Source organism: Mesorhizobium sp. WSM4983 (genome assembly GCF_029625765.1).
Lineage (GTDB): Bacteria > Pseudomonadota > Alphaproteobacteria > Rhizobiales > Rhizobiaceae > Mesorhizobium.
In genome coordinates this window covers 110,049-165,407 of sequence record NZ_JARTVM010000001.1, presented here as the reverse complement: position 1 = coordinate 165,407, position 55,359 = coordinate 110,049, and the positions used below count along the sequence as shown (strand labels likewise).

At 62.6% G+C, this 55,359-nt stretch carries 55 protein-coding genes, 1 tRNA gene and 2 pseudogenes (2 of these 58 running past the window's edge); 29 read left to right on the top strand and 29 right to left on the bottom strand.

Translation table 11 applies throughout. From position 1 onward, the window contains the following. The 4 genes from P9254_RS00920 to P9254_RS00905 form a co-directional block, all read left to right on the top strand. Positions 1–100 carry the final stretch of a thermonuclease family protein gene (locus P9254_RS00920; RefSeq protein ID WP_127248258.1) on the top strand. The gene continues 524 nt to the left of window position 1, outside the view, so the window shows 100 of its 624 coding nt (coding positions 525–624); the start codon falls outside the window, past its left edge; it ends in the stop codon at positions 98–100. A gap of 117 nt (positions 101–217) precedes the next feature. Next, positions 218–829, top strand: a complete 612-nt coding sequence (locus P9254_RS00915; RefSeq protein WP_095780510.1) for a glutathione S-transferase — start codon at positions 218–220, stop codon at positions 827–829. Positions 830–856: 27 nt separating this feature from the next. Further along, complete coding sequence (locus P9254_RS00910; protein WP_095800737.1) at positions 857–1,474, top strand: uracil-DNA glycosylase family protein; 618 nt, start codon at positions 857–859, stop codon at positions 1,472–1,474. A gap of 108 nt (positions 1,475–1,582) precedes the next feature. Further along, on the top strand, positions 1,583–2,074 hold the full coding sequence (locus P9254_RS00905; RefSeq protein ID WP_095810851.1) for an Lrp/AsnC family transcriptional regulator: 492 nt from the start codon (positions 1,583–1,585) through the stop codon (positions 2,072–2,074). Between the two features lie 40 nt (positions 2,075–2,114). On the opposite strand, the gene P9254_RS00900 is transcribed toward P9254_RS00905, so the two are convergent. The 12 genes and pseudogenes from P9254_RS00900 to moaA form a co-directional block, all read right to left on the bottom strand. Then, complete coding sequence (locus P9254_RS00900; protein WP_066992741.1) at positions 2,115–2,687, bottom strand: DUF3299 domain-containing protein; 573 nt, start codon at positions 2,685–2,687, stop codon at positions 2,115–2,117. 67 nt (positions 2,688–2,754) lie between these two features. Then, the gene (locus P9254_RS00895; RefSeq protein WP_278054198.1) at positions 2,755–3,459 is read right to left on the bottom strand and encodes a DNA alkylation repair protein; all 705 of its coding nucleotides are present in this window, start codon (positions 3,457–3,459) and stop codon (positions 2,755–2,757) included. A gap of 6 nt (positions 3,460–3,465) precedes the next feature. Beyond that, a complete protein-coding gene (locus tag P9254_RS00890) occupies positions 3,466–4,335 on the bottom strand; it encodes an NAD(P)-dependent oxidoreductase (protein WP_278054199.1) in 870 nt (289 codons plus the stop codon). Between the two features lie 113 nt (positions 4,336–4,448). After that, positions 4,449–5,273 (bottom strand): ABC transporter permease, encoded by an 825-nt coding sequence (locus P9254_RS00885; protein WP_066992749.1) that lies wholly within the window; start codon positions 5,271–5,273, stop codon positions 4,449–4,451. After that, positions 5,270–5,986, bottom strand: coding sequence for an ABC transporter permease (locus P9254_RS00880; protein ID WP_066992752.1), 717 nt, complete (start codon positions 5,984–5,986; stop codon positions 5,270–5,272). The genes P9254_RS00885 and P9254_RS00880 overlap by 4 nt, the downstream gene beginning before the upstream one ends. Before the next feature lie 79 nt (positions 5,987–6,065). Next, the gene (locus P9254_RS00875; protein WP_066992755.1) at positions 6,066–6,851 is read right to left on the bottom strand and encodes an ABC transporter substrate-binding protein; all 786 of its coding nucleotides are present in this window, start codon (positions 6,849–6,851) and stop codon (positions 6,066–6,068) included. A 153-nt stretch (positions 6,852–7,004) separates the two neighbouring features. Then, complete coding sequence (gene mobB / locus P9254_RS00870; protein ID WP_278054200.1) at positions 7,005–7,520, bottom strand: molybdopterin-guanine dinucleotide biosynthesis protein B; 516 nt, start codon at positions 7,518–7,520, stop codon at positions 7,005–7,007. After that, positions 7,517–8,149 carry a molybdenum cofactor guanylyltransferase MobA gene (gene mobA / locus P9254_RS00865; RefSeq protein WP_278103867.1) on the bottom strand — a complete coding sequence of 211 codons (633 nt, stop codon included), beginning with the start codon at positions 8,147–8,149 and terminating at the stop codon, positions 7,517–7,519. The genes mobB and mobA overlap by 4 nt, the downstream gene beginning before the upstream one ends. A 5-nt stretch (positions 8,150–8,154) precedes the next feature. After that, positions 8,155–9,068, bottom strand: a pseudogene (locus tag P9254_RS00860) (DMT family transporter). Positions 9,069–9,190: 122 nt separating this feature from the next. Beyond that, entirely contained in the window at positions 9,191–9,547 is a 357-nt protein-coding gene (locus tag P9254_RS00855) for a hypothetical protein (protein WP_278055744.1), read from the bottom strand. Positions 9,548–9,660: 113 nt separating this feature from the next. Next, entirely contained in the window at positions 9,661–10,155 is a 495-nt protein-coding gene (locus tag P9254_RS00850) for a hypothetical protein (protein WP_095777694.1), read from the bottom strand. Between the two features lie 54 nt (positions 10,156–10,209). Continuing rightward, positions 10,210–11,205, bottom strand: a complete 996-nt coding sequence (gene moaA, locus P9254_RS00845) for a GTP 3',8-cyclase MoaA (protein ID WP_278055746.1) — start codon at positions 11,203–11,205, stop codon at positions 10,210–10,212. A 193-nt stretch (positions 11,206–11,398) separates the two neighbouring features. Here moaA and P9254_RS00840 point away from each other — a divergent pair, with 193 nt between their 5' ends. Together P9254_RS00840 and P9254_RS00835 are read left to right on the top strand one after the other, a co-directional pair. Continuing rightward, positions 11,399–11,752, top strand: a complete 354-nt coding sequence (locus P9254_RS00840) for a gamma-butyrobetaine hydroxylase-like domain-containing protein (RefSeq protein ID WP_066989863.1) — start codon at positions 11,399–11,401, stop codon at positions 11,750–11,752. A gap of 84 nt (positions 11,753–11,836) precedes the next feature. Continuing rightward, positions 11,837–12,448 (top strand): annotated as a pseudogene (locus P9254_RS00835) (pyridoxamine 5'-phosphate oxidase family protein). A 19-nt stretch (positions 12,449–12,467) separates the two neighbouring features. Here the strand turns inward: P9254_RS00835 and P9254_RS00830 are convergent. After that, positions 12,468–12,920: a MarR family winged helix-turn-helix transcriptional regulator gene (locus tag P9254_RS00830; RefSeq protein ID WP_067320018.1), complete on the bottom strand. Its 453-nt coding sequence runs from the start codon at positions 12,918–12,920 to the stop codon at positions 12,468–12,470. Positions 12,921–12,967: 47 nt separating this feature from the next. Between P9254_RS00830 and P9254_RS00825 the strand changes: the two genes are divergently transcribed. Continuing rightward, a complete protein-coding gene (locus P9254_RS00825) occupies positions 12,968–13,876 on the top strand; it encodes an alpha/beta hydrolase (RefSeq protein WP_278055749.1) in 909 nt (302 codons plus the stop codon). 53 nt (positions 13,877–13,929) lie between these two features. Here the strand turns inward: P9254_RS00825 and P9254_RS00820 are convergent, their stop codons facing one another. Beyond that, complete coding sequence (locus P9254_RS00820) at positions 13,930–14,331, bottom strand: rhodanese-like domain-containing protein (protein ID WP_066989852.1); 402 nt, start codon at positions 14,329–14,331, stop codon at positions 13,930–13,932. A gap of 347 nt (positions 14,332–14,678) precedes the next feature. Here P9254_RS00820 and P9254_RS00815 point away from each other — a divergent pair, with 347 nt between their 5' ends. Beyond that, positions 14,679–16,553: a L,D-transpeptidase family protein gene (locus P9254_RS00815; RefSeq protein WP_278055752.1), complete on the top strand. Its 1,875-nt coding sequence runs from the start codon at positions 14,679–14,681 to the stop codon at positions 16,551–16,553. On the opposite strand, the gene P9254_RS00810 is transcribed toward P9254_RS00815, so the two are convergent. Beyond that, positions 16,545–17,015, bottom strand: coding sequence for a hypothetical protein (locus P9254_RS00810; protein ID WP_405023122.1), 471 nt, complete (start codon positions 17,013–17,015; stop codon positions 16,545–16,547). The two genes, P9254_RS00815 and P9254_RS00810, sit on opposite strands and share 9 nt — an antisense overlap. Positions 17,016–17,128: 113 nt before the next feature. Beyond that, positions 17,129–17,386: a PepSY domain-containing protein gene (locus tag P9254_RS00805; protein WP_066989847.1), complete on the bottom strand. Its 258-nt coding sequence runs from the start codon at positions 17,384–17,386 to the stop codon at positions 17,129–17,131. Positions 17,387–17,795: 409 nt separating this feature from the next. On the opposite strand from P9254_RS00805, the gene P9254_RS00800 reads away from it, so the two are divergent. Further along, positions 17,796–19,580 (top strand): adenylate/guanylate cyclase domain-containing protein, encoded by a 1,785-nt coding sequence (locus P9254_RS00800; RefSeq protein WP_278055755.1) that lies wholly within the window; start codon positions 17,796–17,798, stop codon positions 19,578–19,580. Positions 19,581–19,699: 119 nt separating this feature from the next. After that, the gene (locus P9254_RS00795; RefSeq protein WP_278055757.1) at positions 19,700–23,974 is read left to right on the top strand and encodes a cytochrome P450; all 4,275 of its coding nucleotides are present in this window, start codon (positions 19,700–19,702) and stop codon (positions 23,972–23,974) included. A 16-nt stretch (positions 23,975–23,990) separates the two neighbouring features. Here P9254_RS00795 and P9254_RS00790 read toward each other — a convergent pair whose 3' ends face one another. Beyond that, complete coding sequence (locus tag P9254_RS00790) at positions 23,991–24,677, bottom strand: Crp/Fnr family transcriptional regulator (protein WP_278055759.1); 687 nt, start codon at positions 24,675–24,677, stop codon at positions 23,991–23,993. 644 nt (positions 24,678–25,321) lie between these two features. Here P9254_RS00790 and P9254_RS00785 point away from each other — a divergent pair. Beyond that, on the top strand, positions 25,322–25,492 hold the full coding sequence (locus tag P9254_RS00785) for a hypothetical protein (protein ID WP_164750822.1): 171 nt from the start codon (positions 25,322–25,324) through the stop codon (positions 25,490–25,492). Positions 25,493–25,577: 85 nt separating this feature from the next. Here the strand turns inward: P9254_RS00785 and P9254_RS00780 are convergent. Further along, positions 25,578–25,652 (bottom strand) — tRNA-Val (locus P9254_RS00780). 126 nt (positions 25,653–25,778) lie between these two features. After that, positions 25,779–26,459, bottom strand: a complete 681-nt coding sequence (locus P9254_RS00775) for a phosphoglycolate phosphatase (RefSeq protein ID WP_278055763.1) — start codon at positions 26,457–26,459, stop codon at positions 25,779–25,781. A gap of 153 nt (positions 26,460–26,612) precedes the next feature. Between P9254_RS00775 and rpiA the strand changes: the two genes are divergently transcribed. The 3 genes from rpiA (at position 26,613) to gor (ending at position 29,470) form a co-directional block, all read left to right on the top strand. Next, positions 26,613–27,344, top strand: a complete 732-nt coding sequence (gene rpiA, locus P9254_RS00770; RefSeq protein WP_278056088.1) for a ribose-5-phosphate isomerase RpiA — start codon at positions 26,613–26,615, stop codon at positions 27,342–27,344. Further along, positions 27,331–27,966, top strand: coding sequence for a DUF2059 domain-containing protein (locus P9254_RS00765; RefSeq protein ID WP_067320036.1), 636 nt, complete (start codon positions 27,331–27,333; stop codon positions 27,964–27,966). The genes rpiA and P9254_RS00765 overlap by 14 nt, the downstream gene beginning before the upstream one ends. Before the next feature lie 115 nt (positions 27,967–28,081). Then, a complete protein-coding gene (gene gor, locus P9254_RS00760) occupies positions 28,082–29,470 on the top strand; it encodes a glutathione-disulfide reductase (RefSeq protein WP_127248245.1) in 1,389 nt (462 codons plus the stop codon). A 52-nt stretch (positions 29,471–29,522) separates the two neighbouring features. Here the strand turns inward: gor and mgtE are convergent, their stop codons facing one another. From mgtE to P9254_RS00740, 4 genes are all read right to left on the bottom strand, one after another. Continuing rightward, positions 29,523–30,887: a magnesium transporter gene (mgtE, locus tag P9254_RS00755; protein ID WP_278055766.1), complete on the bottom strand. Its 1,365-nt coding sequence runs from the start codon at positions 30,885–30,887 to the stop codon at positions 29,523–29,525. A 379-nt stretch (positions 30,888–31,266) separates the two neighbouring features. Continuing rightward, positions 31,267–33,156, bottom strand: coding sequence for an ABC transporter ATP-binding protein/permease (locus P9254_RS00750; protein WP_066989828.1), 1,890 nt, complete (start codon positions 33,154–33,156; stop codon positions 31,267–31,269). 494 nt (positions 33,157–33,650) lie between these two features. Then, the gene (locus tag P9254_RS00745) at positions 33,651–34,331 is read right to left on the bottom strand and encodes a DsbA family oxidoreductase (protein WP_278055769.1); all 681 of its coding nucleotides are present in this window, start codon (positions 34,329–34,331) and stop codon (positions 33,651–33,653) included. A 41-nt stretch (positions 34,332–34,372) separates the two neighbouring features. Further along, positions 34,373–36,193, bottom strand: coding sequence for an extracellular solute-binding protein (locus tag P9254_RS00740; RefSeq protein ID WP_127403541.1), 1,821 nt, complete (start codon positions 36,191–36,193; stop codon positions 34,373–34,375). A 293-nt stretch (positions 36,194–36,486) separates the two neighbouring features. Here P9254_RS00740 and P9254_RS00735 point away from each other — a divergent pair, with 293 nt between their 5' ends. Beyond that, positions 36,487–37,107 (top strand): invasion associated locus B family protein, encoded by a 621-nt coding sequence (locus tag P9254_RS00735; RefSeq protein ID WP_066989819.1) that lies wholly within the window; start codon positions 36,487–36,489, stop codon positions 37,105–37,107. 73 nt (positions 37,108–37,180) lie between these two features. Here the strand turns inward: P9254_RS00735 and hspQ are convergent, their stop codons facing one another. Both hspQ and P9254_RS00725 read right to left on the bottom strand, forming a co-directional pair. Next, positions 37,181–37,504, bottom strand: coding sequence for a heat shock protein HspQ (gene hspQ / locus P9254_RS00730; RefSeq protein WP_066989816.1), 324 nt, complete (start codon positions 37,502–37,504; stop codon positions 37,181–37,183). Between the two features lie 225 nt (positions 37,505–37,729). After that, positions 37,730–38,980, bottom strand: a complete 1,251-nt coding sequence (locus P9254_RS00725) for a UbiH/UbiF family hydroxylase (RefSeq protein WP_442920285.1) — start codon at positions 38,978–38,980, stop codon at positions 37,730–37,732. A 59-nt stretch (positions 38,981–39,039) separates the two neighbouring features. On the opposite strand from P9254_RS00725, the gene P9254_RS00720 reads away from it, so the two are divergent. The 8 genes from P9254_RS00720 (at position 39,040) to P9254_RS00685 (ending at position 47,328) form a co-directional block, all read left to right on the top strand. Beyond that, positions 39,040–39,927, top strand: coding sequence for a DUF2182 domain-containing protein (locus P9254_RS00720; RefSeq protein WP_127243480.1), 888 nt, complete (start codon positions 39,040–39,042; stop codon positions 39,925–39,927). Between the two features lie 11 nt (positions 39,928–39,938). After that, positions 39,939–40,553: a DUF1326 domain-containing protein gene (locus P9254_RS00715; RefSeq protein WP_278055776.1), complete on the top strand. Its 615-nt coding sequence runs from the start codon at positions 39,939–39,941 to the stop codon at positions 40,551–40,553. Beyond that, on the top strand, positions 40,526–41,368 hold the full coding sequence (pcsA, locus tag P9254_RS00710) for a phosphatidylcholine synthase (RefSeq protein WP_405023120.1): 843 nt from the start codon (positions 40,526–40,528) through the stop codon (positions 41,366–41,368). The genes P9254_RS00715 and pcsA overlap by 28 nt, the downstream gene beginning before the upstream one ends. Before the next feature lie 41 nt (positions 41,369–41,409). Next, positions 41,410–42,387 (top strand): quinone oxidoreductase family protein, encoded by a 978-nt coding sequence (locus tag P9254_RS00705; RefSeq protein WP_278055778.1) that lies wholly within the window; start codon positions 41,410–41,412, stop codon positions 42,385–42,387. A 215-nt stretch (positions 42,388–42,602) separates the two neighbouring features. Next, positions 42,603–44,180 carry an ABC transporter ATP-binding protein gene (locus tag P9254_RS00700; protein WP_067320061.1) on the top strand — a complete coding sequence of 526 codons (1,578 nt, stop codon included), beginning with the start codon at positions 42,603–42,605 and terminating at the stop codon, positions 44,178–44,180. Continuing rightward, on the top strand, positions 44,177–45,289 hold the full coding sequence (locus P9254_RS00695) for an ABC transporter permease (RefSeq protein ID WP_278055781.1): 1,113 nt from the start codon (positions 44,177–44,179) through the stop codon (positions 45,287–45,289). Before P9254_RS00700 ends, P9254_RS00695 begins: the two co-directional genes overlap by 4 nt. Beyond that, a complete protein-coding gene (locus tag P9254_RS00690) occupies positions 45,289–46,209 on the top strand; it encodes an ABC transporter permease (RefSeq protein WP_278054425.1) in 921 nt (306 codons plus the stop codon). Before P9254_RS00695 ends, P9254_RS00690 begins: the two co-directional genes overlap by 1 nt. A gap of 51 nt (positions 46,210–46,260) precedes the next feature. Continuing rightward, the gene (locus P9254_RS00685) at positions 46,261–47,328 is read left to right on the top strand and encodes a BMP family ABC transporter substrate-binding protein (protein WP_066989795.1); all 1,068 of its coding nucleotides are present in this window, start codon (positions 46,261–46,263) and stop codon (positions 47,326–47,328) included. Positions 47,329–47,398: 70 nt separating this feature from the next. Here P9254_RS00685 and rimO read toward each other — a convergent pair whose 3' ends face one another. The 4 genes from rimO to P9254_RS00665 form a co-directional block, all read right to left on the bottom strand. Continuing rightward, positions 47,399–48,712 (bottom strand): 30S ribosomal protein S12 methylthiotransferase RimO, encoded by a 1,314-nt coding sequence (gene rimO / locus P9254_RS00680; RefSeq protein WP_127217448.1) that lies wholly within the window; start codon positions 48,710–48,712, stop codon positions 47,399–47,401. 139 nt (positions 48,713–48,851) lie between these two features. Continuing rightward, on the bottom strand, positions 48,852–49,511 hold the full coding sequence (locus P9254_RS00675) for a TerC family protein (protein ID WP_067320072.1): 660 nt from the start codon (positions 49,509–49,511) through the stop codon (positions 48,852–48,854). 277 nt (positions 49,512–49,788) lie between these two features. Next, complete coding sequence (locus tag P9254_RS00670) at positions 49,789–50,196, bottom strand: DUF930 domain-containing protein (protein WP_066989790.1); 408 nt, start codon at positions 50,194–50,196, stop codon at positions 49,789–49,791. 1,644 nt (positions 50,197–51,840) lie between these two features. Next, on the bottom strand, positions 51,841–52,239 hold the full coding sequence (locus P9254_RS00665) for a hypothetical protein (protein ID WP_278055786.1): 399 nt from the start codon (positions 52,237–52,239) through the stop codon (positions 51,841–51,843). Between the two features lie 413 nt (positions 52,240–52,652). Between P9254_RS00665 and P9254_RS00660 the strand changes: the two genes are divergently transcribed. From P9254_RS00660 to P9254_RS00635, 6 genes are all read left to right on the top strand, one after another. Further along, a complete protein-coding gene (locus tag P9254_RS00660; RefSeq protein WP_278055787.1) occupies positions 52,653–52,874 on the top strand; it encodes a helix-turn-helix transcriptional regulator in 222 nt (73 codons plus the stop codon). Positions 52,875–53,068: 194 nt separating this feature from the next. After that, the gene (locus P9254_RS00655) at positions 53,069–53,323 is read left to right on the top strand and encodes a hypothetical protein (protein ID WP_278055789.1); all 255 of its coding nucleotides are present in this window, start codon (positions 53,069–53,071) and stop codon (positions 53,321–53,323) included. After that, a complete protein-coding gene (locus tag P9254_RS00650) occupies positions 53,304–54,917 on the top strand; it encodes an AAA family ATPase (RefSeq protein WP_278055791.1) in 1,614 nt (537 codons plus the stop codon). The genes P9254_RS00655 and P9254_RS00650 overlap by 20 nt, the downstream gene beginning before the upstream one ends. Positions 54,918–54,962: 45 nt before the next feature. Further along, positions 54,963–55,160 (top strand): hypothetical protein, encoded by a 198-nt coding sequence (locus tag P9254_RS00645; protein ID WP_278055793.1) that lies wholly within the window; start codon positions 54,963–54,965, stop codon positions 55,158–55,160. Beyond that, on the top strand, positions 55,157–55,282 hold the full coding sequence (locus P9254_RS00640) for a hypothetical protein (protein WP_278055795.1): 126 nt from the start codon (positions 55,157–55,159) through the stop codon (positions 55,280–55,282). Before P9254_RS00645 ends, P9254_RS00640 begins: the two co-directional genes overlap by 4 nt. A 66-nt stretch (positions 55,283–55,348) precedes the next feature. Next, on the top strand, positions 55,349–55,359 hold the 5' portion of the coding sequence (locus P9254_RS00635) for a hypothetical protein (protein ID WP_278055797.1). 748 nt of this gene lie beyond the right edge of the window; 11 of the gene's 759 nt are visible here — the first part of the coding sequence; it begins with the start codon at positions 55,349–55,351; its stop codon lies off the right edge, out of view.

The following is a 55,359-nucleotide window of genomic DNA, read 5'->3' as shown; positions in this document are numbered from 1 at the left end:
GGACTGGCGCGACAGCCATCACAATCAACCCGTCGAAAGGAAGCACGGCGCACTGGCTTCGCTCGGCGATGCGTTGCGTGAGCTTGTTCGTTTCTGGTGATGCCCGCTTCGGGGGATGCTCTGTTTGCCAACATGTGGTCTTGCCAAACCGCTATGCAGTTTTGGGCGACATGCATTGCAGCGCGCCCTAAGATTGGCATGAAGATCGGAGACTGGAATGAAGCTGTTCGATGGCGGCCGGGCGCCCAACCCCAGGCGGGTTCGGGTTTTCCTGGCTGAAAAGGGGCTAGCCGTCCCTTTGGTGCCCGTGGACATGGGCGCGCTGGAGCATCGCAAGGAGCCGGTGGCGTCGCGCAATGCGCTGCGGCGGCTGCCCGTGCTCGAACTCGACGACGGGACCATCATCACCGAATCCATCGCCATTTGCCGTTATTTCGAGGAGTTGCATCCCGAGCCCGCCCTGTTCGGAACAGGCGCGCTCGGCAAGGCCATGGTGGAGATGTGGCAAAGGCGTCTGGAGCTAAATCTGATGAGCTGCGTGGCCGCCGCGTTCCGGCACATCCATCCGGCAATGAAGGAATGGGAGGTGCCGCAGATCCCGGAATGGGGCGAGGCCAACAAGCCGAAGGCCATCGAGTTCCTGCATCTCCTCGACCGGGAGTTGGCGGATAGGGAATTTGCCGCCGGCGACACCTATTCGGTCGCCGACATCACCGGGCTGATCGCCATCGATTTCATGAAGCCGGCACGCATCAAGGTGCCTGAAGAATGCGGGAACGTGCTGCGCTGGCACGCAGCGCTCTCCAGCCGGCCAAGCGCTGCTGCTTGAGGCTTGTTTTTGGAGAACCCGCCGGACATGAGCGAAGCGCTGGAGAGCCTTGCCGCCAAGGTGCGGGCTTGCCGCATCTGTGTCGAGCAGCCGCGCGGCCGGCCCCTGCCGCATCAGCCGCGCCCGGTGCTTGTGCCTTCGTCGAAGGCCCGCATCCTGCTTGCCGGCCAGGCGCCGGGCACGAAAGTCCACATCTCGGGCATGCCGTTCACCGACGCTTCCGGGGATCGCTTGAGGAACTGGCTCGGCGTCACCCCCGACGAGTTCTACGACACGGAAAAATTCGCCATCGTGCCGATGGGTTTCTGCTTTCCGGGCCAGGACACCAAGGGCGCCGACCTGCCGCCGCGGCGCGAATGCGCCACCGCCTGGCGCGCCGATCTGATGGCGCTGATGCCGCAGATCGATCTGGTGCTGACGATCGGCGGTTATGCGCAGTCCTGGCACATGGGCACGGCGCGTGGGCCGTCGCTGACGGAAACGGTCAGAAACTGGCGCGCTGTCTGGGATGCTGCAGCCGGGCCGAAAGTGCTGCCGCTGCCGCATCCGTCATGGCGAAACACCGGCTGGCTGAAGAAGAATCCGTGGTTTGAAATGGATTTGCTGCCATTCCTGCGCTCGGAAATCCGCTATCGCCTCAATTAGGCATCTTGCAAGAAATCACTCGCTTTTGCCGGCATTGGCAGAATTTCTTTCTTGTGAAAGGGCCTGATAAAAAGGATTATAGCCAAACTATTCCGCTGGAGCCTTCCCATGGACCGCCTAGACAGAAAAATTCTTCGCCTCCTGCAGGAGGACGCGACGCTTGCGGTCGCCGATGTCGCCAAGAAAGTCGGCCTGTCGACCACGCCGTGCTGGCGGCGCATCCAGAAGCTCGAGGAAGAGGGCGTCATCAAGCGGCGCGTGGCCATTCTCGACCATGAGAGGGTCAATGTGCGCGTCACCGTCTTCGTCTCGATCCGCACCAATTCGCACAGCCATGAATGGCTGCGGCGCTTCTCCGAGGTCATCCAGGAATTTCCGGAGGTGGTCGAGTTCTACCGCATGAGCGGCGACGTCGACTATCTCTTGCGCGTCGTGGTGCCCGACATTGCCGCCTACGACGCCTTCTACAAGCGGCTGATCGCCAAGATCGAGATCCGCGACGTGTCGTCCTCGTTTGCCATGGAGCAGATCAAGTACACGACCGAGATCCCGCTCGACTACATGATCCTGGACAAGGAGTCGGGGGCCAACGCGGCCTGAGCAGCGCTCCCGCTTCCCGCTATGCGCGAAGTTGCGAGACCTAGTTCTTCTTTTTGTTGAGGAAATTCCACGGCGAGTTGACCGGGAGCGTGACGGCGTCCGGCACGCTGTCGACATCAGCCACCTCGGCCTTGCGCACGGTATAGCCGGACTGCACGATCAAGACGCCGTCCAGGATGAAGAGTTGGCTCTTCTCCATGCCGGGCTTCAGCACGCCGGTGACGGAGACCGGCTGGTATGCCTCCGCCATCCTGTAAGGATGCGCCGGCGTTACCAGCACGATCTGGTTCGGCGGCGGCGTCGGCATGTGGCTGCAGGCGCCGGTCCAAGGCACCAGCAGGAACTGGTAGACGAGGTCGCCCTCGCGATCGACCGGCAAGGCGTAGCCGGACAATTGAACGGTCTTGTCCTGCAGATTGAGCGACAGTGTCTCACCGTGATCGGGCAGTTTTGCCGCGATCATCGGCAGGTTGGCGTCCTCGGCGACCGCCTGCGTCGCCGGGCGCAAGTCTTTCCAGAAGATATGCGCGACGTCGGCCGCGGCGTCGGCTCTCGCGGTGGCGAGCATAAGCACGATCGCCAGCGTCGCGCTTGATCTGAAACGCCTGCTCATGGTCGTCATCCTCCGCCAGTCCCATTTCCGAAGCGAGTAAAAGCGTCGTGAGCTTACTTCGCTGAGATCAAGGTCGTGTGGTCGCGAGCCGTTCGAGCTGTTTGACATCCGAAAGTTCCTTCACCGCGTCCTTGCCGATCCAGCGTGCCGTCTTGTCGGACGACGCCGCCAGTTTCTCGGCCAGCGCAAGGGCAGGGGCGTGCAGCGCCACCGACCGCTTGCCGATCTGCCGCAGCGCCCAGTTCACCGCCTTGCGGACGAAGTTGCGCGGATCGCCCGCATGCGTCTCGATCAGCGGCAGAGCAGCGAGGAAGCTCGCGTCCGGCTCCTTCTTCAAATGCACCGCCGCCCAGGCCAGCATGGCAAAGGCGGTGCGGCGGACAAATTCGCGCTCGTCCTTGGCGAATTCCTCGACCAGCTCACGCCAGAACGGTGTTTGGGCGAACAGGTCGGCAACGGTATCGACAATCTCCCAACTGTCGAAATCGGCGGCCCAGCGCCGGCATTGACCGATGTCGAGCTCCTTCGGCTCGCCGGTGAAAGCGGCCATCAATCGCGCTTCGCGAATGTCGGTGTCCCACAAGAGCAGCGACCGTTCCTGGTTCTTCTTCAGCTTGCGCGCCAGCGGCCGCAGATCGGAATTGCCGACGCCGAGCGCGGTTCTCGTGTTGATGCCGAATCGCGCCATGCCGGCGCTTTTTTTCTCGCTGCCGATCGAACGCAGATGGGCGACGATCTCGTCGGCGCTCCAGCTTGGATCGGGCAGGACCATCGCCGTCTATTTTTCCAGGCGGGCGAGCAGCGAGGACGTGTCCCAGCGCCTGCCGCCCATGTCCTGCACGTCCTTGTAGAACTGGTCGACCAGCGCGGTCACCGGCAGCTTGGCGCCGTTGCGGTTGGCCTCGGCGAGGCAGATGCCGAGATCCTTGCGCATCCAGTCGACGGCGAAGCCGAAATCATATTTTCCGGCGTTCATCGTCTTGTGGCGGTTCTCCATCTGCCAGGAGCCGGCAGCGCCCTTGGAGATCACCTCGATGACCTTCTCAATGTCGAGCCCGGCCTTCTTGCCGAAATGGATGCCTTCGGCCAGCCCTTGGACGAGGCCGGCAATGGCAATCTGGTTGATCATCTTGGTGAGCTGGCCGGCGCCCGCGGGTCCCATCAGCCCGACCATGCGGGCATAGGCATCGATGACCGGCTTGGCCTTGTCGAAGGCGGCCTGCTCGCCGCCGACCATGACCGTCAGCACGCCATTCTCGGCGCCCGCCTGGCCGCCCGATACCGGCGCATCAAGGAAGGAAAAGCCGGCCTTGTCGGCGGCTTCGGCCAGTTCGCGCGCGACTTCGGCCGAGGCTGTCGTGTTGTCGATGAAGACCGAGCCCTTCTTCATCGCGGCGAAGGCGCCGCTGGCGCCGGTCGTCACCGAGCGCAGGTCGTCGTCATTGCCGACGCAGGAGAAGACGAAATCCTTGCCTTCGGCCGCCTCGGCCGGTGTCAGCGCCAGGCTGCCGCCATGCTGGGCGACCCATTGCTCTGCCTTGGCGGTCGTGCGGTTATAGACGGTGATGTCGTGGTGGCCCTTGTTCCTGAGGTGCCCGGCCATCGGATAGCCCATGACGCCAAGACCGAGAAATGCAACCGATGCCATAAGCCTGCCTTCCAACAAGAGATTTCAGTGGCGGAAGGTCTAGGCTATGCGAAAAATTCGTCAAGGCGCGCAAAGCCGCATCGACTGGTGCAGGCCCGTCCGCTGACGACGCTCTATCGTTTGAGGTGAATGGTGATCCGGCGTTCGATCCATTCGACGCCGTGACGCAGGATCTCGACCAGCACCAGGTAGACGATCGCCACCCAGATATAGGCCTGGATGTCGAAAGATTTTGCGTAGGCGAGCTTCGCGTTGCCCATCAGGTCGTAGACGGTGATGATGGCGACAATCGCGGAAGCCTTGATCATCAGGATGAGCTCGTTGCCGTAAGGCCGCAGCGCCACGATGATCGCCTGCGGCATGATCACCTTGCGCAGCGTCTGCAGCTTGTGCAGGCCGAGCGAGGCCGCGCCTTCCCACTGGCCCCGCGGAACGCTTTCGATGGCGCCGCGCAGGATCTCTGCCTGATAGGCGGCGGTGTTGAGCGAAAAGGCAAAGACGCCGCAGTAGAACGCCTCGCGGAAGAACCACCATAGTCCGACGGTTTGCAGCTCGGGGCGGAACGAGCCGATGCCGTAATAGACGAGGTAGGTCTGCACGAGCAGCGGGGTGCCGCGGAAGAAGTAGACGTAGCAATAAGCCAATCCGGAAAGGATGCGGTTCTTGGACATCCGGCCGTAGGCAACCGGCAACGAGAGAATAGCGCCCGCCACCATCGAAACGGAGACCAGCGACAGGGTGGTTGCGAGCCCCTGCAGATAGGCCGGCGCGTATCTGGCGAAGAAATCGGCGTTCCAGGCGTGGACCAGATAGGCCACGATGCCGATGCCGAAAAGGCTCCAGAGGCCGACCAGCGCGTAGCCTATGATGCGCACCCGCGGCCAGCCGCGAGCCCGGGGCGGTGGCCTGTCAACCGCAATAGCCTGGCTGACGCTCATCGAGCCTCCCTCCGCCCGAGCGAGCGCTGGATATAGCCGGTGGCGACCGAGGACAGGATGGCCAGCACAAGGAAGACCAGCGCCGCGACACTGTAGAAGAGGAAGGAATGCTTGGTGACGCGCGCCGCGACACCGGCATTGCGCAAGGTTTCCGCTAGGTTGACGACCGACACCAGCGAGGTGTCCTTGAGCAGGCTGAGCCAGCAATTCTCCAGACCGGGGAAGGCGATGCGCAGCAGTTGCGGCAGGATCACCAGGCGCATCGTCTGCCATTTCGAAAGGCCAATGGCGTAGCCGCCCTCATACTGGCCCTTGGGAATGGCGCGAAAGGCGGAGAGAAAGACTTCGCTGGCGTAGGAGGAGAAGATCAGCGCCAGCACGATCATGCCGGCAATGAAGCTGTTCACGTCGATTGTCGCCTCGGGCTCGAACAGGCGGACGACATATTGCAGCAGCAGCGGCATGCCGAAGAAGAACAGGAACAGCGTCACCAGCTCGGGCAGGCCGCGAAAAACAGTGGTGTAGATGTTGGCTGCGAGCCGGAGCGCGGGCTCTTCGTGTTGCTTGGCGAAGGCGACGAAGAACCCGATCGCCAGGCCTATCGGCAATGTCGCAAGCGCCAGCGCGACCGTGACCAGCACACCAGACGCAATGTCGTCACTCCAGCCATCCGGTCCCCAACTGAGAAGTGTCCAAATGCTTTGGGCTGGCATTGGCGGGGCGTGTCTCCGTGGCGATCCCGGAATGGAGGCAGGGCGGCGAGGTGATCCTCACCGCCCTGGGCGCAAATGATCAGGACTCGGCGCCGTAGACGTCGAACTTGAAGTACTTGTCGTTGATTTCCTTGTACTTTCCGTTCTTGCGGATAGCGTCGATCGCGGAATTCAGCTTGTTGACCAGGTCGGTTTCGCCCTTGCGCACGGCAATGCCGGCGCCCGGTCCGAAGATCTCGACCGGCTGCGGCGAGGGTTGGCCGAGGATCTTGCAGCAGGCGCCGTCGGGCGAATCCAGCCACTGCTGCAGCACGACTATGTCGTCCTCGATGGCGTCGAGACGGCCATTGGCAAGGTCGGCCTGTTCCTCGGGGCTGCTCGGATAGCCCTTGATCGTGCTGTCGGTGTAGGTCTTCGAGGCATAGTTGAAGTGGGTCGTCGTGGTGGCGACGCCGATCGTCTTGCCGGCGAGGTCTTCCTTGGTCACGCCCTTGAGCGGCGAGTCCTTCGGCACGGCGATCGCCGACGGAGTGTTGTAATATTTGTGGGTGAAGTCGACCTTTTCCTGGCGCTCTGGCGTGATCGACATGGAAGCGACGATGGCGTCGAACTTGCCGGCCTGGAGCGCCGGGATGATGCCGTCCCAATCCTGCGCGACGAAGGTGCACTTCACCTTCATTTCGTCGCAGAGGGCCTTGGCGATGTCGATGTCGAAGCCGACCAGCTGGCCGTCCGAGGTCAGGTTGTTGAAGGGCGGGTACGCGCCTTCGGTGCCGATCCTCAGGGTCTTTTCCTGAGCCTGGGCGACGCCAAGTGTCAGCAGCGCGGCCGAAGCGGCAAGCGCGATACGCAGTGCAATACGCATGATAATCCTCTCATATTGTCATGGCCGCTGTCCCGTGCGGCTCTTGTGGGCGGAGCCTTTTTGACCGCCCGCTGCGCGGGATACTCCCACTCTTTGCAAGAAAAAAGCAACTGCAAAAACAACAGCAAACGGCAATCGCCGTGTGCCGCTGCGTTACTTGGCTGGACTGACGAGACCGGTCGCGCGCTCGATAAAATCGGCTATCGATTTCGTGTCGTCGAGGTTGAAGACGGGCAGCTTTTCGCCTTCGACCGGAAAGTCGGCGGCGACAGCCACGATGTTCGGGTCGTTGATCGAAAGCGGCGTCCGGTCCTTGGCCTCCAGCCGTCTCGCTTCGATCTTTTGGTGCGCTTCGCGCTTGTAGCCTTCGACCAGCACGATGTCCGAGGGCGCCAGCCGCGCCAGGATGTCGTCCAGCCTTGGCTCGTCCTCGTTGCGCAGTTCGTGCATCAATGCCCAGCGCCGGCCGGAGACGATCGCGACCTCCATCGCGCCGGCCTGGCGGTGGCGGAAACTGTCTGTGCCGGGCTTGTCGATGTCGAAGTCATGATGGGCATGCTTGACCGTCGAGACCGTCCAGCCGCGCCGAACCAGTTCGGCGACCAGCTTTTCGGTCAGCGTCGTCTTGCCGGAGTTCTTCCAGCCGGTGATGCCGAACACGCGTCTCATGGCTCAAGGCTTTGCAACAGACGCTCGGCCTCCGCAAGATCGTCGGGCGTGTTGATGTTGAAGAACGGGTCGATCCGCTCGCCTCCGGCTTCGAGCATCGGAAACTCCACCTCGACAAAACCATGCCGCTCCATGAAGGCCGAGACCCGTCGATTGTCCTCCTCAACCAGGAAATGGCGCAGCGCATCGCGCAGGCCGAGCGGCCAGAGCGCGAAGGTCGGGTGCCACCTGCCGTCGGAACTGGCGACCGCGATCGCGCCCGGCCGTGCCCGAGCGGCAACGGCCAATCGCTCGACGAGATCGCCAGGGAAGAACGGCGTGTCGCCGGCCGCGCTGACCAGCGACCGGTAGGCCGTGTCCGCTGCCGCCCATTCAAGGCCGGTGAGGATGCCGGCGAGCGGGCCGGCATGGTCCTCTATCGTATCGGCAAGCACCGGAAGGTTGGTGCCGGCAAACCGTGCCGGATCGCCGTTGGCGTTGAGCACTAGCGTGGCCACCTGCAGTGTGAGACGCGCGGCGACATGCTCGATCAGCCTGACCTTGCCCAGCGAAAGCAGCGTCTTGTCGCCGCCGCCCATCCGGCGCGACTGGCCTCCCGCCAGGATGATGCCTGCAACGCTTCGATCCATCGGGCCTATATGCCGTCCGGCGCCATGTCGGGTCCAGCGCTTTCGGCGCCAGCCTGCCGACGACACGCTCGCGGTAGAGCGCGTAGAGGCCGGAGCCGATGATGATCGCGGCGCCGACGATCATCGGCAGGTCGGGGATATCGCCGAAGATGGCGAGGCCGAGCACTATCGACCACAGCAGCGCCGTATAGCGGAAGGGCGCGATGAAGGAGATGTCGCCCGAGCGCATCGCCATGATGATGAACTGATAGCCGATGAGCACGAGCACGGCGGCCAGCGCCAGCAGCGCCGTCGCCTCGGCGGTCATTGGCGTCCAGCCGCCCATCGGCGGGAGCAGCAGCGCACCCAGGATCGTCATGGCCAGCGCAGTCGCGGTCGATACCAGCATGGTCGGGATCGCTTGCGGGATGCGCTTGGTGGCGAGATCGCGCACAGCGCAGCAGGCGACGCTCGCCAGCGCCAGCAACGAATAGGCGCTGAAACCCTCGAAGCCCGGCCGCACGATGATCAGTACGCCGGCAAAGCCGACGGCAATGGCGAGCCAGCGGCGCCAGCCGACGCCCTCGCCGAAGAACAGTGCGGCGCCCATCGTCACCGCCAGCGGCAGCGCCTGCAGAACGGCGGAGACGTTGGCGATCGGCAAATGGGCAAGGGCGATCAGGAACGACACGGTCGCGCCGGCTTCGCCGGCGACGCGCAACGCGACCATCGGCTGCAGCATGGCGCGCGGATCAGCAAGCGCGCCGCGCCGCCAGGCGAGCAGACCGACGAAGAGCGAGGCGAAGGCGCCACGCACCAGCATTACCTGCGCCATGTTCATCGATTCGGATGAGAATTTGGTGATCGCGTCGTTCAAGGTGAAGCCGATCATGGCCACGACCATGAACAGTGCGCCGCGAAGATTTGGCGAAAGAGGCAAGGGCGCTTCCGGGTTATGTTCTCTCGCAAGCGTCTAACAGCCAGCGGCAAGACAGCAACGTCAAAGAAATGGGCCACAGGAGGTTCCTGCGGCCCTCAACATCGGCTGCAATCCCGGAGCGATTATTTCGGTGTCAGCGTCTCGGTGCCGTTGCCGTTCTGGCCGGCGATGGTCCACAGCCCGTGCAACGAGCCGTCCTTCTCCACCTTGTAGACGACGAGGCCGATTTCCTTGCCCATCACATAGCCGGCGGAAAAGGCATCATCGTTGCGCATGCAAATGCCGTCGCAGGACGAGCCGCCGGTTTCCCAATGGATCGTGCAGGTTGTGTCGCTGGTCAGTGTGATGGTTGCCTCGCCGCCATATTTCGATCCGTCGAAATTGGTGCCGGCGACAGTGTAGGTGCCACCGATCGACTGAGCGGCCGCAGGCACCAAGGCAATCCCGAGCATTGCAAGCGAAGCCAAGAATTTGCGCATGAGAATTCCCCCTGAATGCGAAAATCGCTTCATGAGGCTAGGCCGGAACAAGTCGGCGGTAAATCGGGTGGAAGTCGGCGCGGATGGTTTATTTCCAGTGCGCCGAGCGCAGCTCAAGGGCCGCGCAGGCTGGCGGCGATCGCCCCGGTCAGCGGATCGTATTTCGCCTTAAGCGAGGAAGGATACTCGATCCAGACGGTGCGGATGACACCATCCTTTCCGAACAGGCGCCGTTCGTAGAAGACCTTGTCGCCCTTGATGCCAGAAACCACCGCCCAATTCTTCCCGGACTTGCTGTAAGTGATCTTGTAGCCCGGCCCGGTGTTTGCCTTTTCGTCGGCGACGAAGCCCTTCGGAGTGTCGTTGTCGATGTTATAAATGCCCGAGCAGGTCAGGCTGGCGCCGTCGGGTGCGCTCCATTGCTGCCCATCGCCGTTTTCTGGCTCGGGCAAGCGGTCGCTGAAAATCTCGTCGGGAAAGGTGCAGGACGTGCCGAAGCGCGCATTGACGTAGGTGAACGGCTTTGCGATTGCCGCTGTCGTCGCAATCGTCAGCAACGAGAAGGCGATCACCAAAGGCGCGCCCTGGACGAGATGAACACACTTCATGATGCCCCCAAGGTCCGTGACCGAGGGTGATCCTGCACCAAATCGGAGAAAAAATCAGCCGCCGGTGACGCTCATATGGCGCGATACCGAGGGTCGGCTGGTGCGGCGGTCGATGACGAAATCATGGCCCTTCGGCTTGCGCCCGATCGCCTCGTCTATGGCCTCGCCGACCAGCTCATTGCCTTCGGAGGCGCGCAGCGGCGCTCTCAGGTCGGCGGCGTCCTCCTGGCCGAGGCACATATAGAGCGTGCCGGTGCAAGTCAGCCGGACGCGGTTGCAGCTTTCGCAGAAATTATGCGTCATCGGGGTGATGAAACCGAGCCGACCGCCGGTCTCGGCGACCTGGACATAGCGGGCAGGGCCGCCGGTCTTATAAGGAATGTCGGTCAGCGTGAACTGGCGCTCAAGCGAGGCGCGCAGCAGCGACAGCGGCAGATACTGGTCCGTGCGGTCGGCGTCGATCTCGCCCATCGGCATGGTCTCGATGACCGTCAGATCTATGCCGCGACCATGCGCCCAGCGCAGCATCTCCGGTATTTCAGCGTCGTTGAAGTCGCGCAGCGCCACGGCATTGAGCTTGACCTTCAGGCCCGCCGCTTGCGCGGCGTCGATGCCTTCCATGACCTTGCCGAGATTGCCCCAGCGGGTGACCTGGCGGAATTTGTCGGCGTCGAGCGTGTCAAGCGAGACGTTGATGCGCTTCACGCCGCAGTCGGCGAGCTCGGCGGCAAAGCGCGACAGCTGCGAGCCGTTGGTGGTGAGCGTCAGCTCTTCCAGAGCGCCGCTCTCAAGATGCCGCGACAGCTGGCGAACCAGATGCATGATGTTCTTGCGCACCAGCGGCTCGCCGCCGGTGAGCCTGAGTTTCCTGACGCCCTTTTCGATGAAGACGCTGCAGAGCCGGTCGAGCTCCTCGAGCGAGAGCAGATCCTTCTTGGGCAAAAAGGTCATGTCCTCGGCCATGCAATAGGTGCAACGGAAATCGCAGCGGTCGGTAACCGACACGCGCAGATAGCTGATCGTGCGACCGAAAGGGTCGATCATGTCCATTGCAAGCGCTTCCGTGGCCTGAGCAGCGTCGTTATATACGGCTATGTGATACGATCCAACCGCGCATTCAAGATAGAAGCTCTCGATCTTTGGTAACATTCCCCGACCGACATTCTCTGTCGGCTGCCTTCTATCACCTTTTCGCACTGCGCGAACCGGCGTAGGGAAGGGCGCAACGCATATAGGAAGAAACATGACGGCGCCGAAGGAACTCAGGGTCTCGAAGGACCGCAAGCTGCTCACCGTCACCTTTGCCGGGCATCAGCCGTTCGAACTGCCGGCGGAGTTCTTGCGCGTGGCCTCGCCTTCTGCCGAGGTGCAGGGCCATTCGCCGGATCAGCGCGTGACTGTGCCCGGCAAGCGCAATGTCGCGATTCTTAAGATCGAGCCGGTCGGCAATTACGCGGTGCGCATCACCTTCGACGATTTCCACGACACCGGCATCTTCACCTGGAACTATCTTCACACGCTCGGGCATGAAAAGGACGAGCGCTGGAACGCCTACCTCGCCGAGCTGGCCGAGAAGGGGCTCAGCCGCGACCGCTAGCCTGGCGCCAAGACGTTTGACTGGGTGTCGTCAAAGCGTCATGGACATAGAGTAGCGCCGGCAAAAGGTCAGGAGGCGGAAAAGATGTCGCTCATCACATCGGTCGAACAGCTCGAAGCCCTCTACGGCCTGCCTGGCGAGGCCTCCGTCGTCAAGGAGCTTGACCATGTGATCCCGGAGTATGCAGCCTTCATCTAAGCCTCGCCTTTCGTGGCGCTGGCGACCTGCGGGCCGGAGGGGCTGGACTGCTCGCCGCGCGGCGATCTCGCCGGCTTCGTGCGCCTCCTGGACGAAAAAACGCTGATGATGCCCGACAGGCGCGGCAACAACCGCGCCGATTCGCTGAAGAACATCATTCGCGATCCGCGCGTCGGGCTGCTCTTCCTTGTGCCGGGCTCCGGCACGACGCTGCGCGTCAACGGCCGCGCCCATATCACAGCCGATGCCGAGCTTTGCGCGTCCTTCATGGTCGATGGCAAGCCGGCACGGTCGCTCACCGTCATCGCCGTCGACGCGGTCTATTTCCAGTGCGCCCGAGCCATCGTGCGCTCGGAGCTCTGGAACCCGGCAAAGCATGTCGACCCGAAGTCGCTGCCGACGCCCGGCCAGATCCTCGAGATCACCAGCCGCAGGAATATCAATGGCGCCGCATATGACAAGGAATGGCCGGAGCGGGCAAAGAAGACGATGTGGTAGCGGCCTCGAGAGCGCCCGGTCAGGCCTCCTTCAGGACGTCGGCGATCTTGCGCATCTGCTCGCCGATCATGTCGCACTGCTCCGGCGTCGACTGGCTCATCGCCTTCTCGATGAGCGCCATATGTACTTTCAGCGCCCGCATCAGCAGGGCCTCGCCGGCTTCGGTGAGGTTCAACCGCAGCACGCGTTTGTCCTTTTCGTCGCCTTCGCGCCGCAACAGGCCGCGGGCTTCCAGTTGCGGCAACAGCATCGTGATGTTCGAGCGGCCGACCAAGAGCTTGCGGGCAAGGTCGTGCTGCGACATCCCGGGATGACGGTAGAGGTTCATCAGCACGTCGAGCTGCGCCGGTTTGAGATCGAGCGGCGCGAGCTTCACCGCCAGCGTGCGCTCCAGCACATGGCAGGCGCGCGCCACCGCAACCCAGTTGCGGAAGCGCGGATTGTCCCAGGGCAGCTCTTGCTTAATGTTCATGTTTGAACTATTATGTTCATGCTTGAACGAATGGTTGGACCGACACTATGGCATCATTTGGATTGAAGGTCATCCGAGGCGTCTTCGGCGCGGCCGAGCATGTCGCGCCGCGTCTCAGTGGCCGCGCCGCGTTCGAATTGTTCTGCCGGACGCCAAACGTCAAGGCCTTGAGCGATGGCGAGCGCCGCGCAGTCGAGCGCGCTGCGGGTTTCATGGCCGAGGCGCGCCATCACCGGCTGAAGACGAAGGCGGATTGCGTTGCGGTGCATGAGTTCCGGCCGGGGCCGGGCAGGGGCTCCCGCGGCACCGTGCTCGTCATCCATGGCTGGCGCTCGCGCACCGAATATATGCGAACTCTGATCGATGGGTTTCGCGACGCCGGCTACAAGGTGGTCTCGCTTGACCTGCCGGGCCACGGCCATTCGCTCGGACGACATCTCAATATGGTGACCGCGGTCGACGCCGTGCGAGTCGCAGGCGAATGGTTCGGCCCGTTTGCCGCTGCCGTCGGCCATTCCTTCGGCGGCGCCGTCGCGGCCAATGCGGTTGCCGCTTCGGTGAAAGGCATGCCGCCGCTTGCGGCCGACAAACTGGTTCTGATCGCGGCGCCGAGCTCGCTGCCGGCGATCTTCGACGATTTCAGCCACCGGCTCAATGTCGGGCCGCGCTCCCGGGTCGCCATGGCGGATCGGGTGAAGCATTTGTCGGGACGGCCGCTCAGCGATTTCACGGGCGACCGCCAGCTCGCCGAGGCTCCGGTGCCGACGCTGATCATTCATGCGCCGGACGACCGCGAAGTCCATGCCGATCACGCAAAACGATATGCGGGAGCCGGCGATCATGTGAGCTTGCATTGGGCCGAAGGGCTTGGCCACCGCCGCATCCTTGCCGACAAGGATGTCGTCGCGCGCGCCGTGGGCTTCGTCGCCAAGGAACGGCAACCGGCGCTGCATTGAAAATGACTGCGGGAGACGCCTGTTGGCGTCTTCCGTCCGTAGTTGCGAATGGCTCAGTCGGCCTTCTTCTTCTGCCCTGGCTCGACCGGCAGGCCGGCAGCCTTCCAGGCTGTGTAGCCGCCAAGGATGTGTTTGACCGGCGCGAGACCCATGTCCTGCGCCGTCTTGGTCGCCAGCGCCGAACGCCAGCCGCCGGCGCAGAAGAAGACGAAGGTCTTGCCGGAGGCGAAGAACGGCTTGTGGTAAGGGCTTTCGGGGTCGATCCAGAATTCGAGCATACCGCGCGTTACATGCTTGGCGCCGGGAATTTTGCCGTCGCGCTCGACCTCGCGGGGGTCGCGCAAATCGACGAAGATGGTGCCGTCATCCTCCAGCAGCCCGGCCGCTTCCTCAGGCGAAACCACCTCGATCTCGGCATTCGCCTCGTCAAGAAGTTCGCGATATCCCTTCTTCACTGCGCATCCTCCAGGCCATGGCTCGCGCCCGCCGGAATTTCGATCACAAAGACCGCTGTTTGTCACGGGCCGATGTTTGTCAGGCGGGAAGGCCGGTCATGGTGGCCCAGGCCGCATGGCGCCGCCAACGCCTGATTGTTACCGAGGCCTCTGAAACCGGGAGCGGCCCTGCCGCATTGTGTCTCACACGGATGTGAAACTGTTCTGCAACACGGTCGCGAAAATTTATGGAAGCTTAACGGAATCAGTATGAATCGGTACAGTCACGCATTACATCCGCCATGCGGAGGGCGGGACCGTCTAGCGGCGCGGAACGGGAAACCGGTTGCAACCGGTGCGGGTGAAGCATGAAAATCCTCGGGAACAAAATGGCCGTCATGCCGATCGCGATCGCGACGGCACTTGCCTTCGGCCAGCAGCCGGCGAGCGCGCAGGGGCTGTTCGACATGCTGTTCGGCGGCGGCATCCGGCACAATTCCCAAGGAGAATTTCCGCCGCCGCCGAAGCCGCGCAAGGTGCAGCCTGGCACAGGCGGTAGCGTCAGGATCAGCAGCCCGACCTACAATACCTACAGGGCCGACAAGCTTGTGCGCGTCGACTTCAAGTCGCTGCTGCCCGCTCCGCCGCCCGCGACTGCGCAAGATGCTGCCTTTGTGCCCTCCGTAACCGGAAGCGCGTTCCGCGACGCGCTGGCGGGCCTGAGCGATTATGAACTCTTTGCCGAGCCCGATATCGCCAAGGCGCTCATCGCCTACTATTCGGCCAATCCGGATTTCATCTGGGTGACAGGGGATGCACCCAACAGCAGGGCGCAGGATGCCGTGCGGGTGCTTGGCGGAGCGGCGAGCTATGGCCTGACGCCTGCCGATTATTCCGTCGATGTTCCTGCGGCGGCCACGAATGCCGCTTTGCCCGAAGCGCGGACCAAGGAACTGGTTCGCTTCGAGATGGCGCTATCGGCGCGCGTGCTGCGCTACGCCCATGACGCCCAGAGCGGCCGAGTCGATCCGAACCGCATGACCGGCTATTACGATTTTCCGGCCAAGCCGCTCGATCTCGAAGGCGTGCTGAAGACGGTGGCGCACACGCAAGAGGTGCGCACCTATCTCGAATCGCGGCACCCGCAGAACCCTGAATATCAGGCGCTGCGCGTCGAGTTGGAGTCGCTCCAGGCAAGCGAGGAGAACGAGATCGTCGTCGATCCGAAGCTGCTCCTGAAGCCCGGTGAAAGCAGCCCGGAACTGCCCAAGCTTTTGACTTTGATCGCGCGCAACCTCGATGACGAGATGGGCGGTGACTTTGGCGAGACCCTCGCCCGGCTCGGCAAGAGCGAGCTTTACGGTCCTGACCTGGTGCCGGTGATCAAGGCGGTGCAGAAGCGGGCCGGCATGAAGGGCGACGGCGTCATCGGCCCGCGCACCGTCGCTTCGCTCGCCGGAACGTCCAAGGCGGACAAGGTCGAGAAGGTCATGGCGGCGCTTGAAGAGCTGCGCTGGCTCCCCTCCGATCTTGGCAGCCCGCGCGTTTTCATCAACCAGCCGGCCTTCACCGCAAGCTACATCGACAACGGCGAGGAGAAGCTGAAGACCCGCGTGGTCATCGGCAAGGTCACCAACCAGACCGCATTTTTCTACAACCAGATCAAGCAGGTCGACTTCCACCCCTATTGGGGCGTGCCGCAGTCGATCATCGTCAACGAGATGCTGCCGAGGCTGCGCAGCGATCCGGGCTATCTGGACCGCGCCGGCTATGAGGTGACGGATTCCAGCGGCAGGCGAGTTCCCTCTGCGGCGGTGGACTGGGGCGCCTACGGTGCCAAAATCCCGTTCAGCGTGCGCCAGCAGCCGAGCGAGGCCAATGCGCTTGGCGAGTTGAAGATCCTCTTCCCCAACAAGCACGCCATCTACATGCACGACACGCCGCAGAAGTCGTTCTTCGGGCGCGACATGCGCGCGCTGAGCCATGGCTGCATCCGCCTGCAGGATCCGCGCGGCATGGCGGCCGCTGTGCTCGGCACGTCGGTCGACGACATCGCCGAGAAGCTGAAGCACGGTCATTCGACCGAGAATGTCACGCGCGTCATCCCGGTCTATGTCGCCTATTTCACCGCTTGGCCGGACATGTCCGGCAAGGTCGAATATTTCGACGACGTCTACGATCGCGATTCGAAGCTGATGCAGGCGCTGGATGCGACCGAAGCGGTGCGCGCACCGTCAACCTAAGCGCTCGATGAGCGGGCGCCTGAAACCGGCGTCACGTCCGGCAATGAGCCAATAAACGAAACCGGCCACCAGCCCGGCCGCGAGGATGATGCCAAGGTCGGCCCAGCGTTCCGGATCGTGCGGCGCGTCCGGCGAGAGCAGCATGAAACCGGCGGCCGCAACCACGCCGCCGAACAGCATATGCAGCCAGAAGCTCCGCAACGAGAAGACCTCGGCGATAAGCGCAAAGATGAGAGTCTGCATGCCGGTCGCCACGATCGTCAGGAAATAGACGAACATGCCAAGCGGCGGCACGACCAGCACGGCGACGGGCGTGAACTGCATCAGCTCGAAATAGCTTGGGGCGTTGGGCAGCGAGCTCAGCGCTGCATAGATCGCGACCAACGCGACCAATCCGACGAGCACCGCGATCAGATAGCCGGCGAGCACCATCAGGATGCGCTTCAGAACGTAGCCAACCATTGCCATGCACCCCCGTGCCCGCAATCATGGCGCGCAGTCAGCCATCAAACGTGCATCGACGCAAGTCTCGGATAGGGAGGCGCCGGCCCAGCTGCGGGCGGCCGTATCAGGCGTTACTTCGGTTCGCCGGTGACCGGATCGTAGGTGATTTCGACCTTGGCCTTGTCGGTCGTGTAATAGGTAACGGTATAGCCGTCGCTGCTCCAGCCGACCTCCTTGATATATTGGAAGTCGCTCCGCTTCTCGACCTTGGTCAGGATTTCCGAGAGCTTCTTGGCATTTTGCGGCGGCAGCGCTTGCGCTTCGGCCGCGAAAGCCGACCCGCCGACAAGGAAAAACGCGATACCGCTTGCCAAAAGAACACCGCGCATGACTGCCCTCAATCTCTCGTGGTGGCATGAACGCGCTGACAACTCGAATCCTGGCCCGTTGGTTCCGCCAACGGGCCGCAACGCCTTGCTCCACAGTTGGTCCGTCACGGCCGGCGCGACCTCTATTCGCGAAAGCTTAAATAAGTAAAACGGCGTGAATCCAACAAGTAAGGAGGCTTCTGCAACATCGGACTTCAGGTAACGAACGACTAACCATGGCTTGCGGCGAAACCGCCTTCCATTAGCTGTTCGTGGTAGAGCTTTTGGCCAGACCCTGTTAGAGTCCCGGACCAACAGGGTGGCAACGGCGCGCCGAGCCTGCCGGGGATCTTCCATCGGCAAACGGCGAAGTTTTTTGGGAGCGGAAGTCGCCTGTTCTGGACCGAAAACAGGGACCGGGGGCTCAACCATGGCTGAACGGAACTATACCCGTCAGCTTGCGACAATCATTTCTATCGACGCCGTTGGTTTTTCGCGGCTGATGGGCATCGACGACGAGCGCGCCGTCGCGGCCTTCGAGGAAAGGCGCGATATCATCACCGACAGTTGCGGCGCCTTTGGCGGCCGCACGTTTGGCGTTGCCGGCGACAGCATCATGGCCGAATTCGGCAATCCAATCGAAGCCTTGCGCGCGGCGTTCGATTTCCAGGACCGGATCATGGCGCTCAATGCCTCGGCCGCGGATGAGATGCGCATGCCGTTCCGGGCCGGGATCAACACCGGAGACGTCATCGTCCGCGAGGGCCGCCTCTATGGCGACGACGTCAACATTGCCGCGCGCCTGCAGGAATTCGCTCCGCATGACGGTCTAGCCATCTCAGAGACGACCTGGCACCACGTGAAGGACAAGACGGCCGCGGTTTTCACCGACCTTGGCGAGTTCATGCTCAAGAACATCGCCCTGCCTGTACGTGTGCTGATCGCCGGACGCGGCGGCAACGGCGCGGCGATTGCTGCGCCCCTGGCCGCCATCCCTACCGCTCCCGTCCATGACAGACTCGCATCGAAGGGCCCGCCGGCAATCGCGGTGCTGCCGTTTCACGGCAGCAACGGAGGCGAGCCTGACGTCGGCTACATGGCCGACGGCATTGCGGAAGACATCATCTACGGCCTGTCCAACACCCGCTGGCTCTCGGTGATCGCGAAGGGCTCCAGCTTCCAGTTTCGCGACGACCAGCTCGGAACCAGGCTCATCGGCAATGCGCTTGGCGCGCGCTACATCGTCGGCGGCACGCTGGCGCGCCACAACGGGCAGATACGCCTCAACGCCTCGCTGACCGACACGTCGAACGGGCGCCTGGTCTGGTCGCAGCGCTTCGACCGCGACCTCATCGACATCTTCAGGCTGCGCGACCAGATCGGCAGCGAGATCGTTTCGATCCTCGACAAGGAGGTCGACCGAGCCGAGCAGGTGCGCACCTTCCAGGTGCCGTGGGAAAGCCTCGAGACCTGGCAGCTGGTGCGGCGAGGCCGCTGGCACATGAACAGGCGCACGCGCAAAGACACCGAGATCGCGCTCGAATTCTTCGAGAAGGCTTACCAGGAAGATCCGAATTCCAGCGCCGTTCTGAACGAGCTGGCATGGTGGTATTTCTGGCGGGCATGGCTGCGCTTCGGCGACAGCGACGACCTGGCCAAGGTCGAAGAATTTGCGCGCAAGTCGCTGTTGATGGACAGCCTCGACGCGCGGCCGCACGCCTATCTCGGGGCTGCCGACATCATGCGCGGCCAGCCGGCATCGGCGGCGGAGCATCTGGCCGAGGCGATCCACATCAATCCGAGCTTTGCCTTCGCCCGCTCGGCAATGGGCAGCGCGCGGCTGCTGCTTGGCGATGCCGCCGGCGCGATCCCGTTCTTCCTGGATACCGAGCGGCTGAGCCCATTCGACCTCTACCGCTTTCACAATCTGGGCGAGCTGGCTGCCGCATACTGTTTGGTCGAGGACTGGCCGGCCGCAATTGCGGTTGCCGATCGCTCGCTCAACCTTTCGCCGGGCTATTTCTACGCCAGGTTCCTCAAAATCGGCGCCTTGATGCGGAGCGGCCGTCTTGAGGAGGCCGAACGCGAACGCGCCATTCTGGCAACCAGGCATCCCGATTTTTCCGAGCAGCGGATTCGCTGGATACCGTTCGTCGATCCTGCGAAGAACAACTTCCTGATCGCGAATTTCGGCCAGGCCAAGTCCATCGCATGATTGCTGGAACCGAACACCGATGATTGTGAAAAAAATCACATACGCCGGACCGAACCAAACCTAGGCCAGACAATAGCCGGCATCGCAGTGACGTGGACAGCCGGGGGGCTCGAGCGCGCATGATCAAGTTGAAGTATTTCGCTGCTGTCCGCGCTGCGCAGAAGAGCCAGCGCCCTGTCGCCGAAATGCCGCCCTTCGATATCGACCGGCTCCGCGCCAAGGCGCTTGCGTCCCGTATCGCCGGCTTCCTTTTCAACGACCCGCGCTGGCTGCTGGCGCTGCTGCGCCGCTTCTGGCCGAACCTGGCCTTCGGCAATTTCCTGCTTGTCACCAAAGGCGTCGATGTGCGCGACATTTTGGAGCGCGGCGACGAGTTCGAGACGCCGTACGGACCGGAAATGGCGGAACTGGCCAGGGGATCGAACTTCATCCTCGGCATGCAGGACGGGGCCGCCTACCGGCAAATGAAATCGGCCGTGCTGAGCGCCTTTCCGCCGGCGGAAGTCGAAGCCGCCGTCAGGCCGATCGCCGAGCGTCATTCGCGCGACGTCATGACCCGGGCCAGCCCCGGCTTCGACGCCATCGGCGGGCTGATGAAGATCGTTCCGGTACGCATCTGTCGCGACTATTTCGGCCTCGAGATCGACGATGAAACCGAATTCGCCGACTGGTCGATCGCGCTCAGCGCGCTGTTCTTTTCCGATCCGACAGCGAGCCCAACGACACGTCAGCTCGCGATCGTCGGCGGCGATCGTCTGATCAAGGTCATCGACCGCTCGATTGCCGCGATCAGGGAAAGGGGAGGGAAGGACGAACGGCCGCTGGCGCGCCTCGTCGCGCTCATGGATCAAGGGCGCCTATCGCAGCCCGATATCCATTCGATCATGCTCGGCATGATTGCCGGCTTCGTTCCGACCAATGTGCTTGCCGGCGGCAATTGCCTGGACGTCATCCTGTCGCGGTCAGATGCAAGGCAGGCTGTCGACGCAGCCATTGCAGCGGGCGATACCGGCAAACTCGATAGGGCGATCCTGGAAGCCATGCGCTTCAAGCCGATCTGGGTCGGCCCGTGGCGCTACACCGCCCGTGACGCGGTCATCGGCCAGGGCACCCGGCGAGAGCGCCTTGTGAAGGCCGGAACGGTCGTCATACCGGCGACCCTTTCCGCCATGTTCGATCCCGAAATCGTGCAAAGGCCAAACGAATTCGACACCTCGCGGCCTCATCGCGATTACATGGTGTTCGGCCACGGCATTCATCTATGCATCGGGGCCGAGATCGCCCGCATTCAGATCGGCGAATGCGTTCGCGCCCTGTTTAGCAAGCCCAAGCTCCGCCGCGCGCGCGGCAGAGCCGGCAAGATGGTCAATGTCGGCGCCTATCCGGCGAGCCTCAAGGTCGATTTCGAGCGCTCGCCGCTTTGCCGCACGGTCGACCAGTCGATGGTAACCGTGGTTTGCCCGATCAGGCGTGCGGTGCCGCTGGATGCCGTGCGCGACAAGGTCGGCGCCCTTGGCAACCCGGCGATAGACGAGGTGGGCGATGCGCTCGACAATGTCGGCACGGTCCATTTCGCCAGTCTGGCTGTCGCCGCCACCGGCAGGGACGAGAAATCGGACCTCGAAACCGGCGCGCTCGTACTCGAAATCTCCGGCGACGGCAGCACCGACGATGTCATCGGTGCCATCACGCAGGCCATGGGCCACCGGCTGCGGCCGATCTTCAGGGCCGTATGCGGTCTGCCCGACGACGCTTCGCTGCACGACTTCCTGAAGAAGCATCACATCGAGATCTCGCCGTCCTTCGGCAGCACGGCAGGGCTGGTTTTTTCCGGAACGCCTGGCCATTCGGTGCGCCGCATCCTGGCCGAGGCAGAGCTCGCCGACAGCGTGCGCGAGATCGTCGAAAAGCCGCGCGCGGGTACTGGCAACGCCCTTGCTGTGCTCACCGAGGCGCGCCGGCATGCCCAGTCGCTAGGACAGTTCGGCTGGGCCTTCGAGCCGGCTGAGAGCCTGCTGGAGCGGCCTCCGGGCCGCTGGTGGCGAGCCTTGACGACGACGCTGCTTGCGCCGGCTGTGCTCGCCACCGTCGCGATCGTCATCCTTGCCTGCTGGCGCATGACCTATGTGCTCGTGTTCGGCAATCCGCACGGTGTCACCTTCACCAACGTCGCAATTGCCGGCACCGCGCTTCTGCTGGCGGTGCTGGGGCTGCTCGCGATAGCCCTGCTGTTCATCGGCTTGTGCTTCCTCAGCCTGCGGCGCCTCGAGGACAAGGACCGGCCGCAGAACACGCCGATCGATCTCGGCGCGCTGGACAGGATACTCGCCAATGAGGACCACTGCGCGCAAAACCATCTCACCGCGATATCGACGATGAAGGCCGGCACCTTGCGGCGGCTGGCGCTAAGGCTTTCCTTCTACCTGATCTCGATATCGGCGCAGAAGGTGTTCAAGCCGGGGTTCCTCGCCACCATAAACACCATTCACTTCGCCCGCTGGGTGCTGCTGCCGGGCACCGACAAGCTGATGTTCTTCTCCAACTATGGCGGCAGCTGGGAAAGCTATCTCGAGGACTTCATCGCCAAGGCCTCCGAGGGCCTGACCGGCGTATGGAGCAACACGGAAGGCTACCCGCGCACGCGTTGGCTCTTCCTCGACGGCGCGCGCGACGGGGACCGCTTCAAGCGCTGGGCGCGGCGTCAGCAGGTGCCGACGCTGTTCTGGTACTCTGCCTATCCGCATCTCAACACCACTCGCATCCGTATCAACTCCAGGATCCGGCGCGGCATTGCTTCCGCCACCGGCAGCGAGGCCCGGAACTGGGTGAGCCTGTTCGGCTCGCTGCAGCGGCCGCAGGCAAGGCCGGCTGCAACCGTCGGCCGTGAACCGGCGCCTTCGCCCGCGGAAGAACTGGAAGCCGGCGAGATCCAATCCATTTTCTTCGGCCCGTTCGGCGCGCTTGGCCACGCGCATATGCTGGCGATCCGGGTGCCGGAAGAACTGCCGGCGATGCAACGGAGAGCGTGGCTGGACTTCGTCATCGACAAGACCAGTTTCGGCGACGGCGTGCCGGCCGGACGCGCCATGACGGTGGCGTTCGGTCCCGACGGTTTGCGCCGTCTCGGGCTGAAGGGCGGCGTCGACGACGATCCGCTCGACACATTCCCAGCTGCCTTTCGCCACGGCATGGGCAATCCAGAGCGCAGCCGCATCCTCGACGACACCGGCCCCGATGCGCCTGACAAATGGCAGTGGGGTTCGGCCACGGCGCCGGTCGACGCAGTCGTCATCTGCTACGCCGCGGAGCCGGCGGTACTGAAGGGGGAGGTTGCGGCCGCGAAGCGAAGGACGACAGGCGCAGGGATGAAGATCGTTGCCGAATTGCCGCTTGTCGTGAACCGCGAGCCAAAGAAGGACGGTGGGACAACGCAACATGGCGGCAACCACGGCAAGCCGGAGCGCGCCCGCGCCTACGAGCATTTCGGCTTTGCCGACGGCGTCTCGCAGCCGATCGTCAGGGGTACGTCGCGCGCCAGCAAGGGTGCCGCGCCGATGCACCTGGTCGCGCCGGGCGAGTTCCTGTTCGGCTATCGCGACGAGCATGGGTTCTATCCAGCCTCGCCCTCCGTCCGGGCAGCACAGGATCGGACCGGCATCCTGTCTCAGGTGCGGCGCAACCGGCAGATCCCCGGTCAGCCCCCGCCGCCGCGCGATTTCGGCCGCAACGGCTCGTTCCTGGTCGTGCGCCAGTTCGAGCAGCATGTCGAGTTGTTCGATGACTACTGCAAGCATGCCGCCGCGCGGGCTGCGCGCGAGACCGGCGACAACGCCATCACGCCGCGCTGGGTCGCGGCCAAGATGCTCGGCCGCTGGCAGGACGGCAGTTCGCTGGTGCGCAACCCCGATGGCCGCCCGGGTCGTGGCGTCGACAACGACTTCGGGCTCGGCGCCGAGGACCCGCAGGGGCATCGCTGTCCGCTCGGCTCCCATATACGCCGTTCCAATCCGCGCGACTCGCTTGGCGAGGATCGCGAGACGCAGATCAGGATCGGCAAGCGCCACCGCATCCTGCGCGTCGGCCGCACCTATGAGAAGAAGGACCGCAGCGGGAAGGTCGAGAAGGGGCTTCTCTTCATGTGCCTCAACGCCGACATCGAACGCCAATACGAGTTCATTCAGCAGACGTGGGTCTCGTCGAGCTCGTTCCAAGGCCTTGTCGGTGAAAAGGATCCGACGATCGGCGCGCGCGACGGCGGCGGCCGGTTCTCGATTCCGTCCTGGGAAAAGGTGACGGTGCTCAGGGACATGCCGCAATTCGTCACCACGAAAGGCGGCGGCTACTTCTTCATGCCGAGCCGGTCCGCGCTGCGCTACCTGATTTCGCGGCTCTGATTCGGGTCAGAATCGTTCAGTCGTCGTCCTGCGAAGCGGCGATGTGGTTCAGCGCGGCGGCATTGGTGATGCGCAGCCCGCCGCGTTTGATGTCGATCATGTGCCGGTTGCGCCAGTCGTTGAGCGTCTTGTTGACCGACTCGCGCGTCGCGCCGAGGAATTCGCCGAGTTCCGATTGCGAAATCGGGATCCAGCCGGCGGGGTCGGCCATGACGCCGCTGAGGAACACCAGCCGTTTCGCCAGCCGGGCCTCGATGCCGAAGAAGGCCTGGTCGCCGAGTTCGCCGCTGACCCAGCGCAGCCGCGTGCACAACAGCTCGATCATGGCGCGCGCCAGCGGTGGATTTTTTTCAATGCGATCAAATAGTTGCGCGCGACTGAGGGAAACCAGCTCGCATGCGGTGAGACAGATGGCGGTTGCCGTGCGCGGGCGTCCGTCGAGCGCGCCGATCTCGCCGATCAGGCTGCGCGACAGCTCGATATTGGCCACCAGCTTCTGCCCGCCCGGTGAATAGAGCGAAATCTCGACCGTGCCGCTCATCACGCCGTAGATGCGGTCGGATGCGTCCTCCTGGACGAACAGGTGCTGACCGGCGGCATAACGTTCGACCTTGCAGCCGCCGAACAGCAAATCGAACTGGCGCGGATCGATCCGCGCCAGACGCGGCAGGGTGCTCCTGTCGTCTGTGCTGGCTGTGGACATGATGCGGTTCCGCCTCTCGTTGAGCGGAAATTGTATGACAAGTGCATGCCCGATCAAGGCCTGTCTCCTTTCGTGCGATTGCGGCAACACACGACGGCCTTTGTAGATCGGGCGCCAAACGTGCGCTGCCGGCACTCAAATTGTCCGGCAACTGTCCCTTGCAGCGGGAAACCGGAGCGCGCTGGCGGACGCGGACCGAACTACGAAACGCCGTTCGCGCGCGTGGCGGGAGGTGACCGACGCGCGCGAACAGCAAATCTGAAAATGGCTAGGTGATCGAAACTCCCTGCCGAGCTTTCAGGTCCGGAGGCCGTTGGAGCCCATGCATCAGTGCCACCCGGTGCGATATCTGTGCGCGAGGCCTCCGCGGCGTATGTGAAGGCGATCACAGAAGCGTCGCCTGTCCAGCAGCGGCTTGCCGCCGCCCTGCATGGACCAGTCCGACGACCCCGACCGACGAACTCAGCGCCTTCGAACGAAATGTCGGCGACAAGGGCAGCGGCCCGGTTGTCGGCACCCGCCGCAGCAGGCACCATATTGCGGCAGTGCTTCAAAAGGCAATTGCGGAAAATCGAAAACCGATCTATGGAGCGCGCGGCTGATTGAGGGCGGCCATCATCCTATTTGCATAGGTTCGCTGCCCCATGCCCGATAACTTCTCGCGTGTAATCGCATTTCTTGCCGTGGTTATGGCCCTGCTGTTTGCCGGGCTGCATTTCCAACAGGGCAACATCATAGCCACGCTCTACTTCATGACCGGCGCCATTCTGGTGACGGGAGTAACGCATTTGAATGTGCGCCGAGGCCTGATCTAAGCGGCCTCCCGGACGCGAGCTGCCCCGCTGCACGAAATCGAAGAGGTTCATCGCGGCCGGATCATCCAACTTTCGGTAAGTTGGATGGTGGGCGATGCAGGGATTGAACCTGCGACCCCACCCGTGTGAAGGGTGTGCTCTCCCGCTGAGCTAATCGCCCGCTCGTTGCCCGAAGGCCGAAGCGAGCCGCGATATAAGGGAGGCGGGTGCGCGAAGTCAAGGCAATGTGCCGACGTTATCCTGCGGACCGATTTCGGGTTCCTGCCGGCTCGATCTGGGCAGGCGCTCAGCGCGCCGCCGCGATCAGACGCTGGGCCAATTCCGGCGTCAGCGTGTCGAAATGCGAGATCACCAACGTCGGTTCGAACTCGCGCACATGACGATCCGTATAGCCGAAATCGACAGCCACCACCGGAATACCGGCCGCCTTGGCGGTGTCGATGTCGGTCCGCGAATCGCCGACCATCAGGGCGTTGTGCGGATCGCCGCCAGCCAGTTTGATGGTTTCGGTCAGATGGCGCGGGTCGGGTTTGCGGAAGGCAAAAGTGTCCTGGCCGCAGATCGCGGCAAAGTATTTGTCGAGACCGAGCGCGCCGATCAGCGTCGCCGAATTCGCTTCATACTTGTTGGTGCAAACCGCCATCAGATAACCGGCGGCCTGGAAGTGGTCGAGAGCCGCGACCACGCCGGGATAGGGGCGGGACTTGCCTGGGATGTTGATCGTGTAGTGGTCCAGGAAAAGCTTCAGCAGCCGGTCGTGCTCTTCCGCCATCAGCGCCTTGTTTTGCGCCGCATGCGCGCGTTCGATCATCACGCGGCCGCCGTGGCCGACGTAGCGCTTGAAGCCGGCTTGGTCGACCGCGGCAAGCTCCGCGGCCGCCAGGCTGTGGTTGAGGCTGTCGAGCAGATCCGGCGCAGTGTCGATGAGCGTCCCGTCGAGGTCGAACACGATGATCGGTCGGGTCATGGCCAGTCCTGAGTAATTGAGGTTCCGCAGCCGATACAAGCTGGGCGGTGGTCAAGCAAGCCGCCTCCATCGGTCCACAGGCAGAGCCTTTGACGGGACAGGCAAAAATGCTAGGAGGCGCGCCAAACCATGGAAACCGGGGACAGGAGCGGCATGGACGCAAGGCAGATGAAGGTCGAGGCCGCGCGTGCAGCGCTCGCCCATGTCAGCAGCGGCATGCGGCTCGGCATCGGCACGGGCACGACCGCCGACGAGTTCGTCCGGCTGCTCGCCGAAAAGGTCGCGACCGGCCTCAGCGTCATCGGCGTGCCCACATCCGAGCGCACCGCGGCACTCTGCCGCGAGCTTGGCGTGCCGCTGTCGACGCTCGAGGAAACGCCGGAGCTCGACCTCACCATCGACGGCGCCGACGAGATCGATCCCGCGCTGACGTTGATCAAGGGCGGCGGCGGGGCGCTGCTGCGCGAGAAGATCGTCGCGGCGGCGTCGCAGCGCATGATCGTGATTGCCGACCAGTCCAAGATGGTCGAGACGCTCGGCCGTTTCCCGCTGCCGATCGAGGTCAACAAGTTCGGCCTGCGCGCCACCGAGATCGCGGTCGGCGCGGCGGCGGCAAGCCTCGGCCTTGCCGGCCCCGTGACATTGAGGATGACGGGGGAGCAGCCATTTGTTACAGACGGCGGCCACTTTATCCTCGATGCATCTTTTGGCCGCATTCCGGATACAAGAGCGCTTTCGAATGCTCTCTTCGCCATTCCAGGCGTCGTCGAGCACGGTCTATTCATCGGGCTGGTGTCAACCGCCGTCATCGCCGGCGGCGACGGCATCCAAACCGTCCATGCCGCCCGAAAACCAGGGAGTTCTATCGACCATGATGTTGCATAAACGGGTTCGCCGCTTTTCGACCATTCTGGCGGCCTCAGCGGTGCTTGCGCTGTCCTCGCCGGCGTTTTCGCAGGATATCAGCGAATCGCATCTGAAGGCCGCACGGGCCGCAGTTGCGGCTATCCACGCTACCGACCCGTTCGACAATATCCTGCCGCAGGCGGCGGCCGCGCTTGAGAACCAGCTGATCCAGAAGAACCCCGACATGCAGGAACTGATCGGCAAGACGGTCACCGAAAAGGCCATGGGCTTGGCGGCGCGCCGCGCCGACCTGGAGAAGGAGGCGGCGCTCGCCTACGCCAAGGTGTTTTCCGAAAAGGACCTCAACGATATCGCCACTTTCTACAGCTCGGAAGCCGGCAAGAAGCTGCTCGACAGCGGCCCGGCGGTCACGCGCGACCTGGTGAAGGCGGCCGACATTTGGCAGAACGGGGTCGCCCGCGACCTCGCCCAGCAGGTCGGCGAAACGCTCGCCGCCGCCGCAAAGGCCGCGGCTCCGGCCAAGCCTGCGAAGGATGCGACCGCTCCTGCCGACGGCTCCGCTCCTGCCGATAATTCGGCGCCTGCAGACGACCAGGCTCCTGCCGACAACTCGGCTCCTGCCGACAATTCGCAGAACTGATCCGTTTCAAGCGGCCGACGGCCGACTTGACCAGAAGAGCCCGGATTTCCGGGCTTTTCTTTTGCCTGCTGTCCGCCTACCTGTGACACACTTCCATTGCGCAGGAGTCCTTTCGATGGCCGGTTACGACTATGATCTCTTCGTCATCGGCGGCGGCTCCGGCGGGGTGAGGGCGGCCCGTGTGGCTGCCTCGCTCGGCAAGCGCGTCGCCATTGCCGAGGAGTATCGCTATGGCGGTACTTGCGTCATCCGCGGCTGCGTGCCGAAGAAACTTTATGTCTATGCCTCGCAATTCCCCGAACATTTCGCCGATGCCGCCGGCTATGGCTGGATGGTGCCCGAGGCAAGCTTCGACTGGCCGACGCTGGTCGCCAACAAGGACAAGGAGATCGCCAGGCTGGAGGCGATCTACAAGAGGAATGTCGAAGGTGCGGGCGGCGAGGCCTTCCACTCGCGCGCCGTGCTGGTCGATCCGCATTCCGTCTATCTCACTGCCGAAGACCGCACCGTCAGCGCCGACCAGATCCTGATCGCCACGGGCGGCCGTCCGGCTCCGCACCCGGCGCTTTCCGGCCACGAATATTGCATCTTCTCCAACGAAGCCTTCGATCTCAAGGAATTGCCGAAGGCGATCATGATCGAGGGCGGCGGCTATATCGCCGTCGAATTCGCCAACATCTTTCATGGACTGGGCGTCGACACCACGCTGGTCTACCGTGGCCAAGAAATTCTTTCGCGCTTCGATATGGACCTTCGCCGCTCGCTGCACGAGACAATGGAGAAGAAGGGGATCAGGATCCTCTGCCGTTCGATCTCGGAATGGGTGCGCAAGACCGCTGAGGGCAGACTGGACGTGCTGCTCTCCAGTGGCCAGACGCTGACCGTCGACCAGGTCATGCTGGCGATCGGCCGCATCCCGAACACGGAGAATATGGGACTCGAAGGCATCGGCATGGAGCTCGGCAAGACCGGCGCGATCATCGTCGATGAATTTTCCCGCACCAGCATCGACAATATCTGGGCGATCGGCGACGTCACCCACCGCGTGCAACTGACGCCGGTGGCCATCCACGAAGCGATGTGTTTCATCGAGACAGCCTTCAAAGGCAATCCGACAGCGCCAGACCATGATACCATTCCGACGGCCGTGTTTTCGCAGCCCGAGATCGGCACCGTTGGCCTATCCGAGGACGAGGCCGTCAAGCGCTTCCCCGACATCGAGATCTATCGCGCGTCTTTCCGTCCCATGCGGCACACGCTGTCGGGCCGTGACGAAAAGATGCTGATGAAGCTGGTGGTCGACGGCGCGTCGCGGAAAGTGCTCGGCGCCCATATCCTGGGACCGGACGCCGGCGAGATGGCGCAGCTGCTCGGCATTCCGCTGAAGGCGGGGCTGAGCAAGGACGATTTCGACCGCACCATGGCCGTCCACCCGACAGCGGCGGAGGAGCTGGTCACCATGTACAAGCCGACCTATCGCGTGAAGAACGGGGAGCGGGTTTGAAGCCAAGCCGGGAAGGCGCTGCCGGCCATGCCGGCGGCGCGAAGCTTCTTGGCTAGAGGAGCGTGCCGCGCAGGATCACCAGAGACACCGAGAAATAGATCACCAGCCCGGTGACATCGACCAGCGTGGCGACGAACGGTGCCGAGGCGCTTGCCGGATCGAAGCCGATGCGCTTCAGCGCGAAAGGCAGCATCGATCCCGACAGCGAGCCGAAGGTCACGATGCCGACCAGCGCCGCGCCAACCGTTGCCGCGATCAGCATCCAATGCGGGCCATAGTCGTAGAAGCCGAAATACTGCCAGAGCGCGATGCGGCAGATGCCGACTATGCCGAGGATCGAGCCGAGCACCAAACCGGTCGGCAGCTCGCGCAAGGCGACACGCCACCAGTCGCGAAGGCCGATCTCGCGCAGTGCCAGCGCGCGGATGACGAGCGAGGTCGCCTGCGAGCCGGAATTGCCGCCCGAGCTCATGATCAGCGGGATGAAGAGGGTGAGCACGATCGCCTTCTCCAACTCGCCCTCGTAGCTCTGCATGGCGTTCGCCGTGAGCATCTCGCTGAGGAACAGTGCGCATAGCCAGCCGGCCCGCTTCTGGATGATGGCGAGAAAGCCCATCTTCATATAGGGCTCGTCCAGCGCCTCCATGCCGCCGAAACGATGAACGTCTTCGGTCGTTTCCTCGACCATGGTGTCGATGATGTCGTCGATGGTGACGATGCCGAGGATCTTGCCGTGATCCACAACCGGCAGGGCGAGCAGATCGTATTTGGAGATCGTCTGCGCCAGCGTTTCGCGATCGGTCAGCGGCGTGACCGTGACCGGCATGCGATCCGGCGCCACCGACAGGATCGAGTCCAGAGGCTCGCCGGTGATCAGCCGGCGCAAGCCCGTCGCCCGCAGCAGGAGCTGCGTCTCCTTGTCGGTGATGTAAATCGCATAGACGGTCTCGCGCGTGCGCTCGACTTTGCGGATGTGGTCGAGCGTGCGGCCGACGGTCCAGTCCGAAGGCACGCTGACGAACTCGGTCGTCATGATCGAGGCGGCGCTGCCTTCGGGATAACCGAGAATCGAAAGCAGCGTCGCGCGCAGCGGTGGGGCAAGCGCGCCAAGCAGTTCCGAGCGCGGTGGCTCATCGAGCTCGCGCAGGATGTCGGCTGCGCGGTCGACCGACATGGCGGTGAGCAGCTTGCCTGCTTTAGCGCGCGGCAGCGCTGCTGCGAGTTCCGGCGCGCTTTCGAGCTCCGGCTGGTCGAAGATTTCGACCAGCCGCTCGAACGGCACCGCGCAGAGCAGCTCGATGGCGGTCTCGCGAGGCTCGCGGTTGAGGGCTTCGACGACGTCGGCGGCGTGGTCATTGGCAAGAACGCGGGCAACGGCGACCGCTTCGTCGTCCAATACGGATGCGAATTCATTCATGGCTCACTCCTTGCCGTCCGGCAGGACGTGAGCCGTCAGGTCACGTCAAGGCGGACGGCGGTTGCGTTCGACTGTGACTGTCGCCAGGCATGGCGGGTTTGACCTTTCTGTTCGCGGGGTAGCGCATGACTCCCCCAAAAAATCGGCTCCGATTTTCGGAAAGGATCATGCGCAATTCTAAGATTCTACAGCGTCCTTTACGCGTCCGAAGGGCGCGTGGCGCTGTAGGTTTCAAATCTGCGAGCGGGCGCAACATAGGAGCGCGTTTTGCCGAGTCAATCGCGAAAAGCGCCGAAAATGAGCGAAGCATTGCCGGATCGCGAGACTGTGATCGACAGTGGCCGCTGCCGAGGCGACGGACCAGGGCTTGGGCTGATTGCTATTTCTGCTTGAGCCGCCGGAAGCGCAACCATTTGTCCTCGGCCGGCCGGGGCTGGGCGAGGATCGTCGTGAGCTCGCGCGGCAGAGCGGGAGCGAGCGGCTTCTTGGTCGCGACGCCATCGGAGATCGCCACGACGCTATGATAGAATTCCTCTCCGGAAAGCGACCGCGGCGGAACGGCCTCGTGCATCACGCTGATCACGGTTACATCGGGGCAATTGACCTTGATCGCTTCGTGGAAGGCGATCTTGCCTTCGGGGTCGAGCGCGCCGGTCGCTTCGTCGAGGAAGAGCAGTCCCGGCTGCTGCAGGATGATGCGGGCTACCACCAGCTTCTGCTTCTGCCCGCCCGACAGGACCTGATCCCAGAGCTTGCCTTCGCGGCTCTCATCGGCCAGGTGGCCGATGAATTCGCCGAGCCCGGCCTTGTGCAGGGCGGCCGCCACCAGCACGTCGGTGTGATCGTTTTCCGAACCCGGCAGACAGACGAGCTGCTTCAGCGAGACCTGCTGCAGCTTGACCTCCTGGGCGGCATAGAAGCTCGTCACCCCTTCCGGGAACACGATGGTGCCGCGGCCATAGGGCCACAGACCATTGATTGCCTTGATCAGCGAGGTCTTGCCGCAGCCGGACTCACCCTTGAGGAATGTCCACTCGCCGCGGCGGAAGCGCAGGTTGGCGGCGCTCAGGAAGGGCGTTGCGTCCTCGCCCTGATGCGCCAGCTCCAGCTTCTGGATGGTCAGGCCGAAGACGGGATTTTGCGTGGCATAGCTGAAGTCCGAGCGGCCGGTCTGGCGATAGAATTCCTGCGGCTGCTGGACGTTCTCGATGGCGCTGGCGAGCTCGGTTACACGCTGGCTGTTGGCCCTAAGCGTGGCGATCGCGGGCATGACATGGATGAACCACGAACACTGGCTGATCAGCTGCGCGACCATTTCAGAGCCGGTTATGTAGCCCTTGAGATCGAAGCCGTTGTGAATGAAGGGCACGAGACCGGGTCCGTAGGAAACGATGCGGGCGCCGATGAAATTGTAGATCAGCTCGAACGACATGTAGCTGGTGTTGACGACGTTCAGCCGCCCCCAGGTCTTGTCGATGTCGACATAGAGCTTGTCGTGCATCGTCTTCTGCACATCCTCGCCGTGTGAGGCGGCGACGTGGAAGCTGCGGCGCAGGAAGGTCGTCAATTCGCTGCGATAACTGCCTTCGGCCTGTTGCATGCGGATGTTGAGACGTTCGAGCAGGCCGCCGAGCTTCACCGCAATCCAGGTGTTGAGCGGCACGTAGGTCGCGACCGCCAGAAAGGCCAGCACGGCACTGCCGTAGCTGCCGAGGAACTCCAGCCCTTTGACCTCCACCGAGGCCCCGATCAAATTCTCGCCGACGAAATAAAGCGACGTCGCCACGCCCAGCACGCCCATGGCGAGGCCGATGGCGCCGCCCGTCATGTCCTTGATCGATTCCTGGATGCGCTGGTCGATGTTGTCGGGAGCGACGATACCGCCGGCAACCGAGCCATGCTGGGCATGGAAATGGGTATGGTTGCCGTCGAGCAGCGCCCGGTTGAATTGGCTGTTCAGCCAGCCCCGCCATTTGCGATGCAAGGTTGCGGAAACGAGATTGCGCACTCCGGTGAAGCCGGCGTCCTTGAGCACGACCAACAGCACCAAAATACCGGCATTGGTCAGAAGCGTCTGGAGCGGATTGATATTGGCGGCGTCGTGGAAGAAGGCTATCGAATTCACCAGCTCGCCCGATGCCATGGCAAACCACACGCCGGCCTTGCTGGAGAGCGCTGTCAGCAGCGCGATGACGAGGGTGAGGGTCCAGGCTTCCTTCCACCGGTCGGAGAACCAGTAGGCTCGCATCAGCCCCCAGAATGTGCGCATCGACGATACCGGCGTCAGGGGCGAGGGCCTTGCCGCCTCGCTGGATGTTTGCTCCGGTACTGTACGTCGCGGTCTACCGACCCGAATCACGATCCCGCCCGAACCTTTCCTGTTTTGTTACACATGGTAACACCAATTGATCATTTTCCATTAATTTTCTTCCTCCGAATGGGAACAGGGTTACCGGCCGTGGCATGAACGCAACAGAAAAGCTTTGCCGGCTGATATCTATCGGAGGGGAATTCGTGTTTTGGTTCAGCCGGTTGGGAACAGAGTTTCGGCTGGAAAGGACTTTCCCCAGGGGAAGCCAAAAACACGGTTTTGTGAAGGAATATTCAGCCCGATGCGCGGCCGGTCCATGGTTGAAGGGCTCGAAAAGTCCCTTCAGGAGACCTGGGGTTACCTCGAATCAACCACCGTAGACCGCGGGAATCTCTCTCAGCAGTCATCACGGGCTTCCGCGTCGGCTAGCGAAGGGGTGATGCGACCTTGGTCTAGCCCGCCGTTTCGAGCTCACCGCGCGCCTTGGCCGCAGCGACCTGGCGGATAGCATCGGCCAGCGTGTCGGCGTCCTGCGCGCCCATAACGGCATATTTGCCTTCGAGCAGGAAACAGGGCACGCCGGTGATGCCCATGCGCGAGGCGGTGGCGATCTCGTTGCGCACCGCCTCGACATCGGCATCCGTGGGCAGCAGCGTCTCGACCACGGAACCGTCCATGCCGGCTTCGCGGGCGGCTTCGGTTAGGACGGCATGGTCGCCGAGATTGGCGCCTTCCTCGAAATTCAGTTGGAAGAGGCGTCGCACCAACCGGTTCTGCACGTCCTCGCCGGCAGGCCCCGCCCAACGGATAACGCGGTGGGCGTCCAGCGTGTTGGGAGCGACCTTGATGGCGCCGAAGGCGAAATGGATCCCTTCCGCCTCGCCGAGCGGCTCAATGCGCGCATGGATCTGCTGGATGCGTTCTTCGCTGCCGAATTTGCCCAGCATGTATTCGCGGCGAACCATGCCGCCTTGCGGAATGGTCGGATCGAGCTGGAACGGCCGCCAGCGCACGTGCACGTCGATATCGCCGGCAGCGGCGATCGCCCTGTCCAGCCGCTTCTGGCCGATGAAGCACCAGGGACAGACGACATCCGACACCACATCGATGGTGATCGAGTTCTCCGCGCTCATGCTCGTCTCCTTGCTTGGTCGGTGTCAGGCGGGGGATCGCGTCAGTTGGGCTTTCGCCACCATGTCGGCAGCTGATAGCCGAATATGGGCGTCTTTTGCGGATGTTCCAGGTAGCTCCAGTAAGCCAGCCACTGCTGCGTGTTGTATTGCATGGGCACCATGTAGTTGCCCGATATCAGCAGCCGATCGAGAACGCGCACCGCGGCGACATAGTCTTCCTTCGTGCGCGCATTCAGCATCGCGTTGATCGCCGCGTCGACCGCGGGATCGGCGACGCCGGCCAGGTTGAATGAACCCTCCTGCTTGGCGGCGACGGATCCCCAGCGCCCCACCTGCTCGCTGCCGGGCGAGAGCGAATTGTTGAAACCGCTTGTGCCGATCAGCACCTCGAAGTCGAAGCGCTGCTTGCGCGATTGGATTTGATCGCCGTCGAGGCCGCGGATGGTTACATCGATGCCGATCTTCTCCAGCGTGCGCTGATAGAGAGCCGCAAGCCGCTCCTCGTCCTGCGATGACGTCATGATCTCGAAGCCGAAGGGATTGCCTTCAGGGTCGAGCATCCGGCCGTCCTCTACGTGGTAGCCAGCGCTTTTCAGGAGCTCGAAAGCCGCTCGCAGCACCTTGCGGTCCTGGCCGGAGCCGTCGGTGACCGGCGGCCGCCAGGTGCCGTCCATCACCTCGGCAGGGACGCGGCCGGGGTAGGGGGCAAGCAGCGCCTTCTCCCGCTCGTCGGCGGGATGGCCGAGCGCGGACAGCTCGGAGTTCTGCCAGAAGCTCATGGTGCGATTGAACTTGCCGGCGAACAGGTTTTTGTTGGCCCATTCGAAGTCGTAGAGCATGCCGAGGGCGCGCCGCACGACCGGATTGGAAAACTTCGGCAGCCTGGTGTTGAACAGGAAGCCCGTCACCACGGGAGGAATACCGGTGTCGAAATATTCCTGCTTCACATCACCCTTGCGAAAGGCCGGGAAGTCGATATCGCGGTCGCGCTTGACCGGATCGGTCTCGTCGTCGAGGGCGCAGATGCCTTTCTTGAACGCTTCCGTCTTGGCGTTGGCATTGAGAAAATACTCAATGGTGATCTGGTCGAAATTGTCGAAGCCGCGCTTCGATGAGATGTCCTTGCCCCAATAATTGGGATTGCGCTTGAACACGATGCGCTGCCCAGGCTGCACCTTGTCCACGGTATAGGGGCCGCTGCCGATCAGCGGCTTCAGCGTGGTCTTGTCGAAAGTCTCCTTGTCGAAGGCGTGCTTGGGGATGATCGGCGTCAGCGCGACGATCAGCGGAAATTCGCGATTGGCCTTTTCGTTGAAGGTGAACTTCACGCTGTGGTCGCCGGTCTTCTCCAGCCTGGCAATCATGCTCATGCGATCGCTGTAAGGCGGGCGGCCCTTGTCCTTGAAGACATCGTAGGTGAACAGCACGTCCTCCGGCGTCACAGGCTGGCCGTCCGACCATTTGGCCTTGGGATCGAGGTGGAACTCGATGCTCTTGCGACCCGGGTCCATGTCGGCGCTGTCGGCGAGCAGGCCGTAGAGGCTGAAGGGCTCGTTGTAGTTGCGCTGCATCAACGGCTCGAAGACCAGGTTGCCGTAGACCGTGTCGATCATGCCGCGCGCGGTGGTGCGCAGGCTCTTCAGGATGAAGGGGTTGAGATTGTCGAAACTGCCGACGACGCAATAGGTGACGCTGCCGCCCTTCGGCGCATCGGGATTGACGTAGTCGAAATGCGTATAGTCCGCAGGCAGCGCCGGCTCGCCCTGCATGGCGATGCCGTGCTTCGGTTCCGACAAAGCCGGAAGCAGCGAGAGGGCCAGAAACGAGGTCGCGGCGATCAGCCGAACGAGAACGCGGTCCATGACCGTCTCCTTGCCGGGCAGCTTGGTGATTCGACATGCACCCTAGAGCATTTCGCTCCCCGATTGAATCGGCGCGCGCCGGTCGCTTGGGTTCAGTCGACGCATCGCCGATGAGGCTCGTCCAGGGCAGGAGAAGCGGCAAGAAAACGCGGAAACCGGGCTGGATTCGGCGCCGCTGGCAGTGTAACACGCGCTCCGAAGTCATGCTGTTGCCTCATTTGGGCAACAGGTAGCGGGACCACACGGCAGGAAGAAGCCGGTCCCCGGGATCATTTGAGAGGAAAGTGCACCATATGACGAGCAACGCGTATCGCCTTTCGGTGCTGGCCGCAGGCGTGGTCGGCGTTCTGGGCGCCGGGCTTTTCACCGCTTCCGCCCAGCAGCCGCCGCAGATTCCGCAGGGCTGGTTCAAGGCCTGCACCAAGCAGGAAGACGTCGACATCTGCAACGTGCAGAACATCGTCACCGCCGGCAATGGCCAGCTCGTCACCGGCGTCAGCCTGATCGAGCTCAAGGGCAAAGTGAACCGTAAGGTGTTCCAGGTGACGGTGCCGACCGGCCGTCTCGTTCCTCCGGGCATCGGCCTGCAGATCGATTCCGGCAAGGCGCAGAAGCTCGACTATGTGATCTGCTTCCCGGATCGCTGCGTGGCCGAAGTGCCGCTGACCGACCAGCTTGTCGCGTCCTTCAAGAAGGGCCAGCAGATTACGCTCACCTCGGTCAATTTCCAGAACCAGCCGAACCCGATCAAGGTTGCGCTGACGGGCTTTAGCGGCGCCTATGACGGCCCGCCGCTGCAGCAGTCGGACATCGAGGACCGCCAAAAGAAGCTGCAGGACTTCGTCGCCAAGAACAACCAGGACTTCGCCAAGAAGCTTAAGGAAGAGCAGGACAAGGCGAAGACCGCCAACTGATTGTTGGAGCGTTTCTCAAGCATGCAAGAAGCGGGGCAGGCGCCCCGCTTTTTTGTTGTCGCTTGTCCAGCCGTCAGTGTTTCGAGTGACCTTTCGGCTCGTAGCGCCCGTCGGGCAGCTTGTCGAACATCTCGCCGATCTGCGGGTGGCGCACCGGCTCGCCCGACCGGTCCTCGAGCAGGTTCTGCTCGGATACATAAGCGATGTACTCTGTCTCGGAGTTCTCGGCGAGAAGGTGATAGAAAGGCTGGTCCTTGCTTGGACGCATGTCCGCCGGGATCGCTTCATACCATTCTTCGGTGTTGGCGAATTGCGGATCGACGTCGAAGATCACGCCACGGAACGGAAACAGCCGGTGGCGAACAACTTGTCCGATCGCGAATTTGGCCGTCTTCATCGCACTCACCACTTCGGTCCCGAGGCGCCGCAGCGGCTTGCGCGCACAGGGCGCCTAAGGTCTTGAATCTACACGTCACGCGCTCAAAAATCGACCCCGACTTTCGGCTTGGTACGATTTGGCGCAGACGTTGCTCCAATGCAATGCTTTACCGACGCCCTGGCCACCAAGCTACCTATCGGCAGGCGCAATGCTCGGCCGAAAGCGGTAGTTTGCAAATGTGCCTCAGCGCGCGGCCTGTTTCCTGAAGCCGCCGGCGAGCGCCCGAAAACCGCTTCCCGGCCGCAGGCCTTCGCGCATGAAGAAGGCGCGCAGCGGCGCGAAGCTGCCCAGCACGTTGAGGCCGGCGCTGCGCGCAAGCTGCGCCGGGAGCATGTCGGACAGCAGTGACATGTTGAGCAAGTTCACCGCACTGCTGCGCGCCAGGATGTCCGGACGGCGCCGCGTGTCGTAGGCGGCAAGGCTCAGCCTCGACCCGGGATCGTCGCGATTTTCGCTGGCGATTCCAATTAGATCGTCGATATCCCTGATGCCGAGATTGAGGCCTTGTGCCCCGATCGGCGGGAAGACATGAGCAGCCTCGCCGACAAGCGCCACACGGTTTTGCGCGAACCGACCAGGCGAGGCCGCCGAAAGCGGGTAGACTTGGCGGCCGGGCTCGACCGAGACCCGGCCGAGCATGGACTGCATTTGCTCTTCGACCCGAACAGACAGCATGGCATCGTCGAGCGCGGCCAGTTCCTGTGCCGTTTCCGGCTTCACCACCCAGACGAGACTGGAGCGCTTGCCCGGCAGCGGCACCTGCGTGAACGGCCCGGTCTCGGTATGGAATTCAGTTGAGATGAAGCCATGCTCGCTGCGATGGCTGAAATTGAGAACGAGCGCCGACTGAGGATAGGGTCGGGCGGAGGCCCTGATGCCGGCGGCCTCGCGCGCCGGCGACAGGCGCCCGTCGGCGGCAACCGCCAGCGATGCCGAGACCTCACTGCCATCGGCGAGGCTCGCATGTGCGTGGTCGGCGTCGAGCCGCCAGGCATCGACCATCGACTTTCGCCACTCAATGCCGGGATTTGCGGCGACCTTCTTGGCAAGCACCGGGATCAGGATTTTGTTCGGCAGGTTGAGCCCGAACTGCTCCTCGCCGATTTCGCTGGCGCGGAAGGTGACGGTCGGGCTGCGGATCAGCCGGCGCGTTGCGTCGACGATGCGCATCATTTTCAGCGGCGCCGCCTGCGGTCTGAGTTCGTCCAGCACACCCAGCCGGTCGAGCACCTTGAGAGCAGGGTTCATAAGGGCGGTGGTGCGGCCATCGCCGCCGGCGGCCTCGGGGCCAGCCAACGTCACGGCAAAGCCTGCCTCGGCAAAGCCGAGTGCGGCGATCAGGCCGGCCGGGCCGCTGCCGGCGATCAATATGCGGGCTTTGTCACTCTGCTCCACGCCAGGCTTCCATGTTGATGGCGGCCCGTCGGCCTGCATGCGGTATAGGGCAGATCGGCGGACTTGATCAACGCGGCGATTCGGCCCATTCGATTGGCATGAGCGCCCAGGAGCACGATTTCCGCCATCTCGACCGCGCCGGCCGCGCCACGGCGGGACTGGCGCGCAGCCCCCGCCTTGCCGTGATGCTCACTATCGGTGCGGGCGTCGTGCTTGCCTGGTGGATCCTCGCTGCCATGGCTATTCGCGGCGCCGAAAGCCGCGTTGCCGGCGGCGCTCCGGGCGATGCGCTGCTGAAGAACCTGCCGCCATTGCCGCTGCCGGATTTCCTCGACCGGTTCTTCGCTTTGTGCCTTGCGCCGGCGCCGCTTTCAGGCTCGTTGGCGGCGTCGGCGCTCGTCCTGATGTGGTTCATAATGGCGGTGGCGACGATGCTGCCTTCGGCGGCGCCGATGATCCGCACCTATTGCGAGATTGCCGATACCGCTCGGATCAAGGGAGAGCCCGTCGCCCATCCGCTGGTTCTGGTGATGGGATTTCTCGCGACTTGGCTTGCCGCCTCAGTGGCGTTCGCCGCGCTGACGCTCATAATCTATGGCTTTGTCGCCGCGGGACAGGTGCTCGATCCTGTCGTCGGGGTTGCCGGGGCCGCCGCCTTGGCGATTGCCGGCCTCTATCAGTTCAGCGGCTTGAAGCAGGCGTGCCTCAAGAGGTGCCGCAACCCGTTCTCGATCCTGTTCGCCAACTGGAGCGCGAAGCCGGGGCGTGTCTTTCGCCTGGGAGTGGAGCAGGGCATCTGGTGTCTCGGCTGTTGCTGGGCGCTGATGCTGGTCATGTTCGCCGTGGGCGCGATGAACATCTTCTGGACGGCGCTGATCGGCCTGTTCGCTTTGATCGAGAAACAGACCGCGGGCAGGGTGGCCAGTCGGGTTTCCGGTGCGATACTGCTTGTGTGGGCCGCCGCCCTGCTATTAGTTTCCGCGTGAGGGAGATTTCGATGGCCGATCAGAGCTGGGCGATGAAGGGAGAGCTGGTACTCTCCTGCAATTGCACGGTTTTCTGCCCCTGCGTTCTGTCGCTCGGCAGCCATCCGCCGACCGAAGGCTATTGCCAGACGTGGGCCGGGTTCCGCATCGACGCCGGCCATTTCGGCGAGGTCGATCTTTCCGGCCTTAATGTTGGTCTGGTCATGGAAATCCCGGGCTATATGAGCCGCGGCAACTGGAGCGCCGGCCTGTTCATCGACAAGCGCGCCTCCATCTATGCCGTGAAGGCCCTGACAAAAATCTTCACCGGGAAGGCGGGCGGGACCACTTCGCTACTGTCGATTCTTGTTGGAAACTTCCTTGGCGTGGAACAGGTGCCGATCACCTATGAGACGCGTGATAGGACGCGCCTTTTCCAGATACCGCGGATTATCGACGGCGCGGTGACGCCGATACCCGGCAAGGACCGCGACAAAGACACCGTCATTACCAATTCCGAATACTGGATCGCACCGGAAATCATCGTGGCGAAGTCGGACAAGAGCAAGATGCGCGCCTTCGGCCGCAATTGGAATTTCGCCGGCCGTTCGGCCGAGATATGCAAGCTGGATTGGCGAGGCCCGTGAGCAAGAACACAGCGGCCCGGAATGCGGCCAAGAAAATCGCGGAGCGGATTCCGCGGCCGAAGAAGAAAGTGACGTGGCCGCAGGCGCGGGCTTTTTCCGTGCACCTGCTGACTGCGTCCGGCTCGTTCCTCGCCTTCCTGTCGCTGGTGGCGGCGAGCGAGGGACGCTGGACGGCAATGTTCTGGTGGCTGGGGCTGGCGCTCTTCGTCGACGGCATCGACGGCCCGATCGCCAGGAAGCTCGAAGTCAAGGAGATCCTGCCGACATGGTCGGGCGAGCTGCTCGACAACATCATCGACTACGTGACCTACGTGCTTATTCCGGCGTTCGCGCTCTACCAGCGCGGCTTGATGGGCGAGAACCTGTCGTTCCTGTCGGCGGCGATCATCGTCGTCTCCAGCGCGATCTACTACGCCGACACCGGCATGAAGACGAAGGAGAATTTCTTCAAGGGGTTCCCGGTCGTCTGGAACATGGTGGTGTTCACGCTCTTTGTCATCGAGCCGGGGCAGTGGGTTTCATTCGCCGTGGTCGTGGTCGCCGGTATTCTCACCTTCCTGCCGATCAACTTCATCCACCCGGTACGGGTGGTGCGGCTCAGGCCGATCAATCTCGGCATGACGCTGTTATGGTGCGCCTTCGGCGCGCTTGCATTGGCACAGGCCGCACTTGCCTCGTTCTATGACAAGATCGGAGTTCTGAGCGAGCAGGTCAGCATCTTCACCAAGGCCGGCATTACGGTGACCGGGCTCTATCTCGCCTGCATCGGGGGCATTATGCAGATGTTTCCCAATCTTGGCGCCAGGAAATCCTGACTCTAGATCCGGCTTCCGTCCTTTTCCGAGAAAGTTGAGCAATGTCCAAAGCGATCCGCATTCATGCCCATGGCGGCCCCGAGGTCCTGACCTATGAGGAAGCAGATCCCGGCCAGCCGGGCGCCGGGCAGATTCTGATCAGGCATACCGCGATCGGGCTCAACTTCATCGACATCTACCATCGCTCGGGCCTCTACCCGCCGCCCGGCGGCTTTCCGCTGGTCCCGGGCGGCGAGGCGGCGGGCGTGGTGCTGGCCGTTGGCGCCGGCGTCGACTGGCTGCAGCCCGGCGATCGCATCGCCTATGCAGTCAATGTCGGCGGCTATTCGGAAGAACGCGTGATCGCCGCCGACCGCGTGGTAAAGGTGCCGAACGGCATCAGCGACGAGCAGGCGGCGGCCATGATGCTGAAAGGCATGACGGCCGAATATCTGCTGCGCCGCACCTTTAAGGTGAAGGCGGGCGACACGATCCTCTACCATGCCGCGGCCGGCGGTGTCGGCCTGATCCTGGGCCAATGGGCAAAGCATCTCGGCGCGACGGTGATCGGCACGGCAAGCTCCGTCGACAAGGTCGAGCTCGCCAAGGCACATGGCTTCGACCATGTCATCAATTACAAGGAGCAGGATTTCGTCGCCGGCGTCGCCGCCATCACCGGCGGCAAAAAGTGCGACGTCGTCTATGATTCCGTCGGCAACGACACTTTTCCCGCTTCGCTCGACTGCCTGAGGCCGCTTGGCATGTTTGTCAGCTTCGGCCAGTCGTCCGGGCCGATCCCGCCTTTCCCGATGTCGCTTCTGGCGCAGAAAGGCTCGCTCTATGCGACCCGCCCGACAATCTTCGTCTACAACGCCAAACGCGAGGACCTTGTGGCCTCGGCGCAAGCGCTGTTCGAGGTAGTGCTGAGCGGCGCCGTCGAGATCAAGATCAACCAGCGCTACGCGCTGAAGGACGCGGCACAAGCGCAGTCCGATCTCGAGGGCCGCAAGACGACGAGCACAACCATCCTCATCCCCTAAGCCGGCTGCCTTGTTTTTCAGCGCCTTGCCGCGCCTCAGGGCAGTGGTTTCCCCGACAAGCTTACTGGTTTCCCTCTTGCCCTGAACAGGCCTATCTTACCCCTTGAGTTTCCGCTGGAATTCTTGAAGCTCTTTCAAGTTGCGTGCCGCTTTCCGACCGAAGCCGGCCGCGCATACGATACCAGCGGGAACACAGAACATATCCGGGTAACTGGATGGGAGGCACTGTGAGTGCAAATCATGACAGGGCGAACCTGCTGGAGGTTCGTGGCCTTACGAAGATTTTCGGCACGCTGACGGCGTGCAACCATATCGACCTCAACATCGCGAAGGGCGAGATCCACGCCCTGCTCGGCGAGAACGGCGCCGGCAAGTCGACGCTGGTGAAGATGCTGTTCGGCTCGCTGGAACCGAATTCGGGTGAAATTTTCTGGAACGGCCAAGCCGTCAGGATCACCAGCCCCGGCCTCGCCAAGAAGCTTGGCATCGGCATGGTGTTCCAGCATTTCTCGCTTTTCGAGGCGCTGACGGCGGCCGAGAACATCGCGCTTTCGCTGAACGACGGCTCGCCGATCAGCGCGATTGCCGCGAAGGCGCGGGCGCTCTCCTACAGCTACGGCCTGCCGCTCGATCCGGAATCGCTGGTCGGCGATCTTTCCGTCGGCGAGCGCCAGCGCATCGAGATCATCCGTTGCCTCTTACAGACGCCCCAACTCATCATCCTCGACGAGCCGACTTCGGTGCTGACGCCTCAGGAAGCCGACAAGCTGTTCGAAACGCTGGAGCGGCTTCGCGCTGAAGGCAAGTCGATCCTTTACATCTCGCACCGGCTGGAAGAGGTCAAACGCATCTGCGATCGCGCCACGGTGCTGCGCCACGGCAAGGTCGTCGGCCACTGCAACCCGCGCCAGGAGACGGCCGCGTCGCTAGCCCGCATGATGGTCGGCAATGAGGTCAAGGCAGTGGTGCGCGCGCCGGCCAAGGGCATCGAGACCGCGCCGGCATTGCTGGAGATCCGCGGGCTTACCCGCAAGCCGGCGACGCCGTTCGCCATTCCGCTCAAGAACATCAATCTTTCGGTACGCGCCGGCGAGGTGATCGGCATCGCCGGTGTCGCCGGCAACGGCCAAGGCGAGTTTTTCGAATCCGTCTCCGGCGAGGTGCTGCAGCAGGATCCCGGTTCCGTGCGCATCCGCGGCAAGGATGCGGGCGGCGTGTCGATCACCGGCCGGCGGCTGATGGGCGCCGCCTTCGTGCCGGAGGAACGGCTCGGTCACGGCGCGGCGCCGCGGATGAAGCTGTCGGAGAACCTTTTGCTGTCGCGCCATGCCACCGACGGCAAGTCCTTCGTCGGCTCCGGCGGCATGGTCAGGAACGCTTCCGTCTACAGCGCCGCCCAGCGCATCATTGCCGCGATGGACGTGCGCAAGAGCGCTCCCGATCCGGAGGCCGCGGCGCTGTCCGGCGGCAATCTGCAGAAGTTCATCGTCGGCCGCGAGCTCGACCGCAAGCCGAGCGTGATGGTCGTCAACCAGCCGACCTGGGGCGTCGACGCCGGTGCCGCCGCCCATATCCGCCAGGCGCTGATCGAGCTTGCCCGCAGCGGCTCGGCGGTTCTGGTCATCAGCCAGGACCTCGACGAATTGTTCGAGCTGTCGGACGCGATCGCGGTCATGCACAACGGCGAATTGTCCGCGCCGCTGCCGATCGCCGAAGCCACCTTCGAGAGGATTGGCCTGTTGATGGGCGGCGCCGAGCCCGGCCACGCCGAACACAGCATGGAGACGGCATGATGCGCCTCGAACTGGTCAAACGCCCGCAGCGCTCGGCGCTGTTTTCGGTGCTCTCGCCCTTCATCGCCTTCGCGCTGACGATGATTGCCGGCGCCATCATGTTCGCGTTGCTCGGCGTCAATCCGCTCAATGCGTTCAATGTCTACTTTGTTCAGCCGATCAGCGAGGTCTGGCAACTGCATGAACTGGCCATCAAGGCGGCGCCGCTGATCCTGATCGCCGTCGGCCTGTCGGTTTGCTACAAGGCCAACATCTGGAACATCGGCGCCGAAGGTCAGTTCATTCTGGGCGGCATCTTCGGCTCGATCATCCCGGTGCTGTTCCCCGAATTCGAAGGTCCGCTGGTGCTGCCGCTGATGCTCTTGCTGGGCATGGTCGGCGGCGCCCTTTATGCGGCCATCCCGGCGCTGCTGAAAACCCGCTTCAGCACCAACGAGATCCTGACCAGCCTGATGCTGGTCTATGTGGCGCAGCTTTTCCTCGACTGGCTGGTGCGCGGACCGTGGCGCGACCCGCAGGGCCACGGCTTCCCGCAGACCATCCAGTTCGGCGACTCGGCCGTCCTGCCGGAATTGATGCCGGATGCCGGCCGCGCCAATTGGGGCTTCGTCTTCGCGCTGGTCGCCGCTGTCACGGTCTGGCTGATGATGAGCCGCATGCTGAAAGGTTTCGAGGTCCGCGTGCTGGGCTCGAGCCCGAGGGCAGGGCGCTTCGCCGGCTTCGGCCTCAGCAAGATGGTCTTCTTTACTTTCCTGCTGTCCGGTGCATTGGCTGGCCTTGCCGGTATCTCGGAAGTCTCGGGCGCCATCGGCCAGCTACAGCCGGTGATCTCGCCCGGCTATGGCTTCACCGCCATCATCGTCGCCTTCCTCGGGCGGCTCAATCCGCTCGGCATCGTCGCGGCAGGCCTGGTGCTGGCGCTGACCTATCTCGGCGGAGAGGCGGTGCAGAGCGCGCTCGGCATCTCCGACAAGGTGGCGCGCGTGTTCCAGGGCATGCTTTTGTTCTTCGTGCTCGGCTGCGACACGCTCATTCATTATCGCATTCGTCTGATCGGCTTTGCCGCGCCACGACTCGAGGCCGCGCCCACGCTGGAGGAGGCACGCTGATGGACATCACCGTCAACATCCTTTTGACCATCGCGACCGCGGCGACGCCGCTCTTGATTGCGGCGATCGGCGAGCTGGTGGTGGAACGCTCCGGCGTGCTCAATCTCGGCGTCGAGGGCATGATGATCATGGGCGCCGTCGGCGGCTTCGGCGCGGGGTATCTTACCGGATCTCCCTGGATCGGGCTGCTTGCCGCAATCGTCGTCGGCGCGCTGTTTTCGCTGCTCTTCGCCGTTATGACGCTTTCCCTGGCGACCAACCAGGTGGCGACCGGCCTGTCGCTTACGCTGCTCGGGCTTGGCCTCTCCGGCATGATTGGCACCAGCTTCGTCGGCCAGCCTGGCGTCAGGCTGCCGAACCTCGACATCCCCGGCCTGACCTCGATACCGGTCGTCGGCAAGCTGATCTTCGGCCAGGACCCGTTGTTCTACGTCTCGATCGGGCTCACCGCCGCCGTGATGTGGTTTCTGTTCAGGACGCGCACTGGCCTCACGCTGCGCTCGATCGGCGACAGCCACGCGTCGGCGCATGCGCTCGGCATCAAGGTCATCCGCTACCGTTACCTCGCCGTGATCTTCGGCGGCGCTTGCGCCGGGCTTGCCGGCGGCCACCTGTCGCTCGTCTACACGCCGCAATGGGTCGAGAACATGAGCGCGGGACGCGGCTGGATCGCGCTGGCGCTGGTGGTCTTTGCGTCCTGGCGTCCGTGGCGGGTGCTGGCCGGCGCTTACATCTTCGGCGCGGTGTGGATCGGCCAGCTTCATGCACAGGCTTTCGGCATTCCTGTACCGTCCCAGTTTCTTTCTTCGCTGCCCTATCTGGCAACCATCGTGGTTCTCGTTCTAATCTCGCGGAACAAGCGGCTGACGATGATGAACACGCCGGCTTCGTTGGGGCAGCCATTTGTTCCGGATCGTTGACGACAACAAAAAGACGGGAAGCTCCAAGGCTTAACTCAGAGAGGTAACACGATGAAGAAACTGCTTATTGCGCTGATGACCACGGCCGCGGCCCTGTCGCTGGCGGCAACCGCCGAGGCGGCCGACAAGCTGAAGGCATGCTGGGTTTACACGGGGCCGATCGGCGACTTCGGCTATTCCTATCAGCACGACCAGGGTCGCCTCGAGGTGGAGAAAGCGCTCGGCGACAAGGTCGAGACCGCCTATCTCGAGAACGTCTCGGAAGGCCCGGACGCCGACCGCGCCTTTGAGCGCCTGGCGCGCGAGAAATGCAAGATCATCTTCGGCACATCGTTCGGCTTCATGGACGCCGAGGTTAAGGTCGCCAAGAAGTTCCCGAAGGTGATGTTCGAGCACGCCACCGGCTACAAGACGGGCGACAATCTCGGCATTTACAACGCGCGCTTCTATGAAGGCCGCTATGTGCTCGGCCAGATCGCGGCCAAGGAATCGAAGAAGGGTCTTGCCGGCTACATCGTCTCCTTCCCGATCCCGGAAGTGGTGATGGGCATCAACTCCTTCATGCTCGGCGCGCAGTCGATCAATCCGGACTTCAAGGTGAAGATCGTGTGGGTCAATACCTGGTTCGATCCGGGCAAGGAAGCCGACGCCGCCAAGGCGCTGTTCGACCAGGGCGCCGACATCATCGTCCAGCACACCGACTCGACCGCCCCCCTGCAGGTCGCCGAGGAGCGGAAGCTGCATGGGTTCGGCCAGTCGTCGGACATGATCAAATTCGCGCCGAACGCGCAGCTGACCTCGCTCACCGACGAGTGGGGCCCGTATTACATCAGCCGCGTGCAGGCTGCCCTCGACGGCACCTGGAAGCCGGACAATGTGTGGCTTGGCATCAAGGATGGCGCCGTCAAGCTCGCGCCCTTCACCAACATGCCTGACGACGTGAAGGCAATGGCGGAGGCGACCACCAAGAAGATCGCCGATGGCTGGAACCCCTTCACCGGCCCGGTGGCGAAGCAGGACGGCTCGCCTTGGCTGAAGGACGGCGAGGTCGCCGACGACGCCACGCTGCTCGGCATGAATTTCTACGTCAAGGGCATCGACGACAAGCTGCCGCAGTAAACAGCAGCCTGGCATCAAAACAAAAAGGGCGCCCCACCGGCGCCCTTTCATTTTCAGCCAATCCCGCTTGTCAAACGGCCGAGCCGTAGAGATCGTAGGCGTCGGCGCGCTCGACCTTGACCGTGACGATCTCACCGGCGCGCAGCGGCCGACGCGACTGGATATGCACGGAGCCGTCGATCTCGGGGGCGTCATATTTGGTGCGGCCCTTGGCCGAGGTGCCATGCGCCTCGTCGATCAGCACCGGCAGCCGCTTGCCGACCTTCCTGGCCAGCTGCGTCGCCGAGATCTTCTGCTGGCGCTGCATGAAGCGGTGCCAGCGGGCTTCCTTGATCTCCTGCGGCACTTGTTCCAGGCCGAGGTCGTTGGAGCGCGCGCCCTTGACCGGCTCATATTTGAAGCAGCCGGCACGATCGATCTTCGCCTCGTCCAGCCAGTCGAGCAGCATCTGGAAGTCGTCTTCCGTCTCGCCGGGGAAACCGACGATGAAGGTTGAGCGGATGGCGAGATCCGGGCAGACCTCGCGCCAACCGCGGATCCGCTCCAGCGTCTTTTCGCCATGAGCGGGACGGCGCATGTTCTTCAGCACCTGCGGCGAGGCGTGCTGGAAGGGGATGTCCAGATAGGGAAGGATCTTTCCCTCGGCCATCAGCGGAATGACGTCGGCAACATGCGGGTAGGGGTACACATAGTGCATGCGAACCCAGATGCCGAGCTTGCCGAGCTCCTCTGCAAGGTCGAGGAACTTCGCTCGCACCTCGCGGTCGCCGAACATGCTCGTCTGGTATTTGATGTCGATGCCATAGGCGCTGGTGTCCTGCGAGATGACGAGGATCTCCTTGACGCCGGCCTTGGCGAGCTTTTCGGCCTCGCGCAACACGTCGGCCGCCGGCCGCGAGACGAGATCGCCGCGCAGCGCCGGGATGATGCAGAAGGTGCAGCGATTGTTGCAGCCTTCGGAAATCTTCAGATAGGCGTAATGCCGCGGCGTCAGCTTCACGCCCTGGGGCGGCAGAAGATCGATGTAGGGATCATGGCTGGGGGGAGCCGCCTCATGCACCGCCGCCATCACGCTCTCATAGGCCTGCGGGCCGGTGATCGCCAGCACATTGGGATGCTTCTCGCGAATGACTTCCGGCTCGGCGCCGAGGCAGCCGGTGACGATGACGCGACCGTTTTCGGAAAGGGCGGAGCCGATCGCGTCGAGCGACTCGTCGCGCGCGGAGTCGAGAAAGCCGCATGTGTTGACGACAACGAGGTCGGCGCCATTATGCTTGCGGGCGATCTCGTAGCCTTCAGCGCGGAGCCGCGTGATGATGCGCTCGGAATCGACGAGCGCCTTCGGGCATCCAAGGCTGACGAAACTGACACGAGGGGCAGACATAAGCTTTTCCAGGTTTTTCGGGATCGGCGGCGCCATACCACACTAATTGCGGCATTGGTATGGGCTGGTCCTTGTTGCGGCAAAACGCAATGCGAGGCCAGATCAGTGGCCGGCCAAAGCCCGCGTCAGGTGGCGGCAGTCAGCTCACCGCGTTGTTGACATGCGGCCAGATTTCCATCGTGCCCCTGTAGACCATGTCTAGCGCGACATAGAGGATGATCAGCAGGCCGATATAGGCAATCCAACGGTAACGGTGCAGCAGCCGCGCAATGAAGCTGGCGGCAAGGCCCATCAAGCCGATCGACAGCACGAGGCCGACGATCAGCACCCAGAAATGATCACGCGCGGCGCCGGCGACGGCCAGCACGTTGTCCAGCGACATCGACACGTCTGCGACGACGATCTGCAGCGCCGCCTGGCCAAGCGTCTTGCGCGGCGCCTTGCCGGCAACCGCCTTGTCGCTGTCGAGATCGGAATTGGCGAGCGCCTCCGTCGCCTCGTGCTCGTCGGCATGGGAGGTGCGCAGCTCGCGATACATCTTCCAGCATACCCATAACAGCAGGATGCCACCGGCGAGCAACAGTCCGACGATTGCAAGCAGCTTGACGGTAACCGCCGCGAACAGGATGCGCAGCACCGTCGCTGCCACCACGCCGATCAGAATGGCCTTTTTGCGCTGCTCCGTCGGCAGGCCGGCGGCCGCCAGTCCAATGACGATGGCATTGTCGCCCGCAAGCACCAGGTCGATCGCGATGACCTGGACAAGGGCAGTCAGGCTTGCGGCGCTGAAAATATCCATCGTCTTGAGCCTTCCTGTTTTGCGAAATGTCGATCTTCGAGTGTTCTAACGCCGGAGCGATTCACCGATTGATGCGATCGCGTTCTAAGTCTTTGTTTTCACGCAATTCCGGCGGGAAAAACGGTTGCGCGCCTTTCCTGGAATTGCTCTACGTGCATGGTTCCTGCACGTCAAGAGAACTCACGAAACAAGCGGTTGCCGCTCGTCTGGTTCCATTTGGTTCAAATGAGTTTGCACTCGAAAGGCCGATTTGCGCGCAACCGACCGCGGCAGTCGGTCAATCGTAAAGATTGTATTTTGCCCAGTCGGTTTCCGGGATCTCGTCACCGATCTTGTAGAGCAACTGCAGCACCTGCATGTGGTCGGGCGCAGTCTGGCACTTGAACTTCAGCCGGAACCATTGACCCTTGCTGCGAAAGGCGGCGCCGGGGCTCCTGATCGCGTCGGCGCTCATCTGGGGCGTGGCGAAGGCATAGGCCACCACACGGTCGGCCTTGAATTTGCGATCGTCGTGGCTAATCCGGTCGAGCACCTCGGCGTCGCAACGCTGTTCGAGACGAGTCTGCGGATCGAGTTTCAGCAGGCCGGCACGAAGTGCGTTGTCCATCGCCTTGGCCGGCCAGGCCAGCGCCAGAGGCGCCAGAACCATCAGGCAGAGCTTTTTCATGGGCGCGACAAGCAGCATATTCTGTCTGAGAAATCAACCAAACGCACGCGCTTGTGACATGGGTGCCGGCTCGGCCAGGCCAGCCATGCGGCACAAGCCAATCTCGGGCTTCGGCGACTGGGCTATTGCCATTGTTCCGGGGTCCGCGATGAAACGATCTCCGCTGCCGAAGAACTGTCAAGAACCTGTCAGACTTGGGTCGTATAGAGCAGGGACTGTAGAGCCTCTTTTTCTCCTCGTCGGGCGGCAGTATTGTGCTTTCAAAGTGCTGGAGCACAATCCTGCCCGGTTTCGCAGGCTCAGCCGCCGAACAGATTTGCGTTGGAATACTAAAACGAAGAACCGTCAGTGATGAGGTTTACCTGCTTATCGGATCCGTGTGACCAATGGATGGTCTATGATGTATTTTTCGACCTTCCGGCGGAATTGTCGGGCCGACTGCTGCTTGGATTAACGCAAAAGGGCGCAGAGCATTTAACTGAGCAAGCGAACATAAAAACTGTGTCGACCTGCCTGACGATGGAAACCGGCCCCGGTGGGAAGGCCGTTAGCCGGAAAGCACTTTACCAAAAATGTTTCGCTGCAGGGTAGCGCTATAGGTTCCGTGGTTTGCAAGATGATCCCATACGGAGAAACAGGCCGTGAGTGCGGCCAGAGCAAGAATCATGCGCATTGGAACTCCCCACGGCGCCCGAAAACGTCCAATGGTAAGTTCGTGTCAGATTGGAGGCCATTGCCAATATAGTGGGTGACCCTACACCGATCGCGGTATGCTACAGCAAGCGGATAGCAGGGCGAGCCACGCGGACTTTGCGCAGCCGCCGGTACTTTCCTGGTGACTTACCGAGCGATAGCTAGCCCGATACCGATGCCAACCCCCACGGCGACCCCTAAAAAGAGCTTGCTGGCGAAGTCCAGGGCGAACGCGCGCACAGCCGTATAAATATCTGTTCGGGGCTGCCTGACAGCAGCCGCAAGGTCATCGAACATCGCTTCCATAGGTTGCCACCCGCGATTTCTTCGACCTGCAAGACTAGATCAGTTCTGGTGAGATGGGAATCCTCCGATCCATCAAAATTTAACGATCACGAAAGCTCGTTGGTAGGCACGTGTGGTAACGGTTGATTCAACCATCGCTGGTATAAAGCAAAGTCAGGTGGCGGCCCCGACAGAGGGCGGGGGGTGCTGGGCCTGCCGGAGCCGCCGGCGCGGGAGTGGGCGCTACCCGCGCTGTCCCAGAATAGGACAGCGCGGGTCTACAATTAGTTAAAGCTAATAGAATTTTGCCGGCGTGCCGCCGCTTTGTGTCGGCTGTGCCTCCAGCGGTGTGTCCGCTGCCCGCCCGGCAACGTGCGGCTGAGGGGCGCAAGCCGCCGACCGTGAGGTCATGAGTCTGGTGCGCTCCTGAGATCGGTGTTCTCCACTGGACAAGAAACCTTGACGCCATTGCCTGACGCCGGGCGGCCCGGCAGGCTGGCGGGGTAGGCCAGCAAACGCCGGGCCTGACCGGTGGGCTCGGGGGCGAGACACAGCACCGGCTGCCGATAAACATACGCTTGTGCTGATGTGGCCGGTACATATCAAGAAGTTGATGGCGTAGTAGCCTAAAGGGGCCTCAGCGCACGAAAGGACGCGGCAGAGCCGCCAACCTGCCGGAGCCAGCTAGTGAAGCTTGCCCCTCGGAGGCTTGGCGGTCAGCCACTTCAATTTGACGCTGTTAAGCTCTTGTTCGAGCTCCAGCGCGAGCCGGACGATGGGGTCCGGAATGGAAATCGCGTCTCTCCCGCCCTCTTCCACCTGCGTCTTCGCCGAAAGCTCCGAGACTACTTTGGATCCAGCCGATTTCGACAGCAGTCGGGACAGGTGCTCCCGCTGCAAAGCGTGAACCTCTTCCAACAGGCTCAGGAACCTCAACGCATCCACTGTCGGCAGCCTGTTGGTTCTCAAGCGGGCAATCCGCTCGTGCTGACGCGCAATGTGCCGCTCGCCATGTCGAACATGACGCTGCGCCATGCTGATGTGGTCTTCGAGAGACATGGCGCACAACGCGAAAACAGGCATCTCGTTCCTTCGCCAGGATCTTGCAGCACAATCGGATGGGCACGAGACGCACCAAGGCTCGCCGGAACCAATAAAGCACGATGGGACAGATAGCCGTCTACAGCGAAACGGTGGCCATGCAGGAGATGATATGCGGATTCGGTTGGGAATTGTGGCGGAGGGAGTGTCTTTAAGACCTAGCCACTATGTTGTTGTTTTTCAGAAGAAAAATTTCTGGACTTCTGCGAAGTACCCCCAGAAAATACCCCGCCCGATGCCGGACATAAAAATAGTCCCAAGCGGGCGCATGGGACTTGACACGATAGGCGAAAACGCCTAATGTCGCACCCCGACTTGGATGCAAGGCGTCCATTGCAGAACCACTATAGGGGAAAAGTCAAAACCGCGCAAGCGGAATTTTCGGAGGGCACTTCTTGGAGCACTCAAACGACAACCTGCCGCCACTGCTTCTTCGTGTTGGCGACGTCGAGCGCATGATCGGGCTCGGCCGCAGTTCAATCTATCGCAACATCGAGGCCGGCATATTCCCGCGGCCCGTCGCCCTTGGCACCGGATCCGTCCGCTGGCGCTTCGCTGACGTTAAGGCGTGGGCTGATGGCCTGACAGTAGCGGGCGAGGCGAGGGCGGCCGCATGACCGACATCGCTGCTGTTCGCGCCAGATTGGCTGCAATGACCCTTGCCGAACTCGAGGCCGAACTCGCCGCTGTCCTGGCGGTGTTGGAGTGGAAGCGCTAACCGGTGCTGATCGCGGCCCGCAGCCTAACCAACAAAAGAGCAGCCGACGAACGGCCGCCCAGGCAACCCTGACCCGAAACGGGAACACTTTTCTTGAAAATCTTGGACATCAGGCCAGAGCCGGCAGGCTCGGGCAGCACCCTTGCGCGCTTCGATTTGCAGCTGACACCAACATGTCGACTGTTCAATCTGAAGCTCGTCGACGGCCCTCGAGGCGTTCGCGCCTACGCCGCTTCGGCGTTCGGCACCAATACGGCCAGCTTCCATCCCGATCTTGCTGACGACATCAGACGCGCCGCCCTGGCAGCACTTGGAGAGAAGACCGGAAATGACGCAGCCGCAGCCTAAAAGCATCTATCAAGTTGGAGACCGCGTCGAGCACGGCGAGAAGGGAACAGGCACAGTTATCAAGGTGGCGGGCAAAGGGGGGCAAGTCCAATTTGATCGACCCAACGTCACAATCAACTTCGCATATTTCGACTTCCTCTCACCTTCCGACGTGCCGCAGCCTGCTAATAATAACCTCGAAAGCATGGATCGCCTGAAGCGGTTTCAGAAACGCTATGGCGGAGAGATCCACAACACTGGCAGCTTCGGGCCGCGCCTATACCGCGCAACAGTTGATGGCGAGCCGGTAACAATCGGCATCGGCGACGACGGTGAGGCGTTTACCTACACCATCAAAGGCGGGCGCAAGCCGCTGGCCGAGCCGGCTGAGCTTCTATTGGTAAATCCAGCCACATGGCACGGCGAACCAATTCCAGTGCGTCAATGGTACGTGCCGGACATGATCCCTATGCGCCAGGTGACGTTGCTCACTGGCGACGGCGGCGTGGGTAAGAGCCTCTTGGCTACACAGATTGGTGCCGCGGGTGCAATGTGCGTCGAAACTCTCGGCCTCGAGCCATGGGGTGGCAAGGTCATCTACCTTGGCGCGGAGGACGAAGCGGACGAGTTTCATCGCCGGCTTGCCGATATCGCCAAGGCCCTTGGCGGCGACCTTTCCGACCTGCATCTTTTTAGGCTGCTACCCGCGGCCGATATGGATGCGCTTCTCTCGGCGCCGGATAAGTATGGCGTGATGCAGCCAACTGCGCTGTGGCTCGACTTTGCCGAGTTTGCGGAGAGTTACCACCCGAAGCTTATCGTCCTCGATACGTCCGCCGACCTGTTTGGTGGCGATGAGATCAAGCGGAGCCAGGTCCGACAGTTCATCTCCATGCTTCGCAAGCTGGCTATCAAGATCAACTGCGCAATTGTGCTGCTCTCACACCCGTCCGTCGCTGGCATGCAGACCGGCAGCGGCACGTCGGGATCGACGGCGTGGAGCAATTCCGTCCGCGCGCGGTTGTACCTCACCGCCGACAAGGATGACGACAACCTTCGCATATTGAAGGGCATGAAGGCGAATTATGCAGCCAAGGGCGGCGAGCTTAAGATCCGCTGGCACGAAGGTGCTTTTGTTCTGGATGACGGCAAGCCGTCACCGGCCGCAGGCTTGTTGGCCAACCATGCAGACAAAGTGTTTCTGAGGCTGCTTTCCGCCATCAACGGCAGCGGTCAGAACGTCAGCCCAAACCGCAGTTCCAGTTACGCCCCAACCGTCATGGCCAAGCGGCCGGATCGCGACGGCGTGTCAAAGAAGGCGTTGGAAGAAGCGATGCATAGGTCGCTGGCTGCTGGCACCGCCGCGGTTGTCACCGAAGGATCTCCCTCTCGGCAGCGCCAACGGTTGGTCGTCGTAGCGGACGAGGTGAAGCAAGGGCGTGCCGCTTTCCTTCCAACGGTACCTTCCAACGGTCTACCAACGCCTTCCAACGGTGCTGCTCACACACCCCCTATAACCCCCGTCGGCGTTGGTAACGCCCGACCATTGGAAGACGGTCGGCAATACCAGGCCAACAACGACAATGAAGAACCTGCGCGGCAAGCCGCCGGGTAACTCACCCCAACATATCAACAGAGGAGAACAAAAGATGGATATCGCATGTTTGCAATTGAACCATACGCTGCAGAACGGCAGCGCTTCATCAAGAACGAGAAAGGTGGACTCGACTGCCCTTGGGAACCATGCCGAGTGATCGGCGTCACCAAGGACGAGGACGGCGAGCTGGTCTTTATTGTTGAAACACAACACGGCCGAGACCGCATGCTTGAGACTGAGACTTATGTGAGGCGTGCATGAACAAAGCACCACCGGCAAACGAGACCGTCACCAAGCGTCGCCTGAGCTGGTCTGAGTTCAAAAAGCTCATGGAACAGGTAGCCAACGACAACAAGCAGGCAGCCGACAAGGCTGCCGCATAAATGTCCCGCCAAGCGCGGGCGATCTCAACACCCTTCTGGCGAAGGGCAATCCAATGGGAACACAGCATGTCAAATGA

What these genes read in the sequence shown, in the direction of transcription:
- mobA (WP_278103867.1), bottom strand. Translation starts at nt 8,149, where the DNA reads ATGGATCGAAGCGTTGCAGGCATCATCCTGGCGGGAGGCCAGTCGCGC.
- P9254_RS00715 (WP_278055776.1), top strand. Translation starts at nt 39,939, where the DNA reads ATGGCCGATCAGAGCTGGGCGATGAAGGGAGAGCTGGTACTCTCCTGC.
- P9254_RS00740 (WP_127403541.1), bottom strand. Translation starts at nt 36,193, where the DNA reads ATGGACCGCGTTCTCGTTCGGCTGATCGCCGCGACCTCGTTTCTGGCC.
- P9254_RS00645 (WP_278055793.1), top strand. Translation starts at nt 54,963, where the DNA reads ATGTTTGCAATTGAACCATACGCTGCAGAACGGCAGCGCTTCATCAAG.
- P9254_RS00885 (WP_066992749.1), bottom strand. Translation starts at nt 5,273, where the DNA reads ATGAGCGTCAGCCAGGCTATTGCGGTTGACAGGCCACCGCCCCGGGCT.
- P9254_RS00785 (WP_164750822.1), top strand. Translation starts at nt 25,322, where the DNA reads ATGCCCGATAACTTCTCGCGTGTAATCGCATTTCTTGCCGTGGTTATG.
- P9254_RS00665 (WP_278055786.1), bottom strand. Translation starts at nt 52,239, where the DNA reads ATGCCTGTTTTCGCGTTGTGCGCCATGTCTCTCGAAGACCACATCAGC.
- P9254_RS00695 (WP_278055781.1), top strand. Translation starts at nt 44,177, where the DNA reads ATGATGCGCCTCGAACTGGTCAAACGCCCGCAGCGCTCGGCGCTGTTT.
- rimO (WP_127217448.1), bottom strand. Translation starts at nt 48,712, where the DNA reads ATGTCTGCCCCTCGTGTCAGTTTCGTCAGCCTTGGATGCCCGAAGGCG.
- P9254_RS00900 (WP_066992741.1), bottom strand. Translation starts at nt 2,687, where the DNA reads ATGAGCAGGCGTTTCAGATCAAGCGCGACGCTGGCGATCGTGCTTATG.
- P9254_RS00840 (WP_066989863.1), top strand. Translation starts at nt 11,399, where the DNA reads ATGACGGCGCCGAAGGAACTCAGGGTCTCGAAGGACCGCAAGCTGCTC.
- P9254_RS00810 (WP_405023122.1), bottom strand. Translation starts at nt 17,015, where the DNA reads ATGGTTGGCTACGTTCTGAAGCGCATCCTGATGGTGCTCGCCGGCTAT.
- mobB (WP_278054200.1), bottom strand. Translation starts at nt 7,520, where the DNA reads ATGAGACGCGTGTTCGGCATCACCGGCTGGAAGAACTCCGGCAAGACG.
- P9254_RS00875 (WP_066992755.1), bottom strand. Translation starts at nt 6,851, where the DNA reads ATGCGTATTGCACTGCGTATCGCGCTTGCCGCTTCGGCCGCGCTGCTG.
- P9254_RS00910 (WP_095800737.1), top strand. Translation starts at nt 857, where the DNA reads ATGAGCGAAGCGCTGGAGAGCCTTGCCGCCAAGGTGCGGGCTTGCCGC.
- P9254_RS00880 (WP_066992752.1), bottom strand. Translation starts at nt 5,986, where the DNA reads ATGCCAGCCCAAAGCATTTGGACACTTCTCAGTTGGGGACCGGATGGC.
- mgtE (WP_278055766.1), bottom strand. Translation starts at nt 30,887, where the DNA reads ATGAATGAATTCGCATCCGTATTGGACGACGAAGCGGTCGCCGTTGCC.
- P9254_RS00825 (WP_278055749.1), top strand. Translation starts at nt 12,968, where the DNA reads ATGGCATCATTTGGATTGAAGGTCATCCGAGGCGTCTTCGGCGCGGCC.
- P9254_RS00725 (WP_442920285.1), bottom strand. Translation starts at nt 38,980, where the DNA reads ATGCAGGCCGACGGGCCGCCATCAACATGGAAGCCTGGCGTGGAGCAG.
- P9254_RS00895 (WP_278054198.1), bottom strand. Translation starts at nt 3,459, where the DNA reads ATGGTCCTGCCCGATCCAAGCTGGAGCGCCGACGAGATCGTCGCCCAT.
- gor (WP_127248245.1), top strand. Translation starts at nt 28,082, where the DNA reads ATGGCCGGTTACGACTATGATCTCTTCGTCATCGGCGGCGGCTCCGGC.
- P9254_RS00650 (WP_278055791.1), top strand. Translation starts at nt 53,304, where the DNA reads ATGACGCAGCCGCAGCCTAAAAGCATCTATCAAGTTGGAGACCGCGTC.
- P9254_RS00685 (WP_066989795.1), top strand. Translation starts at nt 46,261, where the DNA reads ATGAAGAAACTGCTTATTGCGCTGATGACCACGGCCGCGGCCCTGTCG.
- P9254_RS00675 (WP_067320072.1), bottom strand. Translation starts at nt 49,511, where the DNA reads ATGGATATTTTCAGCGCCGCAAGCCTGACTGCCCTTGTCCAGGTCATC.
- P9254_RS00795 (WP_278055757.1), top strand. Translation starts at nt 19,700, where the DNA reads ATGATCAAGTTGAAGTATTTCGCTGCTGTCCGCGCTGCGCAGAAGAGC.
- P9254_RS00700 (WP_067320061.1), top strand. Translation starts at nt 42,603, where the DNA reads ATGGGAGGCACTGTGAGTGCAAATCATGACAGGGCGAACCTGCTGGAG.
- P9254_RS00905 (WP_095810851.1), top strand. Translation starts at nt 1,583, where the DNA reads ATGGACCGCCTAGACAGAAAAATTCTTCGCCTCCTGCAGGAGGACGCG.
- P9254_RS00915 (WP_095780510.1), top strand. Translation starts at nt 218, where the DNA reads ATGAAGCTGTTCGATGGCGGCCGGGCGCCCAACCCCAGGCGGGTTCGG.
- P9254_RS00830 (WP_067320018.1), bottom strand. Translation starts at nt 12,920, where the DNA reads ATGAACATTAAGCAAGAGCTGCCCTGGGACAATCCGCGCTTCCGCAAC.
- P9254_RS00690 (WP_278054425.1), top strand. Translation starts at nt 45,289, where the DNA reads ATGGACATCACCGTCAACATCCTTTTGACCATCGCGACCGCGGCGACG.
- P9254_RS00705 (WP_278055778.1), top strand. Translation starts at nt 41,410, where the DNA reads ATGTCCAAAGCGATCCGCATTCATGCCCATGGCGGCCCCGAGGTCCTG.
- P9254_RS00765 (WP_067320036.1), top strand. Translation starts at nt 27,331, where the DNA reads ATGATGTTGCATAAACGGGTTCGCCGCTTTTCGACCATTCTGGCGGCC.
- P9254_RS00670 (WP_066989790.1), bottom strand. Translation starts at nt 50,196, where the DNA reads ATGCTGCTTGTCGCGCCCATGAAAAAGCTCTGCCTGATGGTTCTGGCG.
- P9254_RS00850 (WP_095777694.1), bottom strand. Translation starts at nt 10,155, where the DNA reads ATGAAGTGTGTTCATCTCGTCCAGGGCGCGCCTTTGGTGATCGCCTTC.
- P9254_RS00775 (WP_278055763.1), bottom strand. Translation starts at nt 26,459, where the DNA reads ATGACCCGACCGATCATCGTGTTCGACCTCGACGGGACGCTCATCGAC.
- hspQ (WP_066989816.1), bottom strand. Translation starts at nt 37,504, where the DNA reads ATGAAGACGGCCAAATTCGCGATCGGACAAGTTGTTCGCCACCGGCTG.
- pcsA (WP_405023120.1), top strand. Translation starts at nt 40,526, where the DNA reads ATGCAAGCTGGATTGGCGAGGCCCGTGAGCAAGAACACAGCGGCCCGG.
- moaA (WP_278055746.1), bottom strand. Translation starts at nt 11,205, where the DNA reads ATGGACATGATCGACCCTTTCGGTCGCACGATCAGCTATCTGCGCGTG.
- P9254_RS00745 (WP_278055769.1), bottom strand. Translation starts at nt 34,331, where the DNA reads ATGAGCGCGGAGAACTCGATCACCATCGATGTGGTGTCGGATGTCGTC.
- P9254_RS00805 (WP_066989847.1), bottom strand. Translation starts at nt 17,386, where the DNA reads ATGCGCGGTGTTCTTTTGGCAAGCGGTATCGCGTTTTTCCTTGTCGGC.
- P9254_RS00640 (WP_278055795.1), top strand. Translation starts at nt 55,157, where the DNA reads ATGAACAAAGCACCACCGGCAAACGAGACCGTCACCAAGCGTCGCCTG.
- P9254_RS00815 (WP_278055752.1), top strand. Translation starts at nt 14,679, where the DNA reads ATGAAAATCCTCGGGAACAAAATGGCCGTCATGCCGATCGCGATCGCG.
- P9254_RS00800 (WP_278055755.1), top strand. Translation starts at nt 17,796, where the DNA reads ATGGCTGAACGGAACTATACCCGTCAGCTTGCGACAATCATTTCTATC.
- P9254_RS00790 (WP_278055759.1), bottom strand. Translation starts at nt 24,677, where the DNA reads ATGTCCACAGCCAGCACAGACGACAGGAGCACCCTGCCGCGTCTGGCG.
- P9254_RS00855 (WP_278055744.1), bottom strand. Translation starts at nt 9,547, where the DNA reads ATGCGCAAATTCTTGGCTTCGCTTGCAATGCTCGGGATTGCCTTGGTG.
- P9254_RS00720 (WP_127243480.1), top strand. Translation starts at nt 39,040, where the DNA reads ATGAGCGCCCAGGAGCACGATTTCCGCCATCTCGACCGCGCCGGCCGC.
- P9254_RS00890 (WP_278054199.1), bottom strand. Translation starts at nt 4,335, where the DNA reads ATGGCATCGGTTGCATTTCTCGGTCTTGGCGTCATGGGCTATCCGATG.
- P9254_RS00750 (WP_066989828.1), bottom strand. Translation starts at nt 33,156, where the DNA reads ATGCGCACATTCTGGGGGCTGATGCGAGCCTACTGGTTCTCCGACCGG.
- rpiA (WP_278056088.1), top strand. Translation starts at nt 26,613, where the DNA reads ATGGACGCAAGGCAGATGAAGGTCGAGGCCGCGCGTGCAGCGCTCGCC.
- P9254_RS00735 (WP_066989819.1), top strand. Translation starts at nt 36,487, where the DNA reads ATGACGAGCAACGCGTATCGCCTTTCGGTGCTGGCCGCAGGCGTGGTC.